At 44.5% G+C, this 57,671-nt stretch carries 46 protein-coding genes and 3 pseudogenes (1 of these 49 cut by a window edge); 39 read left to right on the forward strand and 10 right to left on the reverse strand.

Annotated elements, in window-relative coordinates; translation table 11 throughout:
• On the reverse strand, positions 1-415 hold the 5' end (the start) of the coding sequence (locus tag FPL14_RS24725; RefSeq protein WP_229263656.1) for a hypothetical protein. Its footprint begins 776 nt before the window's first position; 415 of the gene's 1,191 nt are visible here — the first part of the coding sequence; its start codon is at positions 413-415; its stop codon lies beyond the left edge, outside the window.
• A 675-nt stretch (positions 416-1,090) separates the two neighbouring features.
• On the opposite strand from FPL14_RS24725, the gene FPL14_RS24730 reads away from it, so the two are divergent.
• Positions 1,091-1,741: a TniQ family protein gene (locus FPL14_RS24730; protein ID WP_229264015.1), complete on the forward strand. Its 651-nt coding sequence runs from the start codon at positions 1,091-1,093 to the stop codon at positions 1,739-1,741.
• A gap of 814 nt (positions 1,742-2,555) precedes the next feature.
• Complete coding sequence (locus FPL14_RS24735) at positions 2,556-2,909, forward strand: hypothetical protein (RefSeq protein ID WP_182300232.1); 354 nt, start codon at positions 2,556-2,558, stop codon at positions 2,907-2,909.
• Between the two features lie 347 nt (positions 2,910-3,256).
• Here FPL14_RS24735 and FPL14_RS24740 read toward each other — a convergent pair whose 3' ends face one another.
• Together FPL14_RS24740 and FPL14_RS24745 are read right to left on the reverse strand one after the other, a co-directional pair.
• Complete coding sequence (locus FPL14_RS24740; protein WP_182300233.1) at positions 3,257-4,210, reverse strand: site-specific integrase; 954 nt, start codon at positions 4,208-4,210, stop codon at positions 3,257-3,259.
• 118 nt (positions 4,211-4,328) lie between these two features.
• The gene (locus FPL14_RS24745) at positions 4,329-4,676 is read right to left on the reverse strand and encodes a helix-turn-helix domain-containing protein (RefSeq protein WP_182300234.1); all 348 of its coding nucleotides are present in this window, start codon (positions 4,674-4,676) and stop codon (positions 4,329-4,331) included.
• A gap of 219 nt (positions 4,677-4,895) precedes the next feature.
• On the opposite strand from FPL14_RS24745, the gene FPL14_RS24750 reads away from it, so the two are divergent.
• The 9 genes from FPL14_RS24750 (at position 4,896) to FPL14_RS24790 (ending at position 15,575) form a co-directional block, all read left to right on the forward strand.
• On the forward strand, positions 4,896-6,575 hold the full coding sequence (locus FPL14_RS24750) for a TniQ family protein (protein WP_182300235.1): 1,680 nt from the start codon (positions 4,896-4,898) through the stop codon (positions 6,573-6,575).
• Between the two features lie 174 nt (positions 6,576-6,749).
• On the forward strand, positions 6,750-7,076 hold the full coding sequence (locus tag FPL14_RS24755; protein ID WP_182300236.1) for a hypothetical protein: 327 nt from the start codon (positions 6,750-6,752) through the stop codon (positions 7,074-7,076).
• A 479-nt stretch (positions 7,077-7,555) separates the two neighbouring features.
• The gene (locus FPL14_RS24760) at positions 7,556-9,310 is read left to right on the forward strand and encodes an ATP-dependent nuclease (protein WP_182300237.1); all 1,755 of its coding nucleotides are present in this window, start codon (positions 7,556-7,558) and stop codon (positions 9,308-9,310) included.
• A complete protein-coding gene (locus FPL14_RS24765) occupies positions 9,307-10,710 on the forward strand; it encodes a UvrD-helicase domain-containing protein (protein WP_182300238.1) in 1,404 nt (467 codons plus the stop codon). The genes FPL14_RS24760 and FPL14_RS24765 overlap by 4 nt, the downstream gene beginning before the upstream one ends.
• Positions 10,704-11,612, forward strand: coding sequence for a restriction endonuclease (locus FPL14_RS24770; RefSeq protein WP_182300239.1), 909 nt, complete (start codon positions 10,704-10,706; stop codon positions 11,610-11,612). The genes FPL14_RS24765 and FPL14_RS24770 overlap by 7 nt, the downstream gene beginning before the upstream one ends.
• Positions 11,613-11,762: 150 nt before the next feature.
• On the forward strand, positions 11,763-12,416 hold the full coding sequence (locus FPL14_RS24775; protein ID WP_182300240.1) for a TnsA endonuclease N-terminal domain-containing protein: 654 nt from the start codon (positions 11,763-11,765) through the stop codon (positions 12,414-12,416).
• Positions 12,406-13,623: a hypothetical protein gene (locus FPL14_RS24780; RefSeq protein WP_182300241.1), complete on the forward strand. Its 1,218-nt coding sequence runs from the start codon at positions 12,406-12,408 to the stop codon at positions 13,621-13,623. The genes FPL14_RS24775 and FPL14_RS24780 overlap by 11 nt, the downstream gene beginning before the upstream one ends.
• 131 nt (positions 13,624-13,754) lie before the next feature.
• The gene (locus FPL14_RS24785; protein ID WP_182300242.1) at positions 13,755-14,552 is read left to right on the forward strand and encodes a Mu transposase C-terminal domain-containing protein; all 798 of its coding nucleotides are present in this window, start codon (positions 13,755-13,757) and stop codon (positions 14,550-14,552) included.
• Complete coding sequence (locus FPL14_RS24790; protein WP_182300243.1) at positions 14,553-15,575, forward strand: TniB family NTP-binding protein; 1,023 nt, start codon at positions 14,553-14,555, stop codon at positions 15,573-15,575.
• 587 nt (positions 15,576-16,162) lie between these two features.
• Here the strand turns inward: FPL14_RS24790 and FPL14_RS24795 are convergent.
• Positions 16,163-18,667, reverse strand: coding sequence for a GH39 family glycosyl hydrolase (locus FPL14_RS24795; RefSeq protein ID WP_182300244.1), 2,505 nt, complete (start codon positions 18,665-18,667; stop codon positions 16,163-16,165).
• A gap of 228 nt (positions 18,668-18,895) precedes the next feature.
• On the opposite strand from FPL14_RS24795, the gene FPL14_RS24800 reads away from it, so the two are divergent.
• The 11 genes from FPL14_RS24800 to FPL14_RS24850 all read left to right on the forward strand — a co-directional run bounded on the left by FPL14_RS24800 (position 18,896) and on the right by FPL14_RS24850 (position 31,567).
• Positions 18,896-20,464, forward strand: coding sequence for a sugar ABC transporter ATP-binding protein (locus tag FPL14_RS24800; protein ID WP_182300245.1), 1,569 nt, complete (start codon positions 18,896-18,898; stop codon positions 20,462-20,464).
• A gap of 11 nt (positions 20,465-20,475) precedes the next feature.
• Positions 20,476-21,492 carry an ABC transporter permease gene (locus FPL14_RS24805; RefSeq protein ID WP_182300246.1) on the forward strand — a complete coding sequence of 339 codons (1,017 nt, stop codon included), beginning with the start codon at positions 20,476-20,478 and terminating at the stop codon, positions 21,490-21,492.
• Between the two features lie 43 nt (positions 21,493-21,535).
• The gene (locus tag FPL14_RS24810) at positions 21,536-22,690 is read left to right on the forward strand and encodes a sugar ABC transporter substrate-binding protein (protein WP_182300247.1); all 1,155 of its coding nucleotides are present in this window, start codon (positions 21,536-21,538) and stop codon (positions 22,688-22,690) included.
• 56 nt (positions 22,691-22,746) lie between these two features.
• Positions 22,747-23,748, forward strand: coding sequence for an ABC transporter permease (locus FPL14_RS24815; RefSeq protein ID WP_182300248.1), 1,002 nt, complete (start codon positions 22,747-22,749; stop codon positions 23,746-23,748).
• A gap of 22 nt (positions 23,749-23,770) precedes the next feature.
• Entirely contained in the window at positions 23,771-25,471 is a 1,701-nt protein-coding gene (locus FPL14_RS24820; RefSeq protein WP_182300249.1) for a glycoside hydrolase family 3 protein, read from the forward strand.
• Between the two features lie 13 nt (positions 25,472-25,484).
• Positions 25,485-26,360, forward strand: coding sequence for an alpha/beta hydrolase (locus FPL14_RS24825; RefSeq protein ID WP_182300250.1), 876 nt, complete (start codon positions 25,485-25,487; stop codon positions 26,358-26,360).
• Between the two features lie 57 nt (positions 26,361-26,417).
• Positions 26,418-27,089 (forward strand): beta-phosphoglucomutase, encoded by a 672-nt coding sequence (gene pgmB / locus FPL14_RS24830; RefSeq protein ID WP_182300251.1) that lies wholly within the window; start codon positions 26,418-26,420, stop codon positions 27,087-27,089.
• A 72-nt stretch (positions 27,090-27,161) separates the two neighbouring features.
• Entirely contained in the window at positions 27,162-29,333 is a 2,172-nt protein-coding gene (locus FPL14_RS24835) for a methyl-accepting chemotaxis protein (RefSeq protein WP_182300252.1), read from the forward strand.
• 126 nt (positions 29,334-29,459) lie between these two features.
• A complete protein-coding gene (locus tag FPL14_RS24840) occupies positions 29,460-30,182 on the forward strand; it encodes a DUF554 domain-containing protein (protein WP_229263657.1) in 723 nt (240 codons plus the stop codon).
• Positions 30,183-30,506: 324 nt separating this feature from the next.
• A complete protein-coding gene (locus tag FPL14_RS24845) occupies positions 30,507-30,842 on the forward strand; it encodes a hypothetical protein (RefSeq protein WP_182300253.1) in 336 nt (111 codons plus the stop codon).
• A 95-nt stretch (positions 30,843-30,937) separates the two neighbouring features.
• Complete coding sequence (locus FPL14_RS24850; protein WP_182300254.1) at positions 30,938-31,567, forward strand: kinase; 630 nt, start codon at positions 30,938-30,940, stop codon at positions 31,565-31,567.
• A 39-nt stretch (positions 31,568-31,606) separates the two neighbouring features.
• Here FPL14_RS24850 and FPL14_RS24855 read toward each other — a convergent pair whose 3' ends face one another.
• The 3 genes and pseudogenes from FPL14_RS24855 to FPL14_RS24865 all read right to left on the reverse strand — a co-directional run bounded on the left by FPL14_RS24855 (position 31,607) and on the right by FPL14_RS24865 (position 32,971).
• Entirely contained in the window at positions 31,607-32,197 is a 591-nt protein-coding gene (locus FPL14_RS24855; RefSeq protein ID WP_229263658.1) for a kinase, read from the reverse strand.
• A 72-nt stretch (positions 32,198-32,269) separates the two neighbouring features.
• A pseudogene (locus tag FPL14_RS24860) lies at positions 32,270-32,461 on the reverse strand (IS1595 family transposase); the annotation flags it as partial.
• Positions 32,462-32,605: 144 nt separating this feature from the next.
• The gene (locus tag FPL14_RS24865) at positions 32,606-32,971 is read right to left on the reverse strand and encodes a helix-turn-helix transcriptional regulator (protein WP_182300256.1); all 366 of its coding nucleotides are present in this window, start codon (positions 32,969-32,971) and stop codon (positions 32,606-32,608) included.
• 276 nt (positions 32,972-33,247) lie between these two features.
• Between FPL14_RS24865 and FPL14_RS24870 the strand changes: the two genes are divergently transcribed.
• Entirely contained in the window at positions 33,248-33,421 is a 174-nt protein-coding gene (locus tag FPL14_RS24870; protein ID WP_229263659.1) for a hypothetical protein, read from the forward strand.
• 441 nt (positions 33,422-33,862) lie between these two features.
• Here FPL14_RS24870 and FPL14_RS24875 read toward each other — a convergent pair.
• The 3 genes and pseudogenes from FPL14_RS24875 to FPL14_RS24885 all read right to left on the reverse strand — a co-directional run bounded on the left by FPL14_RS24875 (position 33,863) and on the right by FPL14_RS24885 (position 37,921).
• Positions 33,863-34,947 (reverse strand): annotated as a pseudogene (locus tag FPL14_RS24875) (GerAB/ArcD/ProY family transporter).
• 244 nt (positions 34,948-35,191) lie between these two features.
• Positions 35,192-36,376, reverse strand: coding sequence for a Ger(x)C family spore germination protein (locus FPL14_RS24880; RefSeq protein WP_229263662.1), 1,185 nt, complete (start codon positions 36,374-36,376; stop codon positions 35,192-35,194).
• A gap of 6 nt (positions 36,377-36,382) precedes the next feature.
• Complete coding sequence (locus FPL14_RS24885; protein WP_182300257.1) at positions 36,383-37,921, reverse strand: spore germination protein; 1,539 nt, start codon at positions 37,919-37,921, stop codon at positions 36,383-36,385.
• 209 nt (positions 37,922-38,130) lie between these two features.
• Here FPL14_RS24885 and FPL14_RS24890 point away from each other — a divergent pair, with 209 nt between their 5' ends.
• The 16 genes and pseudogenes from FPL14_RS24890 to FPL14_RS24960 all read left to right on the forward strand — a co-directional run bounded on the left by FPL14_RS24890 (position 38,131) and on the right by FPL14_RS24960 (position 57,197).
• Complete coding sequence (locus FPL14_RS24890) at positions 38,131-39,258, forward strand: ROK family transcriptional regulator (RefSeq protein ID WP_182300258.1); 1,128 nt, start codon at positions 38,131-38,133, stop codon at positions 39,256-39,258.
• A 190-nt stretch (positions 39,259-39,448) separates the two neighbouring features.
• Positions 39,449-40,366: an ROK family protein gene (locus FPL14_RS24895; RefSeq protein ID WP_182300259.1), complete on the forward strand. Its 918-nt coding sequence runs from the start codon at positions 39,449-39,451 to the stop codon at positions 40,364-40,366.
• Positions 40,367-40,379: 13 nt separating this feature from the next.
• A complete protein-coding gene (locus tag FPL14_RS24900) occupies positions 40,380-41,105 on the forward strand; it encodes a glucosamine-6-phosphate deaminase (RefSeq protein WP_182300260.1) in 726 nt (241 codons plus the stop codon).
• A 75-nt stretch (positions 41,106-41,180) separates the two neighbouring features.
• The gene (locus FPL14_RS24905; RefSeq protein WP_182300261.1) at positions 41,181-42,488 is read left to right on the forward strand and encodes an ABC transporter substrate-binding protein; all 1,308 of its coding nucleotides are present in this window, start codon (positions 41,181-41,183) and stop codon (positions 42,486-42,488) included.
• An 83-nt stretch (positions 42,489-42,571) separates the two neighbouring features.
• Positions 42,572-43,492: a carbohydrate ABC transporter permease gene (locus FPL14_RS24910; RefSeq protein ID WP_182300262.1), complete on the forward strand. Its 921-nt coding sequence runs from the start codon at positions 42,572-42,574 to the stop codon at positions 43,490-43,492.
• Positions 43,493-43,495: 3 nt separating this feature from the next.
• Positions 43,496-44,335, forward strand: coding sequence for a carbohydrate ABC transporter permease (locus FPL14_RS24915; RefSeq protein WP_182300263.1), 840 nt, complete (start codon positions 43,496-43,498; stop codon positions 44,333-44,335).
• Positions 44,336-44,363: 28 nt separating this feature from the next.
• Positions 44,364-45,749, forward strand: a complete 1,386-nt coding sequence (locus tag FPL14_RS24920; RefSeq protein ID WP_182300264.1) for a family 4 glycosyl hydrolase — start codon at positions 44,364-44,366, stop codon at positions 45,747-45,749.
• A gap of 21 nt (positions 45,750-45,770) precedes the next feature.
• Positions 45,771-47,894: a glycoside hydrolase family 3 N-terminal domain-containing protein gene (locus FPL14_RS24925; protein ID WP_182300265.1), complete on the forward strand. Its 2,124-nt coding sequence runs from the start codon at positions 45,771-45,773 to the stop codon at positions 47,892-47,894.
• Positions 47,895-48,072: 178 nt separating this feature from the next.
• Positions 48,073-49,194: an ABC transporter permease gene (locus tag FPL14_RS24930; RefSeq protein ID WP_182300266.1), complete on the forward strand. Its 1,122-nt coding sequence runs from the start codon at positions 48,073-48,075 to the stop codon at positions 49,192-49,194.
• Positions 49,191-49,883 (forward strand): ABC transporter ATP-binding protein, encoded by a 693-nt coding sequence (locus FPL14_RS24935; RefSeq protein ID WP_182300267.1) that lies wholly within the window; start codon positions 49,191-49,193, stop codon positions 49,881-49,883. Before FPL14_RS24930 ends, FPL14_RS24935 begins: the two co-directional genes overlap by 4 nt.
• Positions 49,884-49,995: 112 nt before the next feature.
• The gene (locus FPL14_RS30855; protein ID WP_407644682.1) at positions 49,996-50,172 is read left to right on the forward strand and encodes an alcohol dehydrogenase catalytic domain-containing protein; all 177 of its coding nucleotides are present in this window, start codon (positions 49,996-49,998) and stop codon (positions 50,170-50,172) included.
• Between the two features lie 448 nt (positions 50,173-50,620).
• Positions 50,621-51,639 (forward strand): annotated as a pseudogene (locus tag FPL14_RS24940) (LacI family DNA-binding transcriptional regulator).
• Positions 51,640-51,717: 78 nt separating this feature from the next.
• Entirely contained in the window at positions 51,718-53,844 is a 2,127-nt protein-coding gene (locus tag FPL14_RS24945) for an amylo-alpha-1,6-glucosidase (RefSeq protein WP_182300268.1), read from the forward strand.
• A 126-nt stretch (positions 53,845-53,970) separates the two neighbouring features.
• Complete coding sequence (locus FPL14_RS24950; RefSeq protein ID WP_182300269.1) at positions 53,971-55,290, forward strand: ABC transporter substrate-binding protein; 1,320 nt, start codon at positions 53,971-53,973, stop codon at positions 55,288-55,290.
• Positions 55,291-55,460: 170 nt separating this feature from the next.
• Positions 55,461-56,357: a carbohydrate ABC transporter permease gene (locus tag FPL14_RS24955; RefSeq protein WP_182300270.1), complete on the forward strand. Its 897-nt coding sequence runs from the start codon at positions 55,461-55,463 to the stop codon at positions 56,355-56,357.
• Positions 56,358-56,369: 12 nt separating this feature from the next.
• Positions 56,370-57,197 (forward strand): carbohydrate ABC transporter permease, encoded by an 828-nt coding sequence (locus FPL14_RS24960; RefSeq protein WP_182300271.1) that lies wholly within the window; start codon positions 56,370-56,372, stop codon positions 57,195-57,197.
• Positions 57,198-57,671 lie beyond the last annotated feature (474 nt).

Consider the following 57,671-nt stretch of genomic DNA (forward strand, 5'->3'; position numbering starts at 1 on the left):
TATAGATTTCATCATCCAACTCAAATATTCCGCCATAGAGGTCATCCGAGTGACCTGCTTCCCTGCCATAGCTACACCGGCATTGGATATGAGTGCAAAGGAGTGGAAATAGCTCCTCAGGAACGTCGTGATGATAGAGATAATCACTGATGCTAATCCCTTCTGGCGGGTCCATTCGGGAACTTTGGTCATAGGGATCATTATTGTATGCATTAACAAGATTCCACCTTTCCCCACCTTCGCAATGCTCGCATCCGCCAATATCTTCGCCAATCCGATCCGCGATGTCGTCGATTATCTCATCATCCACCGTGAAAATGTAGTAGTCGTCCCCCAATTGAATTTCTTCATCACAACATGCGCAGCATAAGGTTTCAATGCCATCGTGTTCCTTTTCATCGCAATCAGGTATCATTTCGATCAGTTTGTATCCGTATTTCTCAAAAAATCGATCACAATATCTCCGCAACTGTTACATAGAATGGTCTCTTGCAATTCCGTGATAGCGCGCATATACATCCCCCTTACCTTATCAAGTTTGAATGTCAGCCCCTCCCACGAGGCGGACGATCAATATAGCCTGTCTGATGAATCACCTTTTTAGTATATACCAATAAATTAATCTGCCTGTTAGCTTATTGAAGCGACGACAGTCGAACACCTTATTCTCTCAGTCTACAACTTTATTTTCCTAGTCTAATACTTTATTTTCTTCAGACAACTTTTAGAGATTAAGGTTGGACAACAGTCTGGAACCGCAAACTAAATAATAAAGGTAAGATTCGGCTCGTTATAGGACTAATGGAGCGGGATTTCTTGGTCATTTTATGTAATTGGTTTTACCGGTTGTTTATATATAGGCGTTTAATAAAAAATTTATCCGGGCAACCTTAAAATTTATAATCGGGTGGAGGAGAAGGCATTGTATACCATTTGGAACAGGCTTTAACTATTACCTGTAGAAGTTGGGCTTAGGGAATCCGAACAAAAGGGCCTTCTCGATGAGCCATTAACTATATAAGTATTGAAGTGAGAGATTTTTGTTACAATGTTCATGAACAAATAAAATATGAAGGAGATGGTAACTGTGATGTGGCCGATTCAACCAATACAACAAGAAAAAGAATCATTTTATAGTTACATCTGTCGAATTTCTGAATTGAATCACTGTGATTTGAAAGCAAATTATAAATTGCTTGGAGTAAGATATAGACAGAATAATCCTAACCCGATTTATTTAGATGAGAGGGACACAATAAGATTTATTAATCTAACCGTTAATAGTAGAGTTAATGATTGGTTGTTTCTCGAAAGGGGATCGGGAAATACTGATTGCTTTCTATTTGGGCAAAAGTTTCCGCGATATCTACTGTCAAAAAAAGTGAAAGTTTGTCCTTTATGTATGCGTGATCATAATACATTTAATTCAGAATGGCAATTTACTCATATTACAACTTGTATTGAACATCAATGTTTACTTCAAGATTCTTGTCCCAGTTGTAATGGATTGTTCTCATGGAGTGAGGAGTTATTACATAAATGTACAGTATGCCATATGCAATGGAAGGACATATGTCGGTACATAGAAAAATTCAATAAAGTTGAGAAGTTAGACGTACATAAGCTTTTAATTTATCAACTCAATAAAAATAATAAGCTAGAAAAAGAGCAATATCCTGTAGAAGTTCTAAAATTAAGATATATCGACTTAGTTCACGTCTTATCATTTTTTCTTGGTTAGCCAGTAATCATAATGATTATTGGAATAGCAAGTACAATGATCGACTTAACATTTTTGAAATCCACGAAGGGATTCAACATGCGGGGGAAATTTTGTTATCGTGGCCACTAAATTTCGACATATCTACAGCTAAAATGAAGATCGAAAAATTATTCGATAAAAAGATGGGAATTAATTTATTTCATTCTCGACCTGATGTTGCTTCTTTTGAGATTGAAAGTTTGTTCCCGGAACTAAATACCCAATATCGGATCGATAGAACAATCGAATATCTCGATAAAACTAGCAACAAAAAAGTTGAAACTAGAAGACTGGAGCTTTCAGATCTTACATATATTGCTGCTCTTAACTATCTTTATTAAATGAGTAGAAATGAATAATAACTATATTCCAATGTCCTTTGCTGCATTTTCTGAAAATAAACTAAGCTTAAATTACAAAACTGTGAAGGCATACTTCTTTTCGCTGGTCCATTCAGAATGTCATCATGCTTCTATTCGTCGTAGGTAATCGCGGCCTCCAATTACGCTGACGGCACCTCAATTACATAATCTATTTTCATAAACGAGCTTCGATTCAACGAAATTCAGACAGCATTTGTAGCGGATTTTGTATCTTATTATTTGTTTTCAATAATATCGATACCGTTCGTACAGGGAAAAGTCCTGAATCAGCAGATACAGGACTTTTCTATCCATTACGGATATTAAGATGCAATTCCAAGAGTTACTCATTACGAGCTTGAATGATCTCATTATATAGATTTATTTCAGGTGCAGTCAAACGATGGAAGGGAAAAAGGAGGTAAAAACGATTGTATAAATCGGTTATCAAACAAGGTAAATTTCTAGTTATTGTTACTGATGGAATTTTTGAAGCACCTATAATTGAGCTACCTACAGAAGAGCTTGCTGATAGGGTGGCTTATGAACTACAAACCGCTCGAGATGAAGGTGAATCCTTCGGAGTAGAGCAAATACTCAAGGAAATTGATGGTGAGAAAGTTATGAATGAAACTAGTGAAGCGCTAAAAAAGATAAGGTCTATGGATATGGATGAAAGAGAGTTTTATTTTGAAAAAATACGTCGTCGCCAAGAAAGAGTTCAAAAAGTTCAACAAGCACGAAGGTGGGAAAGTGTATTAAGTTGGAAGAAAAAGCACATCTAAAAGCACAATTATTAGAATACAGTTAGAAAGTCAAGGAGTTGACGCTTGATTCCCGACAGGGAGGAGGACTGAGCTGTAACAAAAGGAAAAATTAGTGCGCATATTCAACCGCCCTTTAATTCAATCGGATCAAGGTAGAAGCCAGCTTTAAGAGACGTGTACTAAGTTCACTAAACACTGTATACGATCAGGCCGGTAACGTGGGAAATGTCAAACAGAAAACCTCTGGAGCGTTTCCAATGGAAGCCGGGCGCTGTTCTTTTTGAAATTGTACTCTTGTTCCTGGAACTAAATACTCAATATCGAGTTGATTGAACAATCGATTTTCTCGAAAAACATAAAATAAATTAAAGACCGATGTCCTTAGCTGCATTGTCTGAAAATAAATCAGTATTGATCTTGTATCTTTTCATTAATTTATCATTTGGTTTATGTCGTTTTTGTAATAAAGAACTCAACTCAGAATTTATCAATGCAGATACAGTAAGTCCTGTTCGTATACTATGACCAGAAAATAAATTGTCGTCAATTCCAATAACCGATAAGTGTTTTTTTAATATCAGTGCTACTGATTTGTCAGAGAGTTTTTTATCTGAGATATGACTGTGTAGATTGATGGGTCTGAAAACTGGACCCAATTTAAGCCCTGAAGCTTCTTTCCAGGAGCAAAAAGATCTAACAGGACAAATACGTTCTTCAATTGAATAAGCTATTTGTACTGTTTCAGAAGGAATTGAATCATTGTGCCTGAACAGTTCAATTGATAGTCCATATTCAGATAAATGTATGTTTTCAAAATTGAGGTTTGACAACTCAGATCTTCTTAGTGCACCGTAATATCCGATCAAAATTATGGCGCGATCTCTTTTCCCAGATAAACTATCGGGAATTGAATATCTTGTAATTATGCTAAGTATTTCGAAAACTAATGGTAGCTTATGATCAAGTACCCCGTTTTGGATTCTAAGAATTTCTCTCCATACATTTTGTACGTTTATGGTAAAAGGGCAATTAAAGCCGGCATTTATATTTGTCCAATTTATTGCCTGTATTTTCTTCTTTAATGTATGTACTTTGCTTCCTTTAAACAAATGGTAAGTCATGTAGAGGCAATATGTGTATTCATCTGTCGGAAGTGGATGGAAATCGAATTTTTCACACCACTCGATAAATGATGTCCAATGTATGTGTCTAGATTGTGTAGTTGAACTAGATAACTCTTTTTCACCATTTGAACTCACAGCTTCTAATAACTTATTTAGATGGAATTCAATAGCGCTAAGATCATTTATGTTTTTCATTCATTATTTGCTCCCTCGTCATACAAAGTTCCACCACTTCCGATTGTTAAAATACTCAACCCTCAGGTTAAGCTAAAAAAAGATCAAGCCGCTAAAAAGATTAACGTCTTGACCCTTCTTATGAGAGTAACTCATTAATGATATTTTTAATTTTACTGAGTTGAATAACATCCTGACTTATAATCATTTCGAATATTTCTAGGAGTTCTGATTCTTTTTTTTGATCAATATACGGGTTTATCGAATCATTGTACCTTAACAAATCGGAAATGCTCACACCAAGGGTAGTGCTAATACGTGTCAAGTTCTTAAGGGTAATATTAGCTTCCCCACGTTCAACACTACCTATATATGTGTAATGGAAGCCCGCCTTTTCTCCAAGCTCTTCTTGAGAAAGGGACTGGGCTTTTCTTACTTCTTTGATTCTTTGTCCGACTAAACGTAAAACCAATTCGGATTCGTTCATGATTCATACACCTCTATAGAAGAAGTGTAGACAAAAGGAGCTTAAGTAAAAATGCATACATATATATCTTTTTATAAAATACTATATATATGTATTAATACGACAAGAAAGGTCAATAATTAATTTATACAAGATTCATAATACAAGGGGCGGTTAGGTGATTCGAAAGAACTCATGCCAAATATAGGACATCTAATACAATAATAAAGGAGGATATACATGAAATTTGTATTTTTACCAATCACTAAATCGAAAGAAAGCCTGATTAGTTACCTTAATAGAATCGCTAATGCTAATCGTTATTTAAATACATTTCAAATAGCAGATGCACTTAAAATGAATTACAACGGTTTAAGAACTAATCATTTTACTAGCCCTGAAATAACATTATTATCTGAACTCATAGATACGCCGAGTAACAAAATCATTTCAATGACCAGCAATTACTTTGAAGCATTACTGGGAGAACAGTTGTCCAATAAGATGGTGCTCAAAAGCAGGTTCAAATTTTGTCCATTATGTATAACCGATGATTCAATCTATCAAATGAGTTGGTTTCTGCGTTCTATAACGATTTGTACTAAGCATCAAATTGTTCTTTGTGACCACTGCAATGTTTGTGGATCCGATGCCTCTATTGATTCAATAATGGCCGACACCTGTAGATTCTGTGCTCATGCCTATTCAAGCTCGATCACTTCAATGGATGTACCAAAAGAATGGACTATCCATCAAATTTTTGACTGTGCAGATGCTGGAGAAGCCCGGTTTATGGGTCACAATTTGACATTCAAGAATATTCATCAACTTTTATACACGAGTACATTATTTCTTGAGGGTTGTCCCTCTCCATTGATACCTGACCAGGTTATTCGTATCTTTCATAATAGAAGGTCGGGTTTAAGAGATAACCTTAGTTATCATAATGCAATAATGAGTTTCTTTTGGATGTACGATCAATTTCCTGAAAATTTTTATAGGATCCTTGAATATCAATTAAAACTACCAACTAAGTCCATGTATTATCGGACAAGAGAGTTTGAAAAAATATTCGGTGATGAAACTTTTAATTGGATTAAATCTGCATATGAGCACTTTTGGTTATCAAAGCTAGACGAAGGTAGAGTAAGGAAAGACTTGTCGGTTTTCAAAAGAAACACATCGTTATTAGAACAAAGAGGTTATATAAGAAAAGAAGAGGCGAAAAGTTATTTCTCAAATGAGAAGTTAATATCATTGGTTGAAGAGAACCTACTTATTCTCAAAGAGAACAATAAAAAATATTTAGTTGATAGGAGAAGCCTTAATAAACAGTTTGAATCAAAGTGCAGATTTGTTAGTAAAGCGAAGTGTTCGCAACTATTAGGACTGAACATGGAAATTGTTAAAGGCTTACTTGAAGTTGGAATACTACATGAAGACTCGATTGACGGGGCTTTCTCTAAGTTGATTCGTAAAGAAGAGATTGATCACCTATTGGAAAAATGCTTAGTAATGATAAATAAAATTGACGATGGATGGATTGCGTTTAGCATTTCACTGAGAAAATACAATACAATAGGCCTGTCTGCAATTTTATTAATAAAGAAAATGCTTGAGGGTAATTTAGCCGCGGTTACCTTGAATACTATTGGAAATTTTAAGAAGTGCTATATTAATAGAAACCAACTATTGCTTACTATAAAAGAAATTAAGGAAAAGAGATCAGTTGAGAAAGGATTATATCGAGAAGAAATCATGCAAATATTAAAAATTGGTGAAAAGGCCGTAGTTTCACTTGAATCCTCGGGCCTATTGGTGCCTAAACAAATTATCCAGTTAAAGGGGGGGCGTAAACGATACTTATACGACAGGGAAAAAGTTATGGAATTAGCTCGCAGTAATGAGAAAGCATCTTAAATGCATAGTTACTTCTCAAACCAAGCCGCTGAGAAGGCTTGGTTTGTATTTTTCCACATGTCCTATAATAATTTTGATGATTACTATATTTATTTTGTGAATTAATGTATATATGTATTATTTTAATGGTTTATGAGAATAATAATCATATAAATTAATAAGGAGGTTTAGGTAATGAAGGATTTTGTGTTTCAATTTAGTCCGCAACTAGCAGTGAAGTCAGGATATCATGTTTTTTTTAATGGTTCTATTTATGAACCAAAACGTGTTGTTATCGCTTTTGAAGATGTAACTCCAGTGCTAGTTGTTCAACACATTTTAAATGACGATGAAATTTATGTTAAGGTTTCTAGTAGTCTTCCGCTAATTGAGTATGTAAGAATTAAAAGGGATGATCCTGACCTCAGTACACAAGAGTATTTCTCACGGATGCAGAAGTTGAAGTCGGAAATTATTAAACATCGTGTATTTAACAAGGGAAAGAAGTTAAAAGGGGCATAAGTAGTGCAATCATGATGAATACAACAAATAGCTAGTTATCAAAGAACGATGACCGAATATGGTCATCGTTTTTTGATACGAATAAATGTCTGATGTATCACAAATATCTATGAGCGCCTAATACAGAATGGTTATCACAACACATACAATTTATCCGGTTGTTAGAGAAGAAGCTATTCTATAAATATACTCCTATAGGCTACGCAGAACATTCTTTCCTCAATAACGAAGTTTTGAATGTTATTTCAAGCTTGTTGAATAAAGAAATAAATGGTCGATGATGGGTTTTATTTAATAGCCAACTAGTAATGAAGTTATGGAAAATGAAAACCAAAAATAATAAAATAGGATCATGACAATTATTGGAAGGGGGGGCACCTTCTAAATAAGCTATTTGAATTCAAGATAGTAAGTCATGTGGTTGCTTAGAATAGCATGCTAGAAACTCTGAGCTAATTTATTCGGGATGGGGTATATAAATGAAGATTTCAAAGATAAACATAAAGAATTATCGGAATTTAAAAAATGTTGACCTAAGTCTTAATAGACTGGTCATATTTATTGGAGAAAACAATAGTGGGAAAAGTAATATTTTAAAAGCAATAACTCTTCCTTTTATGAATGATGAGGTTGGTAATATAAGCAAGAAAATTGGTTGGCAAGACATTAATAACGATTCAAAAAAAATATATTTCTCTTTCGTTCAAGATAATTTAGGCAGAATAAAAAATGAAGAAGTTACACTAGAAGAGTTTATTGCTATATTACCTTTCGTTGTTGTTGAGATGACCTTTACCCCTGACGGTTCGGATGAGTTTTACGCGCGTAAGTGGGTAAATGCTATTGATGGAGAAGAGCCTAACTACTCGATAAAGTATAAATTTGAAGTATCTAACCCGAAAAAGTTATTAGATCATATAACAATGATTTTAAAAGCTGAAGATGCAATTGATAAAATCAAAATGAATTTATTGCCCATTGACTATTATAAGTACTCCATAACGGTAACTTCTACAGATGAGCAAGTTTCATTTAATGATTTATCTAACTATATATATAATTCATTAGCTGCAGAACGTGATGAGTTTTCAAATAAAAATACTCAACTTGGTTCAAAAGCGTTGGTCAATTTACTAAATAATAAACTAAAAGAAGATCAGAAGGTTGCGATAGAGAAATCATATGAATCATTCTTCTCGGAACTGAAAAACATTAGTAATATTGAAGGGATTTTTAATTGGCAAGAAGATTCAATTATCGAGAATGCAAAGGATTTTTTTAAAGAAATCACTTTACTTCCCAATATGCCGAGTATGAATTCTCTTCTAAATAATGTGCGTCTAGGATTTGGCGAAGAATACCTTAACACACAAGGGTTAGGGCATAGGAATTTAATCTACCTGCTAGTAATGATCAACTCATTAAATGTAAAAAACGATGTCGCTTTAAATATCCTAACGATTGAAGAGCCTGAAGCGCACTTATGCATTAGTAATGAACATTTATTGGCAAGTTTTATTAACTCCGCGATTCAATCAAGCTACCAACTACAAATCTTCCTTTCGACGCATAGTACTGAGTTCTTGAACAAATTGCAACTTGAGAATGTATCAGTAGTTAACGAGGGGAGTGCATTTTCTCTAAAAACCTCTCTAGGCAGTGAACAACTGGATTATTTAGCAAAAAAACCTAATATGGATTTTATTAAGTTCTTATTTTCTAGAAGAATTATTCTTGTAGAAGGTCCGAGTGAAGAAATGCTAATTAAATCTTATTTAAGTTCATTAGGTAATACGCTCAATGACATTGAAGTAATTTCACTTCATAAAGGATTTACAAAGATGATTGAGATATGGCTCGAAGTAAATAAAGAGTCATCACACCGTTTAGGTGTTATCCGAGATTTTGATAACCAACCTAAAGCTCAAGCTGATCATGAGCGGTTCAATATTAATAATAATGTTCTTATTACTACTACAACTGAATACACGCTTGAACCTGAATTCGTTAAAACAGGGGACAACTACTTGAAACTAAAGAGTTATTTTGAAACCAATGAAGGTTGGAAAAATATTAATTCAGCCGATGAGTTGGCCGAAAAATGGAAAACTGCCAAGACAGATACGATGTTAAAGTTTTGTAGAGACTTTGGTAAAGGTGAATTAACGGATATAGTTTTGCCAAATCACATTGCTAAAGTACTTAAGTTCCTTAAATCTGGTGAAAAATCATGAAGATAGTTGTTGCAGGAGCGGGTGCGGGCAAGACAACATCTATGGCTAAAGTAGTGATGGACAGATTAAAAGAAGTCGTAGATGGAAAGATGATTTATGTTGTGACATATACCAATGCTGCCAGAGATCGTATTAGAGATTTAATAAATAAAGAATATGGTAGCATTCCTAAGAACCTTCATGTTGAAACGTCTCATGCTTTTTTACTCAGAGAGGTTATATTTCCGTTTCATCATCTTGTCTTCGTAAAGCACTTTAAAAGAGTCTCTCATATTTCGTTACCGGATAACCCAATGTATAGAGCAAAAAAAATAAGAGAATTAGAAAACCGTAACATCATTCATGTTGAAAAAGTTACAGAAATTGCGAAATGGGTTTTAAGTCGCAAATCGAATGACAATAAATTAGTTAGGGAGAGACGAGTAAAAATATTATCGATAATATCTCGTTATTTAGATTCCGTTTATGTAGATGAAGCACAGGATATGGATGATCATTTCGTAGATGTAATTAATTCACTAAATAACCAAGGAATTATTACTCATTTAATCGGGGATCCTAAACAGGATCTACGAGGAAGAAATTCCTTCAGGCAGTTAGTTCATGCTCATGGAAAAGACGTTGAATTCTTGCAAATGAATTATCGATGTCCGACTTCTCATGTGACTCTTTCAAATATATTTGTTCCTAAATTGGAAGAGCAAAAACCTCACCGAAATGCTAATGGCGAACTTGGCTACCTGTTCGAAAGTGATATTACCCCTTCAGAGTTGATCAATAAAAATGATTGGAATTTGGTTTATATTCTCAAAAAAAACGAAAGGTATTTAACGCATTCTGAAGATCGATTTATTTCAGATAGGAATTTATTATATGAACTTGAACAGATTATTGGAAACTCAAAAGTAACAGATGATATGGCTGATAGAGTACTTTACGTATTAACTAAGAAGATCTTTTCCTTCGTATCAACTAAAAATAATTTTGAAATCTTTGATATAATCGAGAATGATTTGAATTTTACACTATCAAGACAGGATAAAGGAAAGCTTCGTGGCCCCTTAGAGGAAATTCGAAATTCTTCAGCCAGGGCCGATGGGATTATAGTTAGATCCATAGATAGTGTTAAAGGACTTGAAGGATCTAAGTGTTTGTTAATCCTTACCACAGATCTAGCTGCCTATTTATTTGGTGAAAAAACAGAATATACAAAAACAATGAATTATTTATACGTGGCCCTTACTCGAGCGCAGCAGATATTGGTATTCCTAATTACTAAAGAGGTAGAGAATAAGTATACAAAGTCAAAAACTGAGCGCATGCTTGAAAACCTATTGATAAGCAAATTCACTGTAAATTATAAAGAGGGCATGGAGTTGAAACGGGGGTTACTATGTTAGATTTTAAAGAATTAAGTAAAGATGGGAATGATTTTGAATTATTGGTCAGAGAACTCTTGTTTAGTATGGGGTTTAAAGTGTACTGGAGTGGGAAGGGGACTGATGGTGGAAAAGATTTATTATGTGTTGAAACTCCTGTTAGTTCAATTCTTTCCATTGAAAAAAGATGGCTTGTTCAATGTAAACATAATGCGCATGCAAATAAGGCTGTATCAACTAGTGATCTGGACGAAATAGTGGACTCGTGTAGCCAATATGAAGCAACTGGATATTTATTGGTATGTTCCACTTACCCTTCATCTAAATTAGTTGATAGGCTAGATGGAATAACACGAAATAAAAGAAATAACGTATCAGCTACTTATTGGGACTCAGTATCATTGGAAAGGATGCTCTCAACACCAAAGACATGGACAATTGCACAACGATTTTTTCCGAAATCCGCTAATGAGATCGGATGGAAGATATATGCAACTGAAAGTCCAAATCGGTGGGTAGTGAATTTCAAAGGCTATTACTTTCACTTGTCAAATAGAATTGGATCGTATGCAGAATTACATTTGTCGAGTATTAAATCAAGAATTTGCGATTTGGAAAGTATAAAAGTACCCAAAAAACATAAATTACGGCCAAGAGCTGTTTATTATGATGATAAGAATGGTGTATATACGTGGTATATAGATTATATGTACCCAAGAGGTTCAAAGCCGAAACTAAGTGCATATTCCATTAAGAAAGAACTTGGTGATGGTTATGCACTCGAGGATGGTCAAATCTATTCTTTTGATGTTCACGTATATGATTATTTAGAAATAAGTGATCATTTTGATGAAGACCATTATAATTATTATCAGCCTTACGTGCGAGATTTCTCATTGGGATTTGAGCGGAAGAGTCGATAAAATGACATTAATATATAAAGCGAATGGATGTGCGTTCAAACGCCCATCTTTTTTTGTTATTTCATTGTATTCTTCAAAATTTCAGTATAACGACAATTCGGACGGGGAAAAATAAGTTCTAATGATTAATGAAATGAGGTAGAGAGTAACGTGCGTAAACCGGTTCGAAAGATCAGACCTTCACGGGGAATGCACTATAGAAGTAAAATACCCCGGTCAAAAAATTTGAAAATAGTACATACGGAAAGTCTATTAGAGCGTGATTTTGTAAGGTTAAGTAACTACGATCGGACTGTGAAAGCCATTTACTTCCAATGTGTGTCGTTAAAATACAATTTCAAAGGAAAGTCTCATAAGTACTTTCCTGATTTCTTATTACTGCTGCACAACGGAAAGTATCTGTTGGTTGAAGTAAAACTCAAAAAGTTCAAGGACACTGACGAGAATAAGGCAAAATATAAGGCCGGTGAAGCTCACTGTAAAAAAGAAGGATGGACTTACTTAGTGGTAACGGAAGATGAGATTCGTCCTGGTTTTTTGCAATCGAACTTGAAATTACTTCTAAGGGCTAAGGTGCATAAAGAGACACCAATTATTACGGAGTATATTCTCGCTGCAATGAGCCTGTTTCATGAAATCCAAATCAAGGATCTGATGGATAAATGTAATATCGTTACTCCATCTCTGTTCATGATCAATTTATACAAATTAATTTATTCAGGAAGGATTTTTACTGATTTAATTGGCTCTAGGTTAACAATTGATTCGATTTTGAGTATAAGGAATGATCAAGATGTCTCGTAATTTTTTTAATTATGGCACTAAATTTATGATGGACGGTAAGGAACATATTGTACTGAATAAAGAACAACAAAATGTTGTTGTTGAGTTGATTGAATATAAACAGAAAAGATCCTACTCATTGAATGAGCTTTTAATTGCTTTCGATGAAGAAAGACTTGTTTTTAAAGATCCTAAGAACCGCTTCCCAACTGTAAGGTCAACTTTTTCAAAAGTAGAAAGTGAACTGCTAAAAATGAAGTTAGTCGTGTTAGATCCGGTAATTAATGGATATTTTAATACAATCAACTTAGATACATACTTAAGGGAGCTGGAGGTTGAAAAGGGAATAAAGGTATCTCGAGCATCTTTCTATAATTGGAAGAAGACTTGGGAACAATATGGTGATGCGAGGTTTCTTCTTAAAGATAAGAGTGGGCCTCGTAAACGGTGGACTGAAAAAGAAATATTAGATTCACTCCAGCGAATCATGGATGAAAATCTCTACAACGGCCCTGATATGCCGTATCTCTGGATTTATCGAGAATATAAAAAAAGTATTAAAGCAGTAAATGAAATGAGGGACGTCAAAGACAAAATTATTATAAGGTCTTTCCAAACAATATGGAGAATTATTAAAGAAAAAAGGGATTTTTATAAACAGCAAAAAGCAAGAGAGGGGCATGTAGCAGCTAAACTTCAACGAGATGGGTCTAAAAGCGTTGATGAGAAGCCAACACGTCCACTTGAACGAGCTGAGATCGATTGGACTCCCACTGACTTGTTTTTGGTTGATCCACATACTCTAAAAAGGAAGTCTGCATGGTTAATTTATGCAATCGATGTCTTCACGGGTAATCCTTTAGGATTCTACATCACGTTCGAATATCCAGATAGCTTCGCGGTAAAACAATGCTTGCTTCATTGTTTTCTACCTAAGGTGTACTTAAAGAGACTGTATCCTGATGTAGCAAATGAATGGACTGCGTATGGTATCCCAACTGAAGTTGTAATCGATAATGCTAAAATTAATGACTCTTATGAATTAGAAAGAGTATTTCAGTTCTTCGGCATTACCCCGATATATCCTGAGGTCGCAGCAGGGCATAAAAAAGGAACAGTCGAGAGGGGACAAAAAACATTTAATGACATTGTTCATACTTTGAAGGGTACGACGTCTCAAACATATTTGAGAAGAAGCATTACGACTCTGATGGTGAGGCGTGTATAACATTACAGGCATTTTACTACATTGCACACATTATTTTTGTAGACATTATTTCTCACAATTTCAGTCATAGTCGTATTGGTGGAACACCTCATCAAATATGGGAGGCAGGAATAGCCGAGAATCCAGATTTATTGACATTACCATTTTCCAAACGAGATATGCGCATTACGTTATGTGGAGGATCCGAGAGGAGAAAAATTCAATCCAAAGGTATTTTACTATCTCGGGGATGGTATCAAAGTCCAGAATTGATGGCGCTTCGAACAAGAATGAAACAAGAAGGAAATGAGGATGCTGATGTAGTTGTACGATTTGATTTCGCTGACGTAAGAAAGGTGTTTGTTGAAAATCCATATGATTTAAGCTTCATTGATGCCGAGCTAGATCCAAATACAATAAGGGACTATCAAAAACACTTTGACGTTATACCAGACCTTCCACTTCCTTTTCAACAGATTAAAGCCATTAGTTTAAAGATGGGAAGAGATGAAGCTGACTTCGACGATGTCCCTATTGCGGATGCAATTGCAAAAATTAGAGCAATAGAAGAATCTCAGGACAAGGATAAGAAAAAAGGGTATAAGGAAACAATTGCTCAAGAAGCTTCAATCATTGAGGCACTTGCCAAGTGTGGTGCAACATTAGACGATCTTACCCCTCTAAATGAAGCAGATTCGTTTGCATTCATCGGTGAGGTATCAGAAGCGGAACTTAAGCAAACTAATAAGTCTAAGAATTCGAAAAAATCTGAAGGAGCGAGTAAAAGCAAGAAACGAGGAAATAAGCTTGGGAAGGGGCCGCTGAATCAGGAAAATCAGAATTTAATGAGTGGTAGTGATATAAACTATTCAACAAATGGAAATAATGAAAGTACATCTATCGATGATGATTTGCCGGATTATGATGTTTCTTTTATGAGGAGGATGTAAATGGAGTCTCATTCTTTTTCAGAGGGGCAAGAAAGTAAAGCAATAGACATGACACCAAAAATTCAATCCCTCAATAGTAGACCAATTGATGATGTTGAATTAGCAAATCGAATTGCTAAATTTGACTCAATCATTGTGCATCATAAACGACATAACGAATTATTCCAGGCAATTTGGGACTGTCATTTACTTCAAAGAAACAGTGTTAATAAAAAAGGTTTGAGTATTTTCGGCGATCCAGGAGTAGGTAAGTCAACTGTGTTTAAGAAATACGAAGAAATGTTTCCAAGAACAATTGGTCAAAAAATGTTTAGAGGACAGATGTGTAAATTTAAAAAGATTCCAGTGCTTAGAGTGGAATTGGAATCAAATTCTAAACCAATAAATGTGGCTTCAAAAATGCTGGAAAAACTAGGTGACCCACTCTACTACAAAGGCACTGAAAAAGAATTAACTTCTCGACTTAAAGAATACCTTAGCGGTTGTGAAGTTGAGATAATAATTATTGATGAATTGCAGCACCTAATAGATACCGATACTTTAAGAGTAATTAGTAAAGCTGCGGATTGGTTAAAGCAACTTATTAACGAAATTAATCTACCTATTGTGTTCGGAGGCGTTGAGTCGGCGAGCAACATTTTTTTGCATAATGAGCAATTGGGGAGCAGATTTCCAGAGAGACATATTTACCAGCCTTTTGATTACGAGACTCCTGAATCAATTAAGAAGTTCCGGGCATATGTCAAGAATATTGAAAAGGAGCTTCCGTTATCCGGAAAATCCAGATTGTATGATCCTTATTTATGCGAAAAAATTTATTATGCTACTAAAGGTTATCCGCGGTTTTTAAATCATTTACTATATCACGCATTAAGAATTTCGTTGCGAAGCGGAAAAGATATAATAGACGAGAATGATCTCAATGTTGGATTCAGTAAACTTCAATTCGACAATAGGCCAAAGGTTATTAATCCCTTCAATGGGAAGACATTTAATTTGAGTGCTGCATTAAATGCAGAATAATTAGACACTCCCTTCACGGAGTGTTAGGCTGTCGAGAAACCCCCTCTTTGCAAAAGTAGATCAAAGTTGAGATCCACCACATCAAAATTGAAATGACGAATATTTAGCTAAACTTTTTCGACACTCTGACACTCCTTTCACGGAGTGTCTTTTTATCTTTGTCCTGAAATTGAGTAAATCGTGAATGGGCTGTATGATTATACAATAGTGCTTATATTTGAAATGAAAATTGTCTAATGAATTCTGCAATAACATCAATTTTAACTGGGCATACAGGAAGGTTTCTAAATAATTATGGAATAATCTATGCGTGATAATGCGGCTTTTGAGCGTTTTTGTCTAAGAGAATATGGAATATCACATTTATCAAAAGGGTAAATGGTTCATAATAAGTTGTAAAATTTATTATTTCAGAACTTATTAGTATCCGGGTATACGCCGTTGAGAATATTAATGCGTTCTAAAAAGGTGCTGGTCCCATCGTTTTCCTACGGTAGAACGACGCCTTTATTTATATCCGTTGTTATTATTTTTGTCACAACTTGTGTGATATTCTGGATGATCGAAAGCCCCTCACCCGGGCACATCTATCCGTATAGCCGCTTCACTTCAATGAGGCGGATTTCAAATGGTTCCAAAATGGTGTGTACGAGCAGATTGCCTGAACTGCTTATTTTTTCTTTCTCTATTTTGGGTATGGAGAGGTTCCTCAAATATTGGATTTCATCGTCTGAGTGATCCGGGGAAAGGCCCATACGAACTTCTTGATCGAAGGCGCTCCCATATTCGCGATTAACGAAGTGGTGTGTGATCAAGTATTCTCCCTCCATCTGAGAAAGGTTGAATTGAAATTCTCTTTTTGACTTTCGCGGGAAATGCGAATACCTTTCGCTGTAGGAGATGCTCAATGAGATCCCTTGGGCATACATGTCGTCATAATGATGATAATTGTGCAGAATGATCTGATAACCTTCCGATGACTGCGTGATCATGAAACCATCCCCGTTCGCAACTTGCGTATCCCCCAGCTTATTCAACAGATAAAAAGCATGGTAGGACGGCTTCTTAATATGGTTGTAGGTAAACATGCCAAGTCCACCATGAAATAAAGCGGAAGGAAGGAAGTTTTCCTCGTGCAGGTCTGTTAAGAGCCAGTAGCCAAATGCCTCCAGACGGTCGTAGTTCTCAATCACATGCTTGACGATATAGGCGGATTTAAAACAGGTATCGCTCATTAAATCCTTATGTGAAACGGTTGAATTCCATTCAGTCATATACACCGGCAAGTGGCCGAGCTCGAAGTCGCGTAAACCGGTCTTCAAGCGGTCAATAAATTGTCGGAATGATGTAGTAACCGGGCTTAGATGCAATTGATTTTCGATTGTCGGATGATGAAGATTCACATGGGCTAAATCGATATCATAATAGTGAACCGTAATAAAGTCAGGGACACAATGATGCTCCTTGCTGAAAGACAAAAAGTCAAACAGCCATGCATCGCTTTTGTTGTAGGTTGAGAAGGCAGCGGGACCGCCAAATAGTAAAGAAGCGTCAACCTGTTTAACCGCTCTTCGCGTATGCTCATAGAGCTGATAAAAAATCCGGTCTTCGGAAAATCCAAACAAAAGATTGGAGGAGCTGGGTTCATTCCATACGCAGAACAGCCATGAGCGCACCTCTTCAATCCCGTAGCGCATAATAAAATGACGAGTCAGTTCCGTAATCAGACGATCCCACTTCTCTATATCATTAGGAGGGCTGGTATTAATTTGAGTATAAAAAACGGTCTTGGAAATATCACTGGCTAGCAATTTCGGCATAAAAGAGAATTGTACAAGCGGCTTGAGTTTGATGGATAACAGAAAATCCATCACTTTATCAATCAAACGAAAGTTATAGACCGGTTTTCCTTGACTGTCCTCGCTGTAAACCATCATATCGTCATCTAGCAGACTGTGCATTTTGATATAGGAAAAGCCGATTTCCTCCTGTGCATTCCGCAAAGCCTCCTGTACGTCTGCGAAGAGCACCTCCTTGGCTCTGCTGACACCGATAAATTTCTTAAACGTATGCTTTAGCTCTTGGCCGGTTGCTTGAGTGTCAATATCAATGGATGTGTATTGGGTTGAATATTTCGGAATCTGGATTGAAGCTGGCTTATAGTCAATATGGTTGTATATAAATTTGGATATTTCTTCATAATAAGACTGCGGTTCAACCTGATAGTAGTTTACGGACTTTTCCTTTGTTGCCTCAATGCTTCCCAATACTTGGCCGGAATGCTTCTTTCTCCAGACGCTGGGGAACTCATTGTATTTCTCCTGGAATGCTGTCACGAAGGAGCGCGTATTGGGAAACCCGTTACTGGAAGCGATCGTGGCAATATTCAAGGTATCGTTGAATAAATCATTGACTGCATGATGCAGTCGAACTTGTTTTAAATAGTCCTTGAATGAGATTCCCACGCTCTTGGTGAAAAATTTCGATAAATAAGGCACGGATAAATACTCCATTACGGCAACCGTCTGCAAGGAGAGAGGCTCGCGGAATTTGCTGTTTATATAATCGAGAATTCGACTTAATCGGTTGAGGTTTTCTTGGGTATGCTTCTTTGCGCTATTCTTGCCGCTGTTGAAGTTGGTGCAAAGCGCATGCAGAAGCTCATAGACGAGAGAGACATTCTTTACATCTATGAACTCATCCGCACTGATATTATGTCTTAATATTTCTGCAACAATCCTCTTGATGTTGTTAAAACGAGAAGAATCCTTCGAATTGACGGAGTTGCAGTCAAAATAGATTTTATTTGTATCAATAAAACTTTCATTAAGCAATTCTAATTTGATCTGCAGAGCAATTATGGTCGCATCTTCAGAATGTAATTCATGGATTTCATTTGAGTTAATCAAGATGACATCTCCTGTGCTTAATGTATAGGGAGTGTCTTCAACCGTTATCTCTACATTTCCTTTTATATTGAAGATCAATTCAAGCGACTGGTGCCAATGACGATTTACATCACCGATTCGGTGAAGGAAGAAATGAATGGGAAGCTTTTTTGGAAAATTGATAATCTCATGGCGATATTCCATCTGAGATGTCTCCTTTGATGTGCAAATATTTAATCTTAGTGGCGTGAAATCTATGTGCATTATTGTCTTATTATCTGTAATTTCTAATTCCCTCTCATTGTATCAAATAATAAGGTTAAATATACGCCCTTAATCGGATAATCTATCTACTTATATTTGATTTTTCTTGGTGATAACATATTGAAGTGCAGTAAGCGATATTATGCGCTGAAAAGGGTGAGCAGCAACATGAAGGAAAAAGTGTTACTAGAAACGGTAAACTTGACGAAAACCTTCGGTGAAGTGAGAGCAGTCAATAAGGTCGGCATAAAGATTTATTCCGGAGAAATTCGTGGGTTAATCGGTGAAAACGGATCCGGGAAGTCGACGGTTTCATCTATGCTTAGCGGCTTGCTCCCGGTTACCGACGGAGAAATGTTTATGCGGGGAGCTCCTTATCGCCCCCGGAATACATTGGATGCCAGAGACCATAAGGTATCGATGATCGTACAGGAAACGGGTACCATTCATGGACTGTCTATAGCAGAGAATATATTCCTGGGCGATGAGGCGAGGTTCTCGAAAGGAAGCTACGTGGATCGGGGTGCCATGCACCGCGAAGCTAAAAAAGCGCTTGAATTGATCGATATGGGGCATCTGGATCCAGGCTTACCTATACAAACCCTCAATTTTGAGGAGAGAAAGCTAATTGAGATAGCAAGAGCGCTGTATCATGATCCAAGTCTGATCATAGTAGATGAAACAACCACTGCGCTGTCTCATGAGGGGAGAGAAATGATTCATCGAATCATGCGGAAACTGAAGCAGCAAGACAAAGCCGTATTGTTTATCTCGCATGATCTTCCCGAATTGATGGATACCTGCGATGCGCTGACCGTTATGAGAGATGGGAATTTGATTACGACGATTGAGCGTCATCAATTTAATGAAAGCCTTATCAAAAAATCGATGGTCGGCAGAGAGATTGAAGGTGATTATTACCGCAGCGACTGGGATGGCTCGCACGATGATCAGGTCATGATCTCTGTGGATAACGTAAGTGCCGGTATCTTACAGAATATTACCATTCAGCTTCATAAAGGGGAAATATTGGGTGTCGGAGGATTATCAGGGAGCGGCATGCATGAATTAGGCAAACTCATGTACGGAGATCTGCAGCCTGGTAAAGGAACTGTAACGGTATATGGACCTAAACCGCGGTTATCCAGGTGGATGAGATTCGGAAAAAATAAAAAGACGGTTTCCGATGAACGGCTATACCCAAGTCCGATGAAGAATATTCAAACGGCCATTGCGAACAAGGTGGGATATGTTTCCAAAAATCGCGATCAAGAAACTTTGATCATGGAGGCATCCATTAAAACAAATTTAACCCTATCGGCTTTGGATCAACTAAGTCGCATGGGATTCATTATGCCGGCAACGGAGAAGAAATTTGCGAAAGAGCAAATTGAAGGTCTGAATATTAAAGCCAGCAGCATGAATCAGACTGTCGGCGAGCTTTCCGGCGGCAATAAACAAAAGGTGTCCTTCGGTAAATGGATCGGAAATGATTCGCGAATCCTGATATTGGACAGCCCGACCCGTGGTGTGGACGTAGGGGTGAAGACCACGATGTACAGACTTCTGTATTCATTAAAGAAGCAGGGATATTCCATCTTGATTATTTCGGAGGAATTGCCTGAACTGATCGGCATGAGCGACCGGATTTTAATGATGAAGGATGGGCGGATTAATAAAGAGTTTGTTAGAAGCAGGGAATTGGATGAATCCTCGCTTATCGAACACATGATCTAGAGGAATTCGAAATGGTGGTGAAGGAATTGGAAATAACGAAGGAAAGAGCGCCGAGAACGGATGGGCTGGGTATCAGGATGTTCACTTTTATAAAAAAACACAAAAACGTGATCATTCAATATTTAGGCCTAGTGTTTGTACTGCTGCTTTTTACTGTTTGGACGGACGGCAACCTGCTATCCTCTTTCAACGTGAAGACAATTATTCGGCAACTGGCTGTTTTGTTTACCGTTTCCATAGGTCTAGTATTTGTTTTCTCGCACGGTGGCATGGACATTTCGGTTGGCGCCGTAACAGCGCTAAGTTCAATGTCCGCAGCTCTTGCTATGAATGCAGGCGCCCCCCTCTATGTTGCAGCCTTAATCGCAATCGTGGTCTCTGTATCTTGTTATTTCATTAATATCATGATTGCTGTGCAGTTTGGTCTTATGTCCGTGATCTCATCCCTTGCGATTATGTTTATTGCGCGGGGGATCGTCACCTATCGGGTATCTACATCTGTAGAGGCGATCAAGCTCCAAGACTCCTCGGCATTGGATATGTTTCGCAATCAAACTTTCATTTTAATATCGCTGATCGTTATCGGGGTCGTCGGATTGGTCTTATTTAATTGGATGAAGATAGGCAAGCAGAGCCGCGCAATAGGTGATAACCCTTTAGCGTCCATGCAGAGCGGAGTGTTGATCAAGAAAACCAAAATGATCGGTTATCTGTTTGCAGGAGTCCTGGTGGGATACGCGTCTCTGTTTTCATTAGCCAGATCATCAACCATAAGTGAAAATACCGGATCCGGCCTGGAAATGGATGTCATTGTGGCTCTCGTGCTCGGCGGTCTTGCTCTCAATGGGGGCAGCAAGTCCAAAATGAGTTCGGCGATCGTCGGAACCATCACCTATGTGCTTCTTAACAATGGATTGGTTATGGTGGGGGTAGCTACAGAGATGGTTTCCTTAGTGAAAGGTTTGATCTTCCTTGTTGTTGTGTTTCTGCTGCTTAGGAGACCGAATTCGGAGGTTGTTCCAAGATAGTCGTCCAAGTATTGCAAAATATTAAAAAGTGAGGTTCATAACGATGAAAAAAAGCAAATTGACGTTGGTGTTTGTTGCTGTAGTCCTGGTGTTCAGCATAGTTCTTTCCGGTTGTGGAGGCAATAACGTAAACAATGAAAAAAACGTGAATGACGAAAGCGGCAACGCTGCAAAGAATGATGGAAAAAAAGCTACGATTGGAATTATGTTGTATAACTACACCGACATTCAAGGCAAGGAGATTAAATCGTACAGTAGTTATTTGGAGAAGCATTTCAATGTGACATTCAAGTATGCAACTATTGGTACCAGTGAGGAGGAGCATATTACCGGGTTGGAAAACCTCCTGGCTTCCGGAGTTGACGGAGTTATCAGCGGCTACGATACAGCACTGGAAGAAAGCGTGAGGCTCGCTGAAGATGCCGGGGTTTATTATGCTGTAGCGCTTGGTGAAGCGGATGAGAACGTGAAAAGCGACTTTTTCGTTGGGGGCGTTAAGCAGTTTGGAGAGAATGCTGCCGAGATCGGTGCGGCATACGCGGAACAGGCCCATGAAAAGGGTGTAAAGAATATTGCGATCACTTCGTTCCCGGCTTTTGCGTTTCTGGATGCACCCGCCATCATCAGCGGATTTAACGCCAAGATGGGCGAGCTAGACGATACCGTTACCGTATATGATCCTGAATATCATTCATTTTTACCTCAGAATGCGGTGGATGCAGTAACAAAAATCATGTCCGGACATCGTGAAGTTGATGCTATTTTTGCACTGGGCTCCGGTATGGACTTTGTCTATCCTGCAGTGCTGGACAGCACCAAGCCTGACGTGAAAGTACTGGCGCTCGGTTATAACGACTCAACTGAAGCCGCGTTGGAGAATGGCACGGTATTAATGGCTGGAACCAACAATTACAGCCAGTCCATCGCCGATGTCTTTGCTCAACTATATGATCGCATCAATGGTCATAAATATACGGACTGGAAGCCGAACGGAAGCATCAATTATGTGACCATGAAGTCGGCAGAGGACGTCTCTGATTTTAAAGCTTACGTTATTCCGGCGGATAAATCTAAAGGCTCGGTGACAGCGGAAGAGCTGAAACAAGAAATGTTGACGTTCAACGAGCAGGCAACCTGGGAAGGGTTGCAAAAATTAACGAGCCGAACGGTTTCCGAAATTAAGCAAGCGAGACAATAATGAAATTGGTTGCGGGGGGATGTCCCCCGCAACCAATTTAATGGAGTGAGCAGGATATGAAAGGCAGAGTCGCCACGAATACGATCAATCTGATAAAGACATTTTCATTTCCTATCCTCGTTTACTTGATCCTTCTCATACTTACTTGGATAACCGGTGAATCAGGCTATGCATCGGAAGGAGCTTTCGATCGCATTATTCGAGGCAGTGTCTTGTCTACAATAATTGCGTATGCGATTGCACTCCCGCTTTCCGGGGGAAGATGGGATTTTGCACCGGGGATTATCATTATACTGGCTGGCATTATTGGAGGGAATTTAGCCATTGACCTGGGGCTCGGGCCTGTCATGCTGCTAATCCTGACAATTGGAGTAGCAATCGTACTTAGTATGGTTGAAGGCGTTCTTTACTTGTTGTTGAGGGTTCCGACGATTATTGTTTCGCTTGGAATCGTCATGGTATATGAAGCGATGTCCGGGGTGATATTTGACGGATCCGGAACGCAGCTGTTCATGTATCCTCACCTAACGATTTTTGCTAAAAGTCCATGGTTATATATTTTGCTGGCCGTCACCATGCTGATCTTTTATTACCTCTTGACTTATACCAAATTTGGTTATGACACGAAATCATTGTCTGCCCATCCGCGGCTTGCTGTCAATATGGGGGTTAAGGAGAAGAAAAATATCCTTTTAACCTATTTGGTTGTAGGGATTTTGCTGGGACTAGCGGCAGTGATTAACGCGTCGAGCGTTCTTGTATCGCCAGCTAATAATTTAAGTTCAACCTTCTTGATGTTCTCCTCCATGGGCTCTGTGCTTGTCGGTCTGTATTTGGCTCGCTTCAGCAACATGGCGCTGGGGATATTTGCAGGCGCGATTGGAATGAATGCATTATCCTACGGCATGGTTGTATTAGGTATCGATAGTGCGATCCAAACCGTGTATTTGGGTGTGTTTATTGTTGTTTTCATGGGATTAACCACAAATGAGCATGTCATTAAAGGCCTGTTCGGGAAATTGAAACGCATTCCTTCATCGACAAGTGAAGTGAAATAGCCAGGTTGGGGGGAGATAAGGCATGAACATTCAAAAGCTTAGGGAGAAGCCGTTTTATTTGCAGGATGAAGACCTCGGTTGGGTGGAAGCAACCTTCGACGGAATGACTACGGACGAAAAATTGGGGCAATTGTTTTTTATGGTCGGATATAAGCAGGATGAGGCCTTTTTGAAGAACTTGACTCAGGATATTGGAATCGGAGGACTAATGTGCCGATCCATGGATAAGGAAAGTGTGACGGGGACCGTATCCATTCTGCAGTCGTCATCCAAGATTCCGCTATTAATTGCGGCTAATCTGGAAGCGGGAGGCTCAGGCATTACTACGGATGGGACTAAAATCGGCTCCAACATGGCCGTCTCGGCTACTAACAATACCGAATACGCCTATCAGTTAGGGAAAATCTGTGCAAAAGAGGGTTCGGCTGTCGGAGCAAACTACGCCTTTGCCCCTGTTGTTGATGTTGACTATAACTTTCGGAATCCTATTACCAATACTCGTACCTTCGGCAGTAATCCAGAGCAGGTCAAAGCGATGGGCGCGGCATATGTAAAAGGTTGTCAGGAAGAACAAATGGCAACCTCGATCAAGCATTTTCCCGGAGACGGCGTGGACGAGAGGGATCAGCACTTATTGACCTCAGTCAATACAATGTCCCCGGAGGAATGGGATCAGACTTTTGGTACCGTCTATCAAGAATTGATAGATCAAGGGGCCATGACGGTCATGGTCGGACATATTTCTTTGCCTTACTATTCCAAGCGGTTGAATCCGTTGCTTAAAGATGAGGAAATCCTTCCCGCATCTCTCGCAAAAGAACTGCTGAACGATCTGCTTAGAGAGAAAATGGGCTTTAACGGATTGATTATTACGGATGCTTCTACCATGGCTGGCATGAATATTTCTATGGCCAGAAATGAATTGGTGCCGAAGGCTATTGAATATGGCTGCGACATGTTTTTGTTTACGAAAAACCTTGAGGAAGATGTTCGGTTTATGAAGGAAGGCTTCATTAAAGGCTGGTTGTCGCAGACACGCCTGGATGAAGCAGTATTAAGAATATTGGGTCTGAAGGCTGCCTTGCAACTGCACAAGAAGAATAACATTCCTTCGCTTGAGCAGGCTAACCAAATTCTGAGACACTCCGAGCATCAAGAGATTGCCAAACAGGTTACGGATTTATCCATTACGCTGGTGAAAGAAGAGCAGGGCGTCCTCCCCATATCTCCGTCCAAGTTTGGCCGCATATTGCTGTACGATATTGAGAGTGGAGCCAACGCACTGGGGTACATCAGAACCAGCGTGGCTGAGAACTTCAAATCGCAGCTTGAAGCACAGGGGTTTGAAGTCGCAAGGTTTGAGACGAATGGGGTATACGAGGGACTGCAGAGGTCGTTCGATGAAATGACCAAGCAATACGATCTGATCATTTATTTGTGCAATCTGGCAACCAAGTCTAATCAGACGACTGTACGTATTGAATGGATGAATCCTATGGGCGTCAATGTACCGATTTATATGAATTCGATTCCTACGATTTTTATATCAACCGAGAATCCATATCATTTGTTGGATGTGCCGCGAGTCAAAACGTACATTAACACTTATGGAGTCAATGATTTCACTCTTCCATTGCTTATTGACAAGCTGATGGGAAAATCGACATTCAAAGGAGTAAGTCCCGTCGATCCATTCTGTGACCGATGGGATACAAGACTATAGTGGGGTGTAGAAAATGATCCATAAGAAACTAAAGCTGTTTGAGCATTCTGAGGCGACCTTAACGACTTATGTGCTGGATGATGGCGAATATGATCGGAAGAATCTGGTTCGGCCGGCAGTAGTCATTTGTCCTGGCGGGGGATACACGATCATTTCTCATAATGAAGGAGAGCCGGTTGCGCTTGCATATGCAAGGGCGGGCTACCATGCATTTGTGTTAACTTACTCCATTAAGATCGATAATCCTTTTCCGACTGCTTTAAGGGAGTTGGCCAAGGCGATGTCGATTATCAGGGAGAATGCGCAGGAGTGGCTGATCGATCCCGATAATATATCGGTTGCGGGCTTTTCGGCCGGGGGAAATCTGGCCCTTAGCCTGGGAGTGAACTATCGGAAACCTGTGATTACAAGCGAGATTGGATTAACTTCAGAGGAGATCAAGCCCAATCGTCTTATTCTAGGCTATCCGGCTGTTACGCTTAAGGCACGGCCTACAGAAACGCCGTCTTTTCTTATCGAGTTGATGGAGAAGGGGTTGATGCCTGATTTTAGAGGGCCAAATATTCAAGAAATTCTGATGGGCAAAGAGAATCTAACCGATGACGAAATCGACTCGTTAAATTTACTTCAGTATCTCCATGACGAGATGCCGCAAACATTCATATGGGGTACTTATGAAGATATGGTCATACCGGCGACGGACCTGCTCGGACTGGCTGAACAACTGTATCGGCGAAAGGTGCCCTGTGAGCTGCATCTATTCGAAAAAGGCCAGCATGGAATGTCGCTTGGTGACGAATCAGTAAAGGCTGGGGATCAGGTTGGTCATTTAAGCCTTGGAACATGGTTTGATCTTTGTCTAAAGTGGATGAAGCAGATCAGAAATTGACTTTGTTTCTGAGCAACTTAAAGATACAGAACCATACATGCGGAGAGGAATCGGAGAATGAATAAGCTGCCAAAGGCGATTATATTCGATTTGGACGGGGTCATAACGGATACCGCGGAATATCACTTCCTCGCTTGGAAACAGTTAGCTGAAGAGCTTGGGGTGACCATCGATAGAGAGTTTAACGAAATGCTAAAAGGCGTGAGCCGTATCGAATCTTTGACTCGTATTCTCGCTTTGAATCCGACTCTCGCGAATATGTCAGAGGAAGAAAAAAACAGGCTTGCCGCGAAGAAAAACGAACACTATAAATCGTATATCGCGCGCCTCAGCCCTAAGGATGTCCTTCCGGGGGTCAAGCCGTTAATCAAGAAGTTGAAGAAGGAAAATCTGAAGCTGGCAATAGGATCTGCGAGCAAAAACGCGCCTGAGGTCCTGAAAAGACTGGATTTGGAAGAGACCTTTGATTACGTTGTGGATGCTGCCAGGATTTCAAAAGGCAAGCCGGACCCGGAGACGTTCACGAATGCTGCCGATTACTTCGGTGTTTCTTATGAACATTGTATTGGTATAGAGGATTCTGCAGCAGGCATTCAGGCTATTAACGCTGCTGGGATGTTCTCTGTTGGTATCGGTAATGCCGCTGATTTGTTCGAAGCGAACTATTTAATTGATACTACTGCCGAGTTGAACTATGAAGCCATTATTCTAGCGTATAATCAATCGTGACGTTGCCGGAAACATTGCTGCATGGCATGAGTGCGCACCCCAATTGGATAAAGACGTTAAGGGAGTTGACTTATGGCAGCAATATGGAAAAAACGAAGAACCTTGGGAAAACAGTTGCTTATACAACTCAACATGATGAGAACCAAAATGATCCTTGCTTTTGTGCTGGTGCTCATTATTCCAAGCTTTTTAGTCAGCTACATTTCATATCAAACCGCTAAGGAAGAGGTTCAGAATCGAATAGAGGATTCCATTTATTCTAAACTTGATTTGATACGCGGCAATCTGCATATGCAGATTGAATCGGCAATGAACACTCTTGAAGGTTTAGCGGCACGGTTGGAGCAACAGGGGGATTCTCTCGGAAGCAGTCAACTGGACGCAATATTGACAGAAACACGCTATTTGAATCTTGTGTCCATTCGATTGGTGAAAAAGAATGGAATCGTCATTGAATCGACTACCCAAGAATACTTCGATGCTTTGGAGGGGCAACAGGCTGCCATGCTGCAACAAATGCATGCCGCCACCCCTTCGCCAGAAGAACAATTGGTAAATCCGGGTTCACCAGAGCAACCGTCTCCCCCTGCTGATGTAAAGAAATCCGCTGACATCCGGGTAACGGAGTGGTATTTGAAAGCCAGTCAGGATCCAGGAAAATCTATTATCTCCGATACGCTTGTGGATCAAGTAACAGGCCAGACGACCATTGCCCTTTCCCGTTCGCTTTCAAGCGGAGAGGTTTTACAGGTAAGAGTTGATATTCGGAAACTGGCTGAGCATGTGACAAGAACCCGTATCGGAGATACGGGAACGTTGATCGTGTCAGATTCCCAAAACATTATCGTTTCCGGTTCAGGATTCGTATTCGATTCGGGATTCTTTAAATCGGGAACGCTTTCCTCTCCGCTTCCACTATTAGAAGAACCTGTATTGGATGAGGCTAGAAATATATCCTATTCGCATGCGCAAAGTGACAACGGGGAATTGGATAAGATCATTTTGGACGTCTACACCGCCGTAGAACCCTTATCCGGATGGATGGTAACCGGGATGCTGGACATCACTGATTATGATGCCGCTGCCGAGCCGATTCTGAAAAAGGCTCTAATGGTTATTGGAATATCAATACTGATTGCTGCCATTATTATGATTATCATCCTGCGTTTGTTCATGTTGAAAATGAGAAAACTGCGGGAAGGTACGATGGCCGTACGCAATGGAAATTTGACTAGTCGAGTGGACATGAGTAACACGGATGAATTCGGTATATTGGCGGAAGCTTTTAATGAGATGACAGATTCACTGCAATCGATGGTCCGGGAGCTCAGCATGACTGCAACTCGCTTGACGGATTCCTCCTTAACCATTCATGCAAGTACAGAGCAAACGGCACAATCGATTCAGCGCGTCACTGAAACGATGCAGGAATCTGCTGAACTCGCAACTAACGGAGCGAAATTTTCACAACAAACGGCAATTGCAGTTGATGAGATGGCGAAAGGCGTTGCGGCAATTGCCGAGTCGGCAGAAGCGATTGTGGATTCGACCGAGAAAAACGAACGAGACGTAAAGAAAGGTAATGCAACCATTGAAAAGGTTCAAGCTCAGATGGACCGTATTCTTGGCGCAGTTGGACAAAGCATGGAAATCATCAATGGATTAAGCGAACTGTCCGGGGAAGCAAGACGGATGAACGAATCCATCACTGAAATCGCCAATCAAACCAATCTGCTGGCATTGAATGCAGCCATTGAAGCTGCAAGTGCAGGAGAAAAGGGTCGCGGCTTTGCTGTTGTAGCTGAAGAGGTGCGCAAGCTTTCCAAACAATCCAGACAATCCGCAGAGCGGATCCATGTTTCGATCACGCAGATGTTTGATCTGATAGAACAATCCAAAGATAAAATGAATGGTGATGTGACGAATCAAGTCAGGGAAGGCATCCTAATCAGCAGGGAGGCAGCAGCGGCTTTCTCAAATATCGAGAAGTCGACCTCTAATATTATCCAACAGATTCAGGGAATCTCGGCAGTATCTGAGCAAATCTCTGCAAGCACGGAGCAAGCGGCTGCATCCGTTAACGAGCTATCCGGGCATGCCATCCACTCCGCAGACAGCGCACAGACAAACTCCGCTGCAATCCAGGAACAAATGGCTTCGATTGAGGAGATTTCCTCTTCCTCTCAGGAATTGGCTAATATGGCAAGATACCTGCATGAACTGGTAAAGCGCTTCAAGCTTTAAAATATAAAATAAATAATAAGAAACGGGGCAAGCAGGAGAAACATCTCCCTATTTGCTCCGTTTCTGTTTGAAAATCACTCATCCGCAGGCACCGCTCCGTTGCTTTGAAAGAAAGGAAAAAATAAGATGAACATGCCTGTAGGTGTTATCGCGTCCAGCCTATCCCTTTTGATTGGAGGCATGATAGGCGCGCTTTTAGGTCAAAAAATCCCGGAAAGATTGCGTATGGCGCTTCCGCTTACATTCGGTCTTGCTTCCATGGCGATGGGGCTTAGCTATATCGTAAAATTAAGCACGCTTCCGGCAGTTGTGCTGTCCTTAATTCTAGGAAGCATAATTGGTGAGTTCATAAAATTTGAGAAGGGGATTGAACATTGCGCTACGCTGGTTCAAAAGCCCATTGAAAAAATGTTCAAGAACTCCGGGAGTCAAGATCGAATGGAATTTATGGAGAAGTTTGTCGGCATACTGGTGTTGTTTTGCGCCAGCGGCACCGGTATTTTTGGCGCTTTAAATGAAGGGATAACTGGAGATGCAACGGTACTATTTACTAAGTCATTCCTTGATTTTTTTACAGCGGTAATCTTTGCGGCGTCATTAGGAGTTATTGTCATAACGATTGCCGTACCTCAGTTTGCCATCATGATCGTTTTGTATTTTAGCGCGAGCATGATCATACCTTTGACGACCCCGGTTATGATGTCCGACTTTACATCAGTTGCGGGAATCATCATGCTGGCAGCGGGCTTCCGGATATGCGGAATCAAGCTGTTCCCGGTGGCCAATATGCTCCCCGCACTATTGATCGTCATGCCGATCTCGCACATTTGGGTGTCAATCATGCCATAATCTCATGGACCCCTTGCGGAAGGAGCGGTGCGAGCATGAGGAATGTGAACGGTAGGAACAGCTGCGCCAGGCGCCCAATACTTCCATTCCTCGCCTGACATTAAACTTCCCTTCAGGAATTTATTTTGCATGCACAGTTTTAGAGAAACGGGCACCTAAAGGGCACCCAATCGGGAGCCTTTTAATTTCGCTTTATAGATGATATGGTGAACCGTATCACAAGTAAAAAAATCAAGCCCCCTCTCGAAAGAGGGCTAGGTTTTGGGTCACCAATATGATATAGGTCTGAAAAACCGTTTTAAACGGCTCAGGAAGGGTATGCTTATGAAAATAATTACATTATGCGGTTCTACAAAGTTCAAGGAGCAATTTGAACAAGCCAATGCATTTCTTACACTCCAGGGAAACATTGTGATTAGTGTAGCCTTCTTTGAGCAAAGTGAAGGTTTTGAAATCACTGAAGAACAAGCTGAGTTGCTTGGAAATCTTCATTTTAGAAAGATTGATATCTCTGACGAAATCTTCGTAATTGATGTTAATGGTTACATTGGCAACAGTACAAGAAAAGAGATTGAGTACGCTGAAAAAAAGGGTAAGGCGATCCGCTATTACTCTGATGGAGAGATTCCTTTTACATTCTCGGCTAAAGGAACTCTTTAGTTACGGGTTGCGGGATTCCTAACGTGGCACGACTCATTATGAGATTATCTTTGATACCTTGAAAAAACAAATTTAACGAAAGGGAGGATAAAGTAATGTCCGATAAGAAGCTCACAGAAAAATTGCTATCTCAATATTCAACGCGGTCGTCTAAAGACCGTCCCTTTATAGTCGCAATAGATGGTTTAGGTGGAGCAGGAAAAACGACATTAGTAGAAAAACTTGAACAAGAATTAAATAATAATAACTGTAAGGTAGTCATTATTCATATTGATGACCATATCGTTGAGAAAAATAAACGATACCAAACAGGACATGAGGAATGGTATGAATATTATTACTTACAATGGAATCTTAATAAATTAACAACCAATCTATTTGAAGTATTACACAATAGTCATCATAGTATCGTTTTACCTTTTTATGATACATCTACCGATTCAATTTCGAATAAAGAAGTTACAGTACCAACTGATAGTATTGTTCTTATTGAAGGTATATTTCTACAAAGAAAAGAATGGAGGAAATTTTACGATATTATTATTTTTTTGGACTGTCCTCTTGAATTAAGGAATGAGAGAGTCTTAAACCGAGATTCATATATCGGAGATAATCATGCAATAATTAATAAGTATAAAAGCAGATATTGGCCAGGAGAAGAACATTACCTTGAAATAGAAAAACCATTTAGAAATGCAGATATAATATATAGGCTCTTTTCGTAAAAATTGTTGCTATTGACGATGGGTTCAACTAGATATTCTTTAGGAACTAATAATCATATCGGCGTTGGCTAACGGAGCTATCGAATCCAAATAGAAGTCTTCCGCTTTCCAATACCTTGACCTGAATTTTTCGATGTTCTCCTTGGCAGATGCAGATTCACGTTCGAATCGTTTATCCCTTGGGCAATCCAAATACACGATGAATTCAAAAAAGTCTCGCCACTCTGGTCGTTGAAGAAACACACCTTCAACAATCAGAATGCAGTTGTTTGGTATAGTAACGGTCTTTATTTCTAATTTATCCACAACGGAGTTGTAGAAGGGAAGTTCTACGACTTCTGCATGGTTTAACTTTGAAAATAACTGGTTACGCAAAAGTTCAACATCCCATTGAAGGTTGTAATACTCGTACCATTGCTCAAATTCAGTGTCATATCTATTCTTGCGTTCCACAATATGGTCATCAATGTGGAAGATGCAAACAGGTTTCTGGTATTGAATCAGCCTGTTTCCCAATTCCGTTACAAATGTGGTCTTTCCAGAACGGCTTAGCCCGTCAATCCCAAGTACGAGTCGGTTGCTAACATAGCGGTTCAAAATGGTATCCATTATCTTATCATAATCGACCATAACTTCACCTCTTCATATGACTAACGGTTCGCAAATAACAACCGTCCATTACGATGCATTTCTAATAACATGTTTAATGGCTATACTTCCACAGTGAACACAAGCCAAGCCTCCGCTGAAACGAACTTCTTGTATGTCGCCAACCATGTTGGCAATATCTTCTTTGGGTTCAGGAAAGAGAGTTTCTTGTATCGCTTGGAATAATCGAAGTTGTTCAGGTTTTGGCAAATCGCTAAAATCACCATAAACGGAACGCCAGTCCATTGTTCATTCATCCTGTGCAAACAAATGTTCTGGTTTAATTATATCACTTTCCCGATAAGCAACAATCTTTTAGAAAAGAGCTACACTTCGCTGTGAAGTGTACTGTTTTGCTGAGTTCCTTTCGATATGTCCTTCCTGCACATCCTAATGCATCCTGGCTTCAAGAACAGCTTTCTGGTATTCGCCTGGCGTTTGATTAAAATATTGCTTAAAAACATAATAAAAATGTTTTGAATTCATATATCCGCAGGATTCGGCAACGCTTGAAATTTTCAAGTCAGGATTATGGTAGAACTGACTGGCAGCATATTCCATTCCCAGCTTGGTAAGATATTTAATGAAGGAAATGCCTTCCGATTCTCGGAACAAGGTGCTCAAATAATTAGGCGACAGTCCCAGCAGAGCGGAAATCTGCGCGAAACCGATAGATTGATTAAAATGTTCTTTGATATACTTTTTGCAGAACACGATATAATCATGAGGGTCTTCCGATTCTTCTTTTTTGGGCAAATCGAGATGATAAAGATTCCCAAGAGATTTGAGAATGGATTTTTTACAATCTCCTTGAGGGACGTTTGATGAGATTCAAGAGACATGAAAAGGTCGCCGCAGGCATCCGAAAGCCATGTGGAGGATGCGGAATGCGTACGGGTAGTGGTATTGAAATAGCAAAAGATAGTACAGGCAAACCGATACAGATCTTCTAGATTATTAGGGCAGCGCTCCAACAATTCATAAATGTTTTTTTCCCATTCGGCCATATTTCCGGTATAGCCGTTCCTTACAATGTCTTCGATTTCCAAGCTGTTGCTCAAAGCTTTCGTCGAGAAGTCGAAGACGAAGCTGCTGCAAGCGATTCTGCTCGACCCGCAGGTACCGACCTACTATCAAGCGTGCGCGATGATCGACGAAATGTGCGAGCTTCAGAAGGATATTTTGCCGGCCCTTGAATGGGTGTAAATCCGAAAGAGGGACCTTAGCAAATTACAGGCGAACTCTATGTCGGTCATGACGATGAGATGTGAGGACGGGATCGGCTTAGTAAAGTTGAGTTAGACAAGAGCGCTGTAATGGTCACGTATGACAACGCATTCTTTCGATATGCGACAGCGTTCTGTATCTGAAGGACAAGCAATTGCATAAGGATAGTTACTTCCTATGCTATCCGAGGTGACAAAACTAATAGCAGTACGGCACAAGGCCCCGTTGACAGGGCCTTTGTATTGTTTTGAGATAGATAGCCAGTCGATTGGTGAACGGTTCTTCCCTTGAAAAACCATATTCAAGCACGAGCTCAATGATTTACTTCTCAGATGAGCTCAATAGCGTAGCCCGCATAAGTCAATAATTATAATTGAGACTATTCAATGTCCTCCTTTTTTTGATTCCCTTATCCATGCTTTACTTGTAATTGGTTCTTCGAAACCATGCTGTTATGACCAGGAGCATTCCGAGAGCAATGTTCAAGAAGTCTAGCACGACATGGCTCGTTCCCAAGTACTCTTCGAATTCGTCTACGCCGGAAGGCCCCCACATGCTCATAACAAGTGCAAGCAAACCAATCGGGAATACTAGCGAACGGTATTGTTTAAGTCCGAGCAATTGGGCCGCCCCCAACGCTGCCGAAAACAAATAGGCAGTCAGTTGAATGAACGTACCGGGGAGCCAAACGGCCAGCAGTAAAGCGTCGATATGCTGGAGAAATTCACCTACGCCGATATACCTAACGACTTCAATGAACGGATAATTCAATGTGCTGGCATGCTTGCCGAAAAGCAAGATGGATACGAGCCCGGAGACAGACAACGTAATCATCAGCGTGAACCAGGTAGCTAAGGTGTACGCCTTCACTTTCAGCTGATTTGAAACGAACGGAATATACAGTCCGAGCAAAATATAGCCGGAAAACCAACTGAACGGGATGATTGCCCCCTTGGCGGAAGGAGCGATTCCTCTGCCCATGATAGGTAACATATTGTTTACGTCCCATTCGGGAATCGACAAGATGATCAACAGTGCGAACACGAGGAATGTGAACGGTAGGAACAGCTGCGCCAGGCGCCCCAAAACTTCCACTCCTCCCCTGACCGCGTAGGACACTAGCAGCATCATACCCCCCATGGAGACTAGCACCGGCGTTTTTGCAAAAAGACGACCGAAATGAAGTTGCCATACTCCCTCAAGATGACAGAAGTCAGATTAATGCCGTAAAAAACAATGGCTAAGCCCACCGCTTTGCCCAGCCATGATCCGAGTAACCGCTCGCTGTACTGGATAATCGTTTCCTTCGGAAACTTGCGGCTAAGCCAGAGCATCGCAAGTATGAAGAGCAAACCGAGCAGGTGGGCCCAGATCGGTGACAACCACAAATCGCGCCCGGCTTCCTTTCCCGTAATTTTTGGAATAAACAAGATGCCGTCGTAGGCGGAAACCGCATAAAAAAGAAGTCCAAGCTGCGCCGCGGAAATCTTTCCTTTCTCCACCATCGGCCAAACCCTCCTCACCTAACCCCGTCGGTTAGCGGTTTGCATACACGGTTGAACAATTCGATTGGTCCGGGGAGATTCGGAAAAAGAATAACGAGCACAGCCGTGAGCCAGCCAGCGGTCGCGAAGCCGATCAACGCCGCCCGTTCCCTCCTGGTCTTATCTTCGAAACAACGCCATTCGGCCCAAACCATCAACAAGACTACTAATGTAACACCCATTAGGTTCAACAAAGTCACGACTTCTACACCTCTTCTCGCGGTTCACCGGCAGGCAGATTGTTCATTCCGGTGTTCCTGACCTTCACCAAGACCTTCACCTTAACTTGCAACGAAGGAAAAATCCGTTCCCAGCGAGCTTGCAGTCGTTGCCATTGTCGCGGATGACGGCGGTTTATTGCATCGCCGAAACCGAAAATATCGCTCCCCATCCTCTGAGCCTGCTTGATTGTCTTCTCTACCTTATGGCGAATGTGGTCGGTCGCCGCTTTTTCGACCCCGTGGATGAATTTCGGATCGGTTGCCGCGAAGCGAGTCGTATTTTGAACGACTCTTAACTCAGTTTCGATCCCTACCTCTATTCGAGGCATTCCTTCCTCGAATCCAGGAACAATGCGAGTTCTGGATGACAGGACGCCAAGCGAGATGAGGGATGTAGAGGGCTCTTCCAGCTTAACGGTCTCGGTATCGCCTTTAACTTGATGAAGCATCCACTTCATCCCGAAGAACGACTCCCCTTTGATTACTCCGGCCATCCGATCATGAGAAAAAATGGCATAGCCTTTCACGTACGGAATGCTTTCGTTGCCGTCTTGTGTAATATCAACGTAAGGTAGTATCGACGCTTCCGATTTATTGCCGAGGTTCTGTACCAAGCGGTTTAGCGTTATCGGCTGACGGATGGCGTGGGCAGATTCTCCGCTCAGAAAATCCGCTTTGGTCTGTTCTAGCGGAGAAGAGGAAGCGAGAAACTCGCGCACGACTCCCCTGCAGACGAACGGCTGAACCCGCAATCGAATATTATTGTCGCGCACGAGATAATCCATCTGTTCCCGGAATTGACCGCGGGACAACGCTTCTCCTATGACTAACAGTTCTAGTTGCCCCCAGTAGATGGCACGGGGAAGCTTCAGTTGCAGCTTGGAGGCAGCATCCGCCGCAGTCAATCCCGAAGCGGACCAAATCAAGGTCGGGCTGCTCCCTTTGGACTGTTGCTTCTCTTTTCCTCCCTTCTTCGGCATAACGATTTCAAGCGTTAATTCGATCTCCCCGTCGTCCTTCCGATCTAACCCGGCGAACGTAACAATCGCAAGATCGTTTACTTCCTTCCGGTCCCAACAGCCCGTCGACAACAGCAATGTGGTCGCAACCAACACGAGTGATAGCGGTTTGAAAGTACGTAACTGGGGGAATGCCAAACTTCTGCCCATATTCTGTTAGTTTCTTCCTCCTCTTCCTGGGCCCGGCTTTTGCCCGCGCGCGAGTCGTTTGCTGTTCCGCAAAGCCGCAAAACCGGGACGCATCGTCATTTTCCACCAAGGAGCCCGTATTGCGGTATCCTTCATTTCGTTTGCCGCAAACGGCGCGAATGGGGATAAATAAGGGACACCGTAAGAGCGAAGCATACACAAATGGATGGCAATGGCTATAATGCCGAACATAACTCCGAGCATGCCTAATGTCCCGCCAAGCACGATGAGCGGCAGCCGCAAAAGACGAATGGCAAGCTCCAACGAATAATGGGGGGCAGTAAATCCCGCAATGCCCGTAAACGCGATAATGATAACGATCGGCGCCGATACAAGCCCTGCCGATACCGCAGCTTCTCCTACGACGAGCGCGCCGACGATCGTAACAGCCGACCCAATTTGCCGCGGAAGGCGAAGCCCGGCCTCGCGCAGCACCTCGAACGCGAGTTGCATCATCATCACTTCAACGAATGTCGGGAATGGGATTTCTTCACGTGCCGAGGCGATGCTAATCAACAGTTTGCCGGGTACCATTTCATGATGAAAATTTAACAACGCAACGTATACAGACGGAAGTATCGTAGAAATGAGTAGTGTCAAATAACGTAAAAAGCGAAGAGCGCTGGAATATACTGCGCGGTTATAATAATCATCCGCAGCCTGCAGAAGCGTTGCTAGCGTCGCGGGAACGATCAGCACATTGGGCGTTCCGTCCACCAATACTACGATGCGGCCTTCGAGCAGGCTTGCAGCCGCAATATCGGCCCGTTCTGTAAACATTTGCTGAGGAAACGGGGAATATGGATCGTCTTCCGTTAGTTCTTCTATGTATCCCGTTTCCAACACGCTGTCCACATCGATACGTTCGAGCCGGCTTTGCACCTCATTCAGCAAGGAAGGCTTGACTAGATCCTCCATATAAGCGATATAGACTTCCGTCCCCGTATAGCGACCGATATTTAACGATCTGAGCTTCAGCTTTACGCTCTGGATTTTTCGTCGCAACAGCGACAGATTAGTTGCGATCGATTCGGTGAATCCATCGCGCGGCCCCCGAAGCGAAGGCTCAGTCTTTGGCTCTTCTACATTGCGCTTGTCCAATTGGGCGGTTCCGAGCAGCAAAGCACCCGTACAGCCGTCGATAAGGAGCACAGAAAATCCTTTAATCAACTGTCCAGCGCATTCCTCTACAGTCGCGGCATCAAAGACCGAGGTAACAGGCAAGAGCCGAAGTTTGATCGCATGCAAATCTGTACATGCCAAGTCTTCCGATTTCATAAGCGGCATCAGGACACTATTGTCGACTTCTTTCCTATCAGTCATGTAGGGGATATTGACGAGCTCAGCCCGAACCGTTCCGCCGATCAGGAATGAGCGGAACGAAACGTCGTCGGCTTCGCCGAGCACTTGCTTGAGCGACTCAATATTTCGGTCCAACTTCGGAACCAATGCTGTTTGATCACCGGATTCTAAGTTGCCGAAACGAGTAGAAAACCGCGCCTGCACAGTCACCTTCTCCTTGTCGTTCGAATTACTGAGACTGTTCCAACTACGTTCAGGTATTTTTACCTAAGTGACAACTTTTCATCCCATTTCCCAGGGTATACCGATTTACGCTTATTCGAGAGTAAGGCTGGTATTGCACCTGTCAATTTGACGAGATTAATCCCTTGGATTAAATTTAGTTTAAACAAAGATGCAGGGAGATTGGGATTGTGAGAAAAGGGAACTTGGAGCTTCTGAAGAAAATAAACCGGAGTCTCGTACTGGAAACGATACGCTCCCAGCAGCCGATCAGCCGGGCGAAAGTCGCGCAGCGCTTGAGCTTCAGCCGTTCGACCGTCTCGTCCATCGTTGACGAATTAATCGCCAAGAAGTTCGTCGTGGAGACCGGATTCGGGTCCTCGACCAGGGAAGGCGGGAGAAGGGCGATCGAACTCGGGTTTAATCCGAGGTCCGGCTACGGCGTCGGTGTCGAGTTATTGGAGAACGGGCTGTTCATCTGCATTACGGATTTGGACGGGAACGTGGTCTTGAAGGAGAGCTCGGTCGCCGGCAACGACTTCAAGACGATCTACGAGTGCATCCTTGCGAGCTTGGATAAAGCGTCGGTATCGATGGATGCCGTGATCGCGATCGGGTTCTGTATTCCAGGCCTTACAAACAGTAAGGAAGGAATCGTCGTGGATGCGCCGGAGTTCGGCTGGAAGGACGTTCCTTTCGTCGATGAGATGAAGAAGTATCTGGCCAAGCCCATCTACGCGAATAACGATGTGAACTGTGCGGCTCTCGGCGAACGTTGGCTTGGCGGGGCCAAGGACCTGGAGGACTTTATCTACATTTATATCGGTCTGGGCTCCGGAGTCGGAAGCGCGATCGTTGCGAACGGAAACTTGGTTCATGGCAAAGATTTCATGGCCGGAGAAATCGCATATCTGATCCAAGAGGAAGACATTACTCGTAATCAAGTGAACGTGGCCGGACAATTCGGGGTCTTCGAGAAAAAGACTTCGGGTAAATCGCTCGCCGAGAACGATAACACGGTTCAAGCTCTTTTTCAGGGATATACGCAAGAAGATCCCCGCTCCGTACAAACGGTAAACCGCTTCGTCACCCAACTGTCCATAGGAATCTCCAACATGGTCAGCCTGCTTAATCCCGAGAAGGTGATTCTTGGCGGCGAGGTGGCCGGATATCTGAATCCCGTGTTGGACGAGATCCGATCCAACATTGGCCGAATGACTCCGATTCAAACGACAGTGGAGATTTCTCGAATGGGGGTTGAAGCGGGAGTTCTCGGGGTGATCGCTTATGCTTTCGAGCTGGAACAGAACGTCATCTAGAAGCCATGGCTCGCTCACATTCGCTTGGCTTGATACATAACGCGGTTGTTCGCATTTCCAGTGCGAACCAACCGCGTTTTTTTATTGACAACGCTATCATGTTGATATAATATTTGGTTTAGTTAGTACGTACTCAGTACAAACTAACTCCAAAAAGCGGAAATTGGGGTGCAAACAGAGTGATTATACGATGAAAAGGAACGATGCACAGCCAACTCAAGCTGAACAGTTGTATGGTGTCGGAGTCGATATCGGCGGAACGAAGATCATGATTACGATCGCCAATCAAGCCGGCGATATCATGTACAAAAAGAAAATGAACACCTCGGGAGATATCGACGTCATCTCTATGCACATTACGGAATGTCTGATTGCCGCGGCCATCTCTATGGATCAAGTGGCCGCCATAGGCTTCGGAGTCCCGGGCATCGCCAACAGCGAGGAAGGCACCGTTATCGAAGCACCAGCGCTTCAGTGGAATCACGTTCCGTTTCGGGAACAAATGCAACGGTACTTTGACAAGCCTATCTTCGTGGACAACGATGTCAACTGCGCGGCTCTGGGCGAGAGATGGCTCGGGTCCGCTCGGAACACGAACGACTTCGTTGTGGTGGCAATCGGGACGGGCGTGGGTAGCGCGATTATTGCGAACGGTTCGCTTGTGAAGGGCAGTAATTACATGGCCGGTGAAGTCGCATACATGGTCATGGAGCAAGACGTTCTCGACAATGGCATCAATGCTTTCGGCGATTTCGGACAATTTGAGAAGAAGATCTCGGGAGTGGCTTTGTCGCAGTACGGAACGTTGCCCCAAGAACTGTTTGAGCAATATGCGCGCGGGGACGAGAAGTCGATCCCGATCATTCAACAATTCGTAACGGATTTGTCGATCGGCATCGCCAATATGGTGAGTATGCTGAATCCGCAGAAAGTGATCCTTTGCGGTGGGGTTTCTCAATCGTTGTCGGGGGTGCTAGAACTCATTCGCTCGACGGTATCAAACTTCACGCCGATTCCCACAATGATTGAATTGACATCCATCGGGGAGGAAGCCGGGGCAATCGGAGCGGCAGCTCTCGCTCTTGAGAAGGTAGGCTTGATCAACTAGAAAGGGGTTTAAAATGAAAACGCACATCGCACGCAATTATCTTGAAATGTCGTCGCAAGCCGCCGAATTGATCATTAATCAAGTCAGAGAAAATCCCAATTCGCTGGTGTGCTTCGCCGCCGGCAATACGCCTCTCGGTACGTTCTCCTGTTTGGTGGAAGCGTTTCACGGAGGAAGGATTAACTTCGATCAGTGCCGCTTCATCAGTTTGGACGAATGGGTCGGTCTGGGCGCTTCGGATGAAGGCAGCTGCCGGCAGACGCTTGACCGCCATTTTTTCGAACCGTGCGGGATCAAGAAGGAAAACATCCACTTCTTTAACGGAACCAGCGACGAATTGGAAGCGGAATGCAAGGCGATGGACGACTTAATCGTGGCTCATGGGACGATTGATCTATTGTTGCTTGGCGTAGGAATAAACGGCCACTTGGGCTTTAACGAACCGCATGTCGACTTAGAACAGTATTCGCACGTGACGGATCTCGATTCTGTTACGAAACAAGTCTCCGTGAAATACTTTACGGAGCGGAAGAACGTGCAAAAAGGAATTACGCTCGGGATCAAACATCTGATACAGGCGAGTATGGTGATTCTGATCGCGGACGGAGAAAAGAAAGCGGATATCATGAGAAAAGCTCTGCGCCACGAGGTTACGAACGAAGTGCCGGTTACGGTCATGCAACGGCATCCGAACGTCCACGTCTGCATGGATGAATCGGCGGCGGCATTTGTTCTCTGAAGAGATTACTACGACCATGCATCGAAAGCAACGAATCCGAGAACACCTAAATTTGAGACGAGAAGGGGATCTCCAATGTCCAAATCAAAAGTTCTGCTTTTAGGAAGTTTGTCTGTCTTGCTTGTCGGCCTTGTTGGTTGCGCTTCCAATAACGCGGATAACGCTGGCGCTTCATCCGGTTCCGACAAAATCACGCTCACCGTCACCTCCTCCATGGTCGACGAAGCCCGCGTCAATACCATGAACGAAACGATCAAGATTTTCAACCAGACGCATCCTAACGTTACCATTCAATATAGCCCGAGTCCGTGGTCCGAATACGCCCAAAACCTGAAGTTGGCGTTCAATTCCGGCGCGGGGCAAGATATCGTCTACTTGGACGACACGATGCAGCAGATGCTGCAAAAGAACAACTACCTGATGGACATTACCGATGACGTGAAGAGCCGGGGCTGGATCGACAAGGAAGTGGAAGGAGCGATCGACTTCCAAAACGCCAGAACGCCAGGAAAGTACTACAGCATTCCCTATATGGCAGCACCCATTGTCGTATATTACAACAAGGACATTTTCTCTAAGCTGAATCTGACGCCGCCTAAGACAATCGACGAATTCAACTCGATTCTGGCCAAGGTTAAAGAAGCCGGCTATGTTCCTATGGAGAATGGCGGCATGTCCAATATGCCGAAGATGTGGTCGGTGTTCCACATGCTTTATAATCAAACATCGGCGGACGACATCAAAAAGTTCTATTTCCAGCAAGGGATTACGCCCGAGTTCGAAAAAACGTTCACGGCGGCTCTAAATCAGGTCAAAGAATGGGAGAATAACGGATACTATCGGAAGGAAGACGCTTCGATCGACGGCAGCGCGGTGCCGACTTATTATGCGAAGGGGCAGTCCGCGATGGTGCTCGGCGGAAATTGGGACATCCCGAATTACGAGGGCACGAACATTCCGACAGGCGCATTCGCCTTCCCGCAGCAGGATGCGAACAGCCAGTCGCACACGATCGTGAACGCGACGGATGGCGGATGGGCGCTGAACGCGGAGTTGAGCGCCGAGAAGAAACAAGCGGCGCTGGACTTCATCGAAACGTTCATGAACCCTGAAGTCGTCAAGCTTTGGTATGAAGGCGGTTCTACGCCCACTATCAAAGCGGACATGTCAGGGGCACAAGTTTCCGACTTGAAGAAAGAAGTCGACCAAGCCATTCAAGGCACCCAAATGGGTTTCTACCTCGATAATGCCGTTCCGGGACTTTACGATATTCTGAACAAGCAGATGCAAATGATGTCCTTCCAGAAGAACACGCCCGAGAAAGCTTGGGATGAGATCAAGCAGGAATACGACAAGTTGTCTGCGATAGCGAAGGGTCAGTAGGCATCGAAATTGTAGTTAGACCAGATGTCCTTTAACTCTTCAGGGGTTAAAGGACATCCATCCTGTATAATGAGGCGATCTTTGTGAAACAAGCAGCCATACCTCGGCAGGTGCGCACGTTCAAACGAAGAAGCGCGGAGAAAACCAATCCGCTCGCGTATTTGTTCCTTCTTCCGGCGTTTGGGATGATGGCCTTCTTCATGATATGGCCGGCCCTGCAGACATTTTATATCAGCACGACGAGCTGGGACGGGATCAGTCCGAAGAAATTCGTCGGATTGCAAAACTATATTCATCTGTTTACCGACGAACCGATGTTCTTGCAGGCGATTAAGAACACGCTGCTATGGGTCGTCGGCGGCGCGACGATTCCCGTATGTCTGGGTCTTGTATTTGCCAATTTGCTCGTTCGGGGAAAAATCCGATTTACTAAATGGTTTCAGATGGGGTTTTTCTTCCCGCAAATCATCTCTTCCGTCATCGCCGCTGTCATTTGGAAGTGGATTTACGATCCGAGCTTCGGTCCGTTATCCGCCATTCTGGATCAGATTGGCATCGGACGGCCGGTCGCCGGCTGGCTCGGTAATCCTGATCTCGTCATGTACGCGCTGTTCGTCGTTTTCGTGTGGGGTAGCTTTGGCTATACGACGATGCTTTTCACCGCGGCGCTGCAGAGCGTAGATTCGCAACTGTACGACGCCGCCAACATTGACGGCTGCGGTCCATGGAAACAATTCCGGCACGTCACGATTCCTGGCCTGAAGCAAACGATCACGACGGTCGTTATCCTGATGACGATCGGTTCGTTCAGCGTGTTCGATATCGTAATGGCCACGACGAAAGGCGGTCCCGGATACAGCTCGTATGTTATTTCATATTACGTCTATACGCAAGGCTTTATCTTCAACCGCTTGGGTTTCGCCGCTGCGGCATCCATCGTTCTGACTTTGTTCATTCTCATCGTTTCGAGAACCATCATCTGGATCAGGGAAAGGGATCAATAGCTTATGACAATGACCCGATCTTTGCTCATTCGACGCACGCTCGTATATGCCGTCATGATCTGCACGGCACTGCTGACGATTTCTCCGTTTCTGCTCGTCATCAGCACGTCTCTGAAAACAATGAACGAAATTAATATCAATGGTCCCTTGGCTTTGCCGGATGTTTTCCATTGGGAAAATTTTACTCGCATCTGGGAAGTCGGCAATTTTGTAACCTATTATAAGAACAGCTTGATCGTAACCGTTGTCGTTGTCGCTTTCGTCGTCATGCTGTCCCTGCTCGGCGCTTACCCGTTCGCGTTTATGAAGTTCAAGGGCAAAGGAATCTTTTTCCTGATCGTACTATGGGGACTTACGATTCCTTTAGATTTGATCATTATTCCGTTGTTCAATAATTTGAAGTCGATGGGTTTGCTGAATACGATCTGGTCGCTCATCTTGCCGCAAATCGCGTTGAACATTCCGTTCTCGATTTTCCTGTTGAGAGGGTTCATGAAGGATATCCCTTACGCCCTACTGGAATCGGCTAGAATCGACGGCTCGACAGAAGCGAAGAATTTGTACTATATCATCATGCCGATGTTGTATGCGCCCATGGTGTCCCTAATCGTTTTTACGGCGATCGGTACTTGGAACAACTTTATGCTGCCGACGATTCTTATTCAGAACGACCAGTTGAGGACGCTGCCGGTAGGGCTGAATTATTTTCAAACCAAGTTCACGATGGACTTTCCCATGATCGCCACGGCGGCCGTCGTCTCGGCGCTTCCGGTCGCGTTGGTGTACATCGCCTTCCAGCGGAACATCCTGTCGGGTGTCATGGTAGGGGCACTTAAGGAATAACATCACACCAAAAAGGAGTTTATTAGCGATGAAAAAAATGAAAATAGCGTTAATCGGAGCTGGAAGCGTGTCGTTCGCGCTTGGAGCCTTGCAGGATATCGTGCTGTCCCCGCGGCTCAAAAAAGAAGTGGAGCTTGAAATCGCGCTCATGGATATCAGCGAGGACAACGTTAACCGGACTTATCGATATGCGAAAGAAATGTTCGATTCGTACTCACATCCGGCCGTCATCTGGGAGACGACAGATCTGGAGCAATCGCTGCAGGGCGCCGATTTCGCCATCGTCGCGATCGAAGTCGATCGGTACTTTTACTGGTCCCAGGATTTTCACATTCCTCGCCGCTACGGCAGCAAACAGATTTACGGGGAGAACGGCGGGCCGGGATCGATGTTCCATACGCTCCGCAACTTGGGCCCAATGCTCGAGATTGCCCGGACAATGGAGAAGGTGTGCCCGGACGCTTGGTTTATCAATTACACGAATCCCGAAGCGAAGCTGGTCGAGGCGATCTCCAAGCTGACTTCGATCAAGATCGTGGGTCTCTGCCATGGGCTGGATATGGGCATCCATCAATTGAGCGAGTTTCTGGAGCGGAAGCCTGATGAGATTGGCATCGAAGGCGGAGGCCTGAACCACTTCGGATTCTTCACCAAGATTTGGGACAAGAAGACGGGAGAGGACCTGTACCCGTTGTTCCGCGAGAAGGAGCGCAAGGCCAATCGTCTGGCGCAATTCGACCATATCGGGCTGTCGCGAACGTTGTACCAAATTTACGGTTATTATCCGTACCCGGGGACGAACCATTGCGGTGAATATGTCTCATATGCGGATGATTTTTATGCAGGGCTGTCACTGCAATTCCGTTATGATCCCATTCGGGAACAACTGTGGAAGAAAGGCTCGAGAACGCCTGAATTCGTCTATGCCGCGAGCGGCAACAGCTTGGACAAAGGGTTATTCGACAGCGTGCAGACGCAAGAAAGCTGGGTAGAAGAAGCCTATACGTTCGATAAAACGAAGGTTTGCCCCAGCCAGGAATACGCCATTCCGATCATCGAAGCGATCTTCTTCGACGACGAGGTGCAGCTGAACGCCGTCAACTTGCCGAACAAAGGCGCCATCCGCGGGCTTCCCGACGACATGGTGGTGGAAACGCAAGCGATCGTGAACGGACGGGGAATCGTCTTGAAGCCGATGACCGTCGATCTGCCTACTGCCGTAATCGGCACGATCCACATTCAAGGGACGATTCACAAGCTGTTGCTCGAAGCTTTCGTCGAGAAGTCGAAGACGAAGCTGCTGCAAGCGATTCTGCTCGACCCGCAGGCACCGACCTACTATCAAGCGTGCGCGATGATCGACGAAATGTGCGAGCTTCAGAAGGATATTTTGCCGGCCCTTGAATGGGTGTGAATCCGAAAGAGGGGCCTTACGATGGATAACGATCGTTTGCAAGAGTTGCTGGCGTCGATGACGTTGAAGGAGAAGTTCGGACAGCTGTCGCAAATTACGGGCGAACTCTATGTCGGTCACGTCGACGATGAGATGGTGGAGACGGGACCGGCATACCCGCGGCATATCTTGGATGAGGAGACGCTTTACACGATCGGCAGCGTCATCGGCGCATCCAGCGCGAAGATGACCAACCGGATTCAAGAGGAATACTTGAAGCGGTCCCGCTTGAAGATTCCTTTACTGTTCATGCACGACGCGATTCACGGCTACAAAACGATTTTCCCGATTCCATTGGGACTATCCTGCAGCTGGGACGACCGGATCGCGGAGCGGGTGGCGGAAGAGACGGCGTCCGAGCTGCGGGCGGCCGGCATCCACGTCAATTTCTCGCCGATGACGGATCTTGTGCGGGATGCTCGATGGGGCCGGGTGATGGAATCGTTTGGCGAAGACCATTATTTGTCTGGCAATCTAGGCAGGGCCATGATCCGGGGGTACCAGAAGATACGCGATGGGCAAATCTCGCCGGCCGGCGTGGCGGCTTGCCTCAAGCATTTCGCCGCTTACGGAGCGGGAATAGCGGGGAAAGATTATAATACCGTCGACATGTCGATGCGCGAATTTTACGAGTACTACGTCAAGTCTTACGAGATCGCGCTGCAGGCGCGGCCGAAATTCGTCATGAGCTCGTTCAACTCGTTTAATGGGGTTCCGGTCACGTCCAGCCCAGAGATGTTGCGGGAGATTCTGAGAAGACAGTACGGTTTCGAAGATTTGGTCATCTCCGATTGGGGCGCAGTGTCGGAGCTGCAGAGGCACCGCGTGGCGCGGGACGGCCGGGAAGCGGCGGAATTGGCTCTGGGCGCCGGCGTCGATATCGAGATGGTCTCGACCCATTATCTTGAGCATTACGAGGCCATCATCGAAAAACGGCCGGAATTGCTGAAGGATGTGGACGCGGCAGTTCTGAAGGTGCTGCGGCTCAAAAACGAACTAGGCTTGTTCGAGAATCCTTTTGCGGACGAAGCCGCGGAAGATGCCGTTCTTCTGAATTCCGCATCCCTAGCTCTTGCCGAAGAGGCGGGCATCCGAAGCTGCGTCTTGTTAAAGAACGAGAACGAGACACTGCCGCTGCGCCCGGAGCATCGGAACGTCGTTCTCGTCGGGCCGTATGCCCGTACGCTGGAGCTGCTTGGCAACTGGGCTTGCAAAGGGAGCTTCGGCGATGTGGTGACGCTGGAGGAAGGTTTAAGGCAGGCCGATGGCTCGATGTCGGTCGCCGCCTTCGACAAGTTGGAGGATTGTCCGGAGGATCTGCTGGCACGGTGCGATTACTTTGTCGTTACCGTCGGCGAGCATTGGGGAAGAAGCGGAGAGGGGCATAGCAGCGTCAAGCTCGAATTGGAAGAAGAGCAGAAGCGGCTGATTCGGGCAGTGAAGGATACCGGCCGGCCCTATGCGTGCGTCTGCTTCTCCGGTCGTCCGCTGGCGTTGCAGGATATTATCGGCGATATGCCTGCCTTATTATGGTGCTGGTATCCGGGGACAATGGCCGGGTCGGCCGTCGCCAAGCTGTTGACCGGCCAAGCGACTCCGTCCGGGAAGTTGACGATGTCGTTCCCGCGCGATTCGGCACAGACGCCGATTTATTACAACGAATTCAGCACGGGCCGGCCTGCCAACGCGTCAAGCTACAGCAGCCGGTATCAGGATTGCGACATCGGTCCGTTGTTCCCGTTTGGCCATGGGTTAAACTACGCCGGATCGACCTATTCGGACTTCGCCGTATCGAGTTGCCTTATAACGGAGAACGAGGATGTTAAGGTGACCTTCCGGATTCACAATCCGAGCCGGTACGACTACTCGGAGATCGTCATTCTGTATATCGAAGATGCGGTATCCAGGGTGGTTCGTCCGGTGCGGGAGATGAAAGCTTACCGGGTCGTTCCGGTTCCGGCCAAGGGTTCCGTAAACGTCGAAATGTCCGTCTCCTTGGAAGATTTAAAATATTTGGATGCAGATTTGCGGCGGACGGTCGAGCCGGGAGAATTTCGGATCTACGTGAACGATCTCGAACGTCCGGTGTTTACGATCGAGCATTGAGCCATGAAGCGTCGAAGACAGTTATCTGTCTTTGGCGCTTCTTTTGTTTGGGACTTTACCATGCTTGATCGGTGAAGACACGAGTTTTACGGTAACGCTTTCTTAAATGTAATTGGCTATTCACGCGCCGTTCATATTCGCTTACTAAACTTTAATTATCGATAGGGAGGGAATCATAATGTATTTGGCCATTCGAGAGATGAGATTCGCCAAAGTCCGTTATTCGTTGATCGCAACTATTATGCTGCTAGTCGCCTTTTTGGTCCTGTTTGTCACGGGGCTAGCGCGCGGTCTCGCTTATGACAACGCGGCATCGATTCAGAACATGGACGCTACGCATTTTATTATGGAGAAGGAATCGAATCATCGCTTCACGCGGTCTCAATTGGGGGAGCCTGTGTTGGCTCAGGCCGGTTCCATAGCAGGGGAAAAGAATGTGCAGCCGCTTGGCGTCAAAATGACAACGGTGACGACCGAAGGGACTGCCCACAAGCTAGATGTTACGCTGCTCGCGGTAAATCAGGAGGGTTGGCTTTTACCTTCCGTAACCGAAGGAACAGCCGCCCAGAGTGAAGGACAAGTGGTCGTCGACGACCAATTAAAGGATTCAGGAATTGGCATCGGCACCGAGATCCTCGATCAAGCTTCAGGGATGAAGTGGACAGTTAGCGGGTTCGTGAGCCATGAATCGTTCAGTCACTCTCCTGCTGTGTTTCTAAACGTGCGAGACTGGCAGCAACTTCAGTTGAAGTCGGCAGAGTGGCAGGGAGCAAACGGAACGGCAACTGATATACGTTACAGCGCGATCGCCGTAAAGGCGAATAAGGAACAGGCTAAGCAAATGGCTGCAGCGCTTCCAGATGCAGAAGTCGTCACGAAACCGGATGCCGTCTCGGCCATACCGGGTTATAAGGAAGAGCAGGGCTCGCTCCTAATGATGATTGTTTTTTTGTTTGTCATTTCTGCGTTCGTCTTGGCAGTATTCTTCTATGTGATCACGATCCAAAAAAGCAGTCAGTTCGGCATTTTGAAGGCAATCGGTACTCGCACTTCCTACCTTGTACGAAGCGTCGCCCTGCAAGTGCTGTTATTGTCGGTTGGCAGTCTCGTTGTCAGCGTGCTCCTCGTCCAAGCGATTGAAGCGGTTTTGCCGAACGGAATGCCGTTCCAGCTTGATGTTTCTACGTTGGCGAGTACATGTGGAGCATTTATCGGGATGTCGCTAATCGGATCGTTGCTTTCGGTTTGGAAAGTCACCAGAATAGACGCACTGGATGCGATCGGGAGGACTGCGGCATGAGACATAGACTCATATTGGAAAATATTAAGCGTACCTTCGAGGATGGCGGCATGCAACGGACAATTCTGGACAAATTAAACTTGCAAGTATCGGAAGGCGAGTTGGTTGCCGTAATGGGGCCATCCGGTTCCGGGAAGAGCACGTTCCTATCGATAGCGGGTTCTCTACTTGAGCCAACGAGCGGTAATGTGCTGCTCGATGGAAAATCGATTGCCGGTAAAAACAAGAAAGAACTGACTGACATTCGGCTGCGTCAACTCGGCTTTATTTTTCAAAGCGCAAATTTGATACCATACTTGAAGGTTGAAGAACAGCTTCTGCTTGTTGCAAAGTTGGGCGGGAAGAACAAATCGGCGTCGGCAGAACGTGCGCGCGAGCTGTTGCATAAGCTGGGCTTGACCCACCGCCTCAATGCTTATCCCGAGAAATTATCTGGGGGCGAACGCCAGCGCGTCGCCATCGCCAGAGCGCTCATGAACGATCCGGCGGTGCTGCTGGCAGACGAACCTACGGCGAGCCTGGATGCCTCGCGGGGAATGGACGTTGTGCGCATGCTTGCCACTGAAGCTAAAGAGTTGGGCAAGAGCGCTGTAATGGTCACGCACGACGAACGCATTCTGTCGCTGTGCGACCGCGTTCTGTATTTGGAGGACGGACGTTTGACAGAAAAACAGATGGCATTGCGCTAACGTGTAAGGAGAGTTATCAGGAGGACTTGTCTCTGCAGGTCCTCCTTTCTAATGCGTAACAAATCGTTTGGCGCTTTTTCCCATCCGCGGTGCTTATCGACATCGTATCTTGTTGCCATGTATTCCTGGATATGAGGGCGTAGGATCAGTCATCAATATAGGTAGCAGAGTGCAAAAATCCATGCTCGGTAGGCGTGTATTGCCTCTTCGGGGAGATGGAACTTGGCAGCAATATGTCACAACATCTGCTTCATCAGCAAATGAAGTGCCGAATTTCGTCAGGACATAACGATGGGGCGGGGCGTTCATGCCGCGAATGATTCTATCGGTGGAAGAGAAGGATTTGATATTGCGCATGCTGTGAGACGTGGCGGTCTATTTTTGTCCATTGGATTGCTATCGGAGCTGCAAGTGGATTGGAAGCGAATCGCAATTGAACTCGCCAAAAGCAGCTCAACTTGGGAAATGTTGAAGCGAGATTTAACTTAAACGAAATTACAAAGGCTTTGCAGATGTCCGAACGGTTGGGCCGGCAGGGGAAAGTGCTTCTTACATAATGGTAGGGCACGTCGGGGGAACTACCGATATTTTGTCCACCGCGTACAATTCCGGCTAAACCTGTTTTCGTTCAAGCTTTTGAAGGAAAGAGGAAAAGCTAGCAGAGAAAATATCGCTTGATAAATCGTACGTTGATCATTTATAATGAATCCGAAACGTTTTGGAAAGGTGCTAGCATAATGGCGACAATTAAAGATATCGCGAAAAAGGCGGGTGTATCCGTCACTACGGTATCCAGGGCATTGAATGGCTACGACGACGTAAACGAGGAAACGAGAAAGAAGATCAAGCAGGTCGCCTCGGAGCTGTCATATAGCCCGAATGCGGTTGCCAGAAGCCTCGTATCCAAAAAAACGCGCACGATTGGCCTGATCATTTCGGACATTAACCGCGCGGGGGCCAAAGACGCGTTCACATACGAAGTTTTATGCGGAATTAACGACAGGGCCGGAGATCTGAATTACGATTTACTCTTATTTAGCACGAATCCGTCGAAGCAGATAGAGAAATCCTATACCGCGCTTTGCAAAGAACGGAACGTGGATGGGGCGATTCTGTCCGGTCTTCGTCTCGACGATCCCTATTTGCGGGAAGTCATTGAACAGAATTCGTTCCCATGCGTGCTCATCGATATTCCCGAGACCGGACAGAACGTCGCCCATATTACGTCGACAGTCGGCTGGGCGCTTCGATGGCCGTGCGACATTTGCTCGAAAACGGACATCGGCGCATCGCCATGATCAACGGTCACAACCAAGCTTTCGTCAGCCGCGAACGGTTGGAAGGATTTCGGGACGCGATGGACGAATTTGGACTTCCGACGGAATCCCTCCCCGTTTACGACGGAAAGTTCTCGGAGGACGGCGGCGCGGAGGCCATGTATCAGATATTGCTGCGGCATCCCGACATAACGGCCGTTTTCTGCGCGAGCGACCTAATGGCGCTCGGCGCCATGCGTTCCTTGGAGAAGCTGGGACGCAAGGTGCCGGAAGACATCTCGATCGTCGGATTCGACGATATCAATATCGCGTCGTATTGTTCGCCGAAGCTGACGACGGTAAGACAGGACAAGTACGAATTAGGCTTTCAAGCGGCTCAATTATTGATCGACATATTGGATGACCGAACGGAAAACCGTAAGATCTTGCTCGGCAATCAATTGATCGTAAGAGAAAGCACGCGGCGTATAGCGGAGTGATTCCGCTTTTTTTTACCCTCAATCCGAAACGTTTCGGATGATTTAGCGGAGAAATAGAAATATTAAGGTGGAGAGAGAATGAACTACAGAGTAATCAAAAACAATGACGTTTTTCTATTGACGGATCACCACGGAGACATTCGGGGCGCGGATCCGCAAGGCGGCCTTTACATGAAGGATACGCGCTTCCTTAGCAAGCTTGAACTGAGTCTGAACGGGAAACGCCCGTTGCTCCTTTCTTCGGCGGCCGACGAAAATTATTTGGCCCGGATTCGATTGACGAACGAGCATGAGGAAGAGGAAGGTGTCGTTAAACTGTGGAGGGAATCCGTCGAGCTGGTTCGCGAGCGATTCGTCTACGGAGAAGTGCTGTACGAAACAATATCCGCAACCAACTTTTCGACGAAGGATTTGGCATTCGATTTGGATATTGCCGTGGATGCGGATTTCAGCGATATGTTCCTAATACGGGGATTTCAGCCAGCCGAAGCGCTCGGCAAGATTACGGCTAGAAGCTTCGGCAAGGAAGGGTGGCATGCCGTCTATGACGGGGTGGACGGCGTCCGAAGGGAAACGCGCGTGACTTGGGACATAGAGCCCGACGAAGTATTCGATCAAGGAAACATCCGTTACGGAATCCGTCTCAAACCGAAGGAAGCCAAGCGGATTACGTTGAAGGTCATACCTTCGATCGACGGAAACCTTCCGGCTATCTACCCGAAAGATGAAGCGCTGTCGGAACTTAAACGGATCTACGCCGATTGGGGTGAGCAGTCGACGAAGGTCGAGACCGATTCGCTCGTTCTCGGAAGATTGTACGAGCGCGGCATGCAGGACTTAAGAGTCCTTCTAACCGATTTCGGCCAAGGCCTGTTCCCCGTGGCGGGACTACCTTGGTTCGCAGTGCCATTCGGGCGGGACAGCTTGATCGCCGCGTTGCAGATGCTTCCGCTTTATCCAACAGTCGCGAAAGGAACGCTTGAGATCATGGCGGCTCATCAAGGGATGGAGATCAATCCTTGGAAGGACGAGCAGCCGGGCAAAATCATGCATGAGATGCGCAGCGGCGAACTGGCGAGATCCAGCCAGGTTCCGTTTGCTCCCTATTACGGAAGCATCGATTCGACGCCGCTGTTCATTATGCTGGCGGCGGAGTACGCGCATTGGACCGGCGATATGGATACGGTCGCGTGCCTGCTGCCGAACATCGAGCGAGCGCTCGAATGGATTGACCGTTACGGAGACCGGGACGGAGACGGGTGGGTCGAATACTACCAAGAGTCATCTAAGGGCATCGCCAACCAAGGCTGGAAAGATTCCGCGGACTCCGTCATTCACAAAAACGGCGAATTCGCCCATGCGCCAGTTGCGCTCGTCGAAGTGCAAGGTTACGTATTCCAGGCCAAACAACGGCTAGCGCCGATCGTCGCGAAACTCGGTAAGGAGGAAATGGCAAAGCGGCTGACGGTGGAAGCCGCGATCCTTAAATCGAAGTTCGATGAGGCGTTCTGGATGGAGAAAGATCGTTTTTACGCGATAGCCCTCGACGGCGATAAGCGCCAAGTACAATCGGTGACTTCCAACCCAGGCCACTTGCTTATGAGCGGCATCGTCGAGCCAGAGCGCGCGCGGGAAGTGGCCCGAAGGCTCGTGGCCCCGGATATGTTCGGCGGATACGGCATTCGCACGATGTCTAACGAATCGACCGGGTATAATCCGATGAGCTATCATGACGGCAGCGTTTGGCCGCATGACAACTCGCTGGCTTTTCTGGGCATGGGCCGGATGGGTTTCAAGGAAGAAGCGGCGACGGTTATCTCCGGATTGCTAAGCGCGGCGGAAAAGTTCGAATACAATCGACTTCCAGAACTGTTTTGCGGATACGACGATTCGATCGGTTATCCGGTATCGTACCCGGTAGCTTGTTCGCCTCAAGCTTGGGCGGCGGGCACTTCCGTCATGATGATCCAGACCATTCTCGGATTGAAGCCCGATGCCTTGGAAGGCACTATCGTGTTGGATCCGTTCTTGCCCGATGGCATTGACCGCTTGATCGTTCGAGACTTGCCCGTGGCAAGCGGCCGAATCTCGGTCGCGCTACGGCGCAAGGGAGACGGCGGCGAGTTGACGGTCGAGATTCTCTCGAACGATAGCGGTTGCGACATTAAGATTGGCGGCAAGTCCGTTGCGACGAACAGGGATTGAACGAACGAGGGAATCGCTCTCCGTCGGTTCCCTACTGGTCGGTACCACCGGTCGGGAACCGACGGAGAAAGCAGATCCCTTCGGCCGTTTGATTGTATAAACAAATAAAAGGGAGGAAAAATCGTAATGAAGAAATTAACGCTTACACTCGCAACTTTTCTTTCGACGTTTATGGTTCTGTCCGCATGCGGGGGAAACTCGAACAATGACGGGGCATCCCCGTCCTCGTCCGCGCCGGCATCGTCATCGGCGTCGACAACCCCGGAGTCGGCCAAAGACCCGGTAGAAGTCACGCTGGCGGGTTGGGGATCTTCGCCCGAGGAACAAGCGCTTTTACAGCAAGTATTGGACGAGTTCCAAGCGAAGAACCCGGACGTCAAAGTGAAGTACGAAGTTATCGCCGATCAATATATGGACGTCATCAAGACGCGCCTCATAGGCAACGAAGCGCCGGACGTGTTCTACTTGGACGCCTTCGAAGCGCCGGCTCTGATCGAAAAAGACGTTTTGGAACCGCTTGACGGCTACGTGACGCCCGAATTCGACACGAACGACTTCGAAGCGCCAATGCTGAATGCCTTTAAATCGACAGACGGCAAAACCTATGGTTTCCCGAAAGACTATTCGACACTCGCGTTGTTCTACAACAAAAAAATGTTTGCCGACGCGAACATTGCCGCGCCTCCGGCTACTTGGGACGAGTTACTCGCGGTATCCGAGAAGCTGACGAAGAAAAACGGCAAAAAAGTCGAAGTTTACGGCTTGGGTCAAGCGCCCGAGTTGGCTCGCCAAATGTTCATGATCAACGCGTTCGGCGGCAAGTTGGTCGACGATCAAGGCAATGCGACGTTCGCCACGCCGGAAGCTGAAAAAGGATTATCGCTCGTTATCGATCAGCATACGAAAGCGCAAACGGCGGGTCAGCCTTCCGATGTCGGCGCCGGCTGGGGCGGAGAAATGTTCGGTCAGCAAAAAGCGGCGATGGTGCTCGAAGGCAACTGGGCGATCCCCTACATTCAGACGAACTTCCCGGAAGTGGATTTCGGAACCGCAGAAGTACCGACGGTCAACGGCAAAAAAGGCACGATGGCGTTCACGGTTGCGTACGTTATGAATAAAAATTCTCAGAAAAAAGAAGCCGCTTGGAAGCTGCTGTCTTACTTGACGGGTAAAGAGGGCATGAAGACGTGGACAAGCAAAGGCTTTGCGCTCCCGACCCGTAAATCGGTAGCGGCCGAGCTCGGCTTCGACAAAGATCCGATCCGCGGCGCGCTTGTCGCCGGAGGTTCTTATGCGATTCCATGGCAAGCGGGATCCACGCTGTCGACGGTAATGAACAACTTCAATAACCAATTCGTGGCGGCGTACTCCGGTCAATCGACGTTGACCGACGCGCTTAATAAAGGGCAAGATACCGCAAACAAAGAAATCGAAGCCGCGAAATAAGAATCAATCAAGGATACGACTTACGGGGGGGGCTTATTCGGATCGCCGATCCGCTTCGGCCCCCCTTTGAATCCGCTTACGCCTTGGCGTGGAACGAGTGAAGCCACAGTTGCCTACGGCTCTAGTCGTTTCGTGTCCAATCGCGCAATGGAGGAAAGGAGGCGCCAAAGATGGCTAGACCCAACGTAATGCGCAAGTGGAGGGAATCACTGTCGGGATATGCTTTCATGACCCCGGCGATCCTCATTTTGGGCGGCTTTTTATTGCTGCCGATCGCTTACGCCGTTTTTCTTTCGTTTCATAAAGTAAATCTTCTCGGAACGGTTAATTACAAATTCATCGGAACAGCGAATTTCGAGCGGATGATCGACGACCCCCGGCTATGGATAGCCCTGCGAAACACATTCAAGTACGCGCTGATCGTAGTTCCTTCCCAGACGATTCTAGCACTGGTATTGGCCGCGGTCTTGAACATGAAGCTTCGTTTTCGGAATTTTTTCAGGGTCGCGTTCTATTTACCCACGGTAACGTCGTCGGCAGTTCTCGTTCTCATCTTCATGTGGATCTACAACAAGAACGGGCTGCTCAATTATTTTCTCGAGTTGGTCGGCCTGCCGACTTACAACTGGCTGGGGGATCCATCTGTCGCGCTGCTCGGTATTATGATCATGAATATCTGGTCGACTGCGCCATTGTTCATGGTCATCTACTTGGCCGCCTTGCAAGATATACCGGACTCGCTTTACGAAGCCGCGGAAATCGATGGGGCAAACGCCTGGAAGAAGTTTTGGCGCATTACCGTCCCGCAGTTGAAGCCGGTGACCTTCTATGTTATCGTCATGGGCATTATCGGCACGTTTCAATTGTTCGACCAGTCGTACATCTTCTCCGCGGGATCGGGCGGACCGAACAATGCTACGTTGACGATGGTACTGCTCATTTACCAATATGCGTTTAAGAGCCTGGACATGGGCTACGCTTCCGCGTTGGCGTTCCTGCTGGCGGTCGTCATCATGCTTATCACGGTTATACAACGGTTGATCTTCAAGGAAGAGAAGCTGAATTAGGAGGGAATCGCAGTGAATAAGACTCTGAATCGGTACAGGCCGCTGTTTTACGTCCTGCTCGGAATCTACGCCATCGTCACGTTCGTTCCGTTCCTATGGGCGTTATCCGCTTCCTTCAAGACATTGCCGGAGATCGTGAAGGGAGGCATGAGCTTCATTCCGGAACATTTTACTTTCGATAATTACCGGACCATCTTTCGTCAGGAGCCGCTATTCGTGCGTTGGTTTTTGAATAGTGCGCTGATCGCGGTATCCATTACCTTATTCAATCTGCTATTCAACTCCATGGCGGGCTATGCGTTAGCAAGAATCAAGTTCCCCGGGAGCACGCTCATGTTCTACAGCATTCTGGCGATGATTATGATACCCGGCCAATTGACCATTATTCCGAGCTACTTGATCATCAAATACTTGGGCTGGTTAAACAGCTATCAGGCCATCATTGTGCCGATGGGGGCGCAAGCGACGTACATCTTCATGATGCGGCAGTTTTTCATCAGCTTTCCTAAGGAGCTGGAAGAAGCGGCGGAGCTCGATGGACTCGGCAAGTTCGGCTTGTTCGTCCGGGTCGTGTTGCCACTCGCCAAGCCCGCGATTGCCGCGCAGACGATATTCATCTTCATGGGCGCATGGAACGAGTTTCTGAAACCGCTCATGCTGATGTCCGACAAAGCGATGTTCACGCTCTCTATCGGCTTGAATACGTTCAAAGGGCAATACATCAGTTTCTGGAACTATATCATGGCGGCTTCTATTATCATGACGATTCCGGCTTTGCTCATCTACATCGGATTTAACAGGTTTTTCGTCAAAGGGATTACGTTTACGGGTAGTAAGTAAGACATTGCGTCGGATGTTTTTATGCCGAGGTATCCCGATAGGGTGATATACTCCCAATAGGGTAGTCAGGTGAAATAATGACTACCCTATTTGGGAGTATTTTTCATGATAAAAATTAAACTTAATGCCTAAGAAAAAAATATCGTACATTTTAGTGATGATTTGAGAACTTTCGAGAGTCGTACTGTAGATTTTCCTATCCAATGCTTTTCTTAGCTTGTTCGAGTAAATTGTATACGTAATCGGCTTTATCTTTCGAAAAGGTTATTTACCCATTGCTCTCCGTTCCAAATGACGACGGCAAGGTTATAGGCATGTTCTTGGCGTTTTCGAAAATATAACCTTCCCTTAACGCCGGTTTCTCCAAGCCCTTCACATAAGGAACTACGCAAGCAGCATTTGTGCCTAAAACGTTAACAATGATGAATTTGTTTAAAAACTGAATGCACTGGAATGCTTGGCGAGTCTCTGCTC

This window comes from Cohnella cholangitidis (assembly GCF_014107495.1).
Lineage (GTDB): Bacteria > Bacillota > Bacilli > Paenibacillales > Paenibacillaceae > Cohnella > Cohnella cholangitidis.

Bases quoted from the DNA above. Each gene is read 5' to 3' on its own strand.
- FPL14_RS24730 (WP_229264015.1), top strand. From the start codon at position 1,091: ATGTGGCCGATTCAACCAATACAACAAGAAAAAGAATCATTTTATAGT.
- FPL14_RS24740 (WP_182300233.1), bottom strand. From the start codon at position 4,210: ATGAAAAACATAAATGATCTTAGCGCTATTGAATTCCATCTAAATAAG.
- FPL14_RS24745 (WP_182300234.1), bottom strand. From the start codon at position 4,676: ATGAACGAATCCGAATTGGTTTTACGTTTAGTCGGACAAAGAATCAAA.
- FPL14_RS24750 (WP_182300235.1), top strand. From the start codon at position 4,896: ATGAAATTTGTATTTTTACCAATCACTAAATCGAAAGAAAGCCTGATT.
- FPL14_RS24755 (WP_182300236.1), top strand. From the start codon at position 6,750: ATGAAGGATTTTGTGTTTCAATTTAGTCCGCAACTAGCAGTGAAGTCA.
- FPL14_RS24760 (WP_182300237.1), top strand. From the start codon at position 7,556: ATGAAGATTTCAAAGATAAACATAAAGAATTATCGGAATTTAAAAAAT.
- FPL14_RS24765 (WP_182300238.1), top strand. From the start codon at position 9,307: ATGAAGATAGTTGTTGCAGGAGCGGGTGCGGGCAAGACAACATCTATG.
- FPL14_RS24770 (WP_182300239.1), top strand. From the start codon at position 10,704: ATGTTAGATTTTAAAGAATTAAGTAAAGATGGGAATGATTTTGAATTA.
- FPL14_RS24780 (WP_182300241.1), top strand. From the start codon at position 12,406: ATGTCTCGTAATTTTTTTAATTATGGCACTAAATTTATGATGGACGGT.
- FPL14_RS24790 (WP_182300243.1), top strand. From the start codon at position 14,553: ATGGAGTCTCATTCTTTTTCAGAGGGGCAAGAAAGTAAAGCAATAGAC.
- FPL14_RS24795 (WP_182300244.1), bottom strand. From the start codon at position 18,667: ATGGAATATCGCCATGAGATTATCAATTTTCCAAAAAAGCTTCCCATT.
- FPL14_RS24800 (WP_182300245.1), top strand. From the start codon at position 18,896: ATGAAGGAAAAAGTGTTACTAGAAACGGTAAACTTGACGAAAACCTTC.
- FPL14_RS24805 (WP_182300246.1), top strand. From the start codon at position 20,476: ATGGTGGTGAAGGAATTGGAAATAACGAAGGAAAGAGCGCCGAGAACG.
- FPL14_RS24810 (WP_182300247.1), top strand. From the start codon at position 21,536: ATGAAAAAAAGCAAATTGACGTTGGTGTTTGTTGCTGTAGTCCTGGTG.
- FPL14_RS24815 (WP_182300248.1), top strand. From the start codon at position 22,747: ATGAAAGGCAGAGTCGCCACGAATACGATCAATCTGATAAAGACATTT.
- FPL14_RS24820 (WP_182300249.1), top strand. From the start codon at position 23,771: ATGAACATTCAAAAGCTTAGGGAGAAGCCGTTTTATTTGCAGGATGAA.
- FPL14_RS24825 (WP_182300250.1), top strand. From the start codon at position 25,485: ATGATCCATAAGAAACTAAAGCTGTTTGAGCATTCTGAGGCGACCTTA.
- pgmB (WP_182300251.1), top strand. From the start codon at position 26,418: ATGAATAAGCTGCCAAAGGCGATTATATTCGATTTGGACGGGGTCATA.
- FPL14_RS24835 (WP_182300252.1), top strand. From the start codon at position 27,162: ATGGCAGCAATATGGAAAAAACGAAGAACCTTGGGAAAACAGTTGCTT.
- FPL14_RS24840 (WP_229263657.1), top strand. From the start codon at position 29,460: ATGAACATGCCTGTAGGTGTTATCGCGTCCAGCCTATCCCTTTTGATT.
- FPL14_RS24845 (WP_182300253.1), top strand. From the start codon at position 30,507: ATGAAAATAATTACATTATGCGGTTCTACAAAGTTCAAGGAGCAATTT.
- FPL14_RS24850 (WP_182300254.1), top strand. From the start codon at position 30,938: ATGTCCGATAAGAAGCTCACAGAAAAATTGCTATCTCAATATTCAACG.
- FPL14_RS24855 (WP_229263658.1), bottom strand. From the start codon at position 32,197: ATGGTCGATTATGATAAGATAATGGATACCATTTTGAACCGCTATGTT.
- FPL14_RS24870 (WP_229263659.1), top strand. From the start codon at position 33,248: ATGTCTTCGATTTCCAAGCTGTTGCTCAAAGCTTTCGTCGAGAAGTCG.
- FPL14_RS24880 (WP_229263662.1), bottom strand. From the start codon at position 36,376: ATGGGCAGAAGTTTGGCATTCCCCCAGTTACGTACTTTCAAACCGCTA.
- FPL14_RS24895 (WP_182300259.1), top strand. From the start codon at position 39,449: ATGAAAAGGAACGATGCACAGCCAACTCAAGCTGAACAGTTGTATGGT.
- FPL14_RS24900 (WP_182300260.1), top strand. From the start codon at position 40,380: ATGAAAACGCACATCGCACGCAATTATCTTGAAATGTCGTCGCAAGCC.
- FPL14_RS24905 (WP_182300261.1), top strand. From the start codon at position 41,181: ATGTCCAAATCAAAAGTTCTGCTTTTAGGAAGTTTGTCTGTCTTGCTT.
- FPL14_RS24915 (WP_182300263.1), top strand. From the start codon at position 43,496: ATGACAATGACCCGATCTTTGCTCATTCGACGCACGCTCGTATATGCC.
- FPL14_RS24920 (WP_182300264.1), top strand. From the start codon at position 44,364: ATGAAAAAAATGAAAATAGCGTTAATCGGAGCTGGAAGCGTGTCGTTC.
- FPL14_RS24925 (WP_182300265.1), top strand. From the start codon at position 45,771: ATGGATAACGATCGTTTGCAAGAGTTGCTGGCGTCGATGACGTTGAAG.
- FPL14_RS24930 (WP_182300266.1), top strand. From the start codon at position 48,073: ATGTATTTGGCCATTCGAGAGATGAGATTCGCCAAAGTCCGTTATTCG.
- FPL14_RS24935 (WP_182300267.1), top strand. From the start codon at position 49,191: ATGAGACATAGACTCATATTGGAAAATATTAAGCGTACCTTCGAGGAT.
- FPL14_RS24945 (WP_182300268.1), top strand. From the start codon at position 51,718: ATGAACTACAGAGTAATCAAAAACAATGACGTTTTTCTATTGACGGAT.
- FPL14_RS24950 (WP_182300269.1), top strand. From the start codon at position 53,971: ATGAAGAAATTAACGCTTACACTCGCAACTTTTCTTTCGACGTTTATG.
- FPL14_RS24955 (WP_182300270.1), top strand. From the start codon at position 55,461: ATGGCTAGACCCAACGTAATGCGCAAGTGGAGGGAATCACTGTCGGGA.